We start from the raw sequence: 43,699 nt of genomic DNA, 5'->3' as shown, positions 1-43,699 counted from the left end.
CAATTAGCTAAATTAGAGACTGTACTTGATAAATGGCTTAAACAAAGTAATGAAGTAAAGTGGTGAAGAAAAAAAGGATTATCAAATCAGGGCTTCAGACATTAAAATTTTTAATTGTTCGCTTTTGCTCAAAGTAACCTACCATTAAATTCTGCATAATAAAAAAGCGAGCTATCAATTAGCCCGCTTTATAAAATACTTTGCCGAACCCCGAACCCCGAACCCCGAACCCCGAACCCCGAACCCCGAACCCCGAACCCCGAACCCCGAACCCCGAAGTTATAACTTAACCATCACTGGTAATTGTAGCAATCAGCTCACTCAGTACTTCTTCGGCTTTGCTGGTTTCTACTTGGCAAGTACCAGCATTTAAATGGCCGCCGCCGCCATATTTAAGGCATAACTCGCCCACATTGGTGTTTGAGCTACGGTTGGTGATTGATTTACCAATGGCGTACACCACGTTTTGCTTTTTAAGCCCCCACATTTTATGTATTGAGATATTACATTCGGGGAACATGGCGTAAATAACGAAGCGGTTAGTGGCGTAAATGGTTTCTTCTTCGGTTAAATTCAGTACCACTAAGTTGTCGTGAACTGCTGAGCAGCGGTCTATTTGTTCTTTAGCTTGTGCGTTGTGCTCGTGGTACAAAGCAACACGCTCGGCAACATCTTCCATTGCTAGTATTTGTTCAATACTGTGATCTTTACAGGCGTCAATTAACTTCATCATTAACTGGTAATTGGAAATTTTAAATTCGCGAAAACGGCCAAGTCCTGTGCGCGCATCCATAATAAAGTTCATCAGTACCCAGTCTGTTGGGTTTAAAATTTCGTCTTTTGAAAATTGTGCAGAATCCCCTTTATCGACCGCTTCCATCATTTCAGTTGAAATGTTTGGGAATTTTTCAGCGCCACCATAATAGTCAAAAACAACGCGTGCTGCAGAGGGCGCTTCGGGGTCAATAATGTGGTTTTTAATATCGCTTGCGTTACGAACGGTTTCGCTCAAGTGGTGATCAAACGCAATATGACACCCTGCAACATAGGGGAGGTTAGTGGTGATGTCGTTGCTGGTGATGGCTATTTTTCCGTCTTGCATATCTTTTGGGTGCACAAACAAAATGTCATCAATTAAGTCTAAATCTTTTAGTAATACGGCACACACTAGGCCATCAAAATCGCTGCGAGTGACGAGTCTATGTTTATTGTTGCTCATTGTGGGTCCATCTTTGTTTATTTATTAATCTCAGTGTAACAGCTTAACTTGTTTTTTATATACAAAAATTTAACACAAAAAAGCCAAAACAACAGTTTTGGCTTTGAGTAGCAAGTGTGTATTAGTGATGTGTTATGCGCCTGGGCCACATTCCATACAATGGTTAAGAATGTCTGGGCCAAATTTTAATTTAGCGTTTAAATCACGCAGTGCAGTGCGTAGACCTTCTTCAATAACAGGGTGATAAAAAGGCATATCTAGCATTTGTGGTACAGTCATTTTGTTTTGTACAGCCCATGCAAGTAAGTGTGCTATGTGCTCTGCTTGTGGGCCAATAAATTCAGCACCTAAAAATAAGCCGGTACCGTGCTCGGCATACACACGCATGTGCCCTTTGTTTTTTAGCATAACGCGGCTACGGCCTTGGTTTTCAAAGCTGACTTCGCCTATTTCAAAGCAGTCACAGCTTCCTAATCGTTCGCTAATTTCTTTAAAGCTTTCACCAACCATGGCTATTTGTGGGTCGCTAAACACAGCGGCAATTTTAGCTCTACGTAAACCAGCACGCACTTGAGGATAACGGCCTGCGTTTTGCCCTGCGATTGTTCCTTGATCAGATGCTTCGTGAAGCAGTGGGATCATGTTACTGGCATCACCGGCTATAAATATGTGTGAGTCGCCACATTGCATAGTATGGGCATCGGCCGTTGGTACGCCACGTTCATCGAGGTCTATGCCGGTATTTTCTAACCCTAGCTTATCGGTGTTTGGTACTCGCCCAGTTGCAGCCAGTACATAGTCAAACTGCTCAGTATGTTTAACACCTTGCTTGTCGGTATAGGTTAGCTCTGCTTTATTACCTACTTTTTTCATGTCTGATACGTTTGAGTCGGTATCAACATAAAATTCTTCTGCAAATACAGTGTTAGCGTAATCTTTAACCACGGGGTCGGTTAATGGGCCTATGGCACCACCTACGCCAAATAGTTTTACCTTTACTCCTAATCTGTGCAACGCTTGGCCAATTTCAAGGCCTATAACGCCAGGGCCAAATACGGCTACTGATTCTGGTAAATCATCCCAGTCGAATACATCGTCATTTATAATCAGTCGGTCGCCAAAGTTATTAAATACGCCTGGGTAAGAAGGGCGTGAACCCGTTGCAATTACAAAACGTTTGGCAGTAATAATGGTGTGGTCGTCTATTTGTACGCGGTTGGCGTCTAAAAATTGTGCATAGCCACGAATTTTATCTTCGCTAGGTATTTCATCTACCGCTTCTACTACGAATCCTGCAAAGCGATCGCGCTCACTTTTTACTCGTGCCATAACGGCTTTACCGTCAATAACCGGTTTTGAGCTGTGAACACCAAAGGCAGGGGCCATTTCTATTGAATGGGCGGCTTCTGCTGCGGCAATCAATAATTTACTTGGCATGCAACCAACACGTGCGCAGGTTGTACCGTATGGGCCAGATTCAATCATAAGTACGTTTTGAGTAAATTGTTTAGCATTACGATAGGCACTTAAACCAGCGGTACCTGCACCTATAACAACAACGTCGGTTTGCAATTCTTTCATAGTGTTTTTCCTTTAGTAAACAGGGGCGTTGCAGCCCCTGTTTTATTTACTTAATTAAGCAAAGTATTTTTCTAGGTCGTCTGAGCCACCAATGTGCTTACCGCCAATAAATACTTGTGGTACGGTTTCACGGCCCGATACAGCTTTAAGGCTGGTAAGTGATGCGCCAGCGCCCATTACGATTTCTTCAAATGCAAAGCCTTTAGCTGTAAGTAGCTCTTTTGCTTTTTTACAGAAAGGACAGCCAGGCTTAGTAAATAGAGTAACTGCTTCTGGTTTTACTTGAGTTGGGTTGATGTAATCAAGCATAGTGTCAGCGTCTGATACTTCAAATGGGTCGCCTGGTAAATCTGGCTCAATAAACATTTTCTCTACTACGCCATCTTTAACCAGCATAGAGTATCTCCAGCTGCGCTTGCCAAAACCTAAATCGTTTTTATCAACTAACATGCCCATGCCGTCGGTAAATTCACCGTTACCATCTGGTAGTAAGGTAATGTTTTGCGCCTCTTGATGTTCAGCCCATGCGTTCATTACAAACGTATCGTTTACTGATACACAAACAATGTCATCAACGCCATTTTGCTTAAGTACGCCAGCTAGTTCGTTATAGCGTGGTAAGTGCGTTGATGAACACGTAGGTGTAAATGCACCTGGTAGTGAAAATACAACAACCGTTTTACCTTTAAAAATGTCGTCTGTAGTTACTGATTTCCATTCGTCGTTTTGACGCGTTGCGAATGTTACGTTTGGGATTGTTTGACCTTCAATATTGTTTAACATGTTTTTTAGTTCCTCTTGATTTGTTGATAGCCATTATGGCGAGTATTTAAATATAGTTCCAATCGTTTGTTTGTATTAAACTGATAGATGTAAACTATCAGGTTGAGTGTGAATATGAACTTAAAAGATTTAGAGTATGTCAAAGCGGTTGCCCACTATAAGCATTTTCGTAAAGCGGCCGATGCCTGTTTTGTAAGCCAGCCTACTTTAAGCGGGCAAATTAAAAAGCTTGAGCAAGAATTGGGTGTTATTATTTTTGATCGCTCTACCAAGCACGTTACCTTAACTGCCAAAGGTGAACGTTTATTGACACAAATAGCTGTCGTTTTAGAGCAAACACAAATATTAAAAGAGCTGGCAGCAACATCTAATGAACCACTACAGGGTAAGCTTACCATTGGTATTATTCCAACGATTGCGCCTTATTTATTACCCACGCTACTAACATCAATGAAAGCAGCGTTTATAAATAGCCAGTTTTCGTTTACTGAAATGCAAACAACCACTATTTTAGCTGCGCTAGAAAGTGGTGAAGTCGACTTTGCAATTTTAGCGGATGTACCTGAACTTAAAAGTTACCATACCATTGATTTATATAAAGAAGACTTTTTAGTTGCCGTATCAAGCGATAACGCATTGTGTAAGCATAAAAAAGTGGCACTGCAAGACCTGCAAGGTTGCAACCTACTAATGTTAAGTGATGGCCATTGCTTTAAAGATCAAGCCCAGCAGTTTTGTTTTTCGGCAGGGGTCGATGTTTCCAGCCAGTATCAAGGAAATAGCCTTGAGACTTTATTAGCGCTGGTGGCGATGGATGATGGAATTACATTTGTGCCAAAACTTGCAGCAATACCACGAGTGGGTATTCATTATTTGCCTATTTTTCCTAATCAACAACGTAATATTGTATTTGCATGTAGAAAGCATTACCCGCACTTATCTGGGGTTGAGCAATTGGCTCAGTGGTTAAGCGCCCACTCTAATTTAAGGGCTAAACTAAGCGAGGCGCTTTAGCATTTGACATGCGGCTATTGCTCGGCAATTTCTACAATGTCATTAATTTGTACGCCCGGCAAAGGCTGATCATTAATACTAACGGCAATAGCGCTGTGCTGATAAAGCTGTTCAATTCGTATACGGTTAAGTGTAGTGATGGTATGCGGCATAGTGTTGCCTTGTGCGTCGGTTAAATAATTATGATGGGCAATACTCAGTTGTTGGCCTTTTTCTAAGCCATGAGCCTTACCTAAATTAATCACTAATTTATTGTTTTCCATATGCATTATTTTACCTTGAGTAGGTAGACAGGCCATGGCAGCTTGTAGGTCGTAACTTAAGGTTTGGTTTATATCACTAATGCTTTGGCCAAAAGGTGATTGCCAAAACCGATTACTATTTACATCAATAATGGCTGTTTTTTCAAATGGCCAAATTGCTTGGCTTTGATAGCTATTTTGCCATAAAGGCTCATAAGTGGTGCCATTAAATAAGCTAAACTCTATTTGGTAGTGGCGCTGATAGCTTTCATCTTGCCAAAATGCATAGTCGCTATTGAGTTTATCGCTGGTAGATAAACTGGTTATTTGACTTAACAGCACATATTGCGCGTTGCTGCGTGATGAAATTTCTTCTAACTGACTGTTTGAATAGTCATGCTGTTGATTAAAGTAGGTATCAACCTTTATAGCTTTGTTGAAATAGGCAACGGGTATTGCACTCATTTTGGATTTTTGCAACGAGGTATAAATGTTTTTACTGACTGCTTTGTTAATGTCAAATATTTGACCCATTCTCGCTTGTTCACGATTTGTTAATTGGCTTTGCGTGACAGCTATAAACTTATTAAAGTTACTTTGTGGACATTGCTCTGTTTGCGCAAAGATATCTAAGCGTAAGGTAATTGCAAACTCATCACTACTGCGGTTTTCACTGACAAGCTCTATTTTTTGAATTTCGCCTTGGCTACTTATTTTTAGCTGATCTTGGGTTAAAACACCATCAACAAGCGTTTGCACCGAGCTCACCCGCGCACCAGAGAATACAAGGGCTTGGGTAATCGCATCTTTTATTGCAGCGGCCTTTGCACCGGGAATGTCGCTATTTTGAATAACCGCATGGCCTGTAGACTCATACCACTGAGCGTGAGTAAAAGGTGAAAACGTTAATACAGCAGTGGTGCTTAATCCTGCCAATACTGCTTTTAAAAACGACTTCATACTCTTACTCCAATTAAACGTTAGCGTTAATGAGTCTCAGCAAGTAATGTACCACTATTATTTGTTGTTACAGAATATAGGTATCACTGGCATTAAACGTGCATAACTGAGTTTAATTAGTTTTTAAAGGCCCTGTATGATGCGAGTAATGCCATTAATGATCACATTAGGCTGCTTAACGTTAAGCGGTTGTAGCAATATATTTGATAAGCACGTTGAATATAAATATGTTGAGCCAAATAATTACCCTGTATTAAAAGCAATAGGGTACGCGCCTATTAGTTTGCAGTCGGGAAGTAATGACACTCAAAAACAGCTTATGGCAATTAAAGCCTCCAAGCTAGAGGCATACCGCGAACTAACGGAACAAGTGTACGGGCAAAAAATTACCGCAGGCACAACCGTCGCAGGCTCTGTTGCCCAAGATGATTATTTACAGAGTAAAGTGCAAGGTATTATAAAAGGCGCGCAAATTATAAAAACTTATGCTGTTAATGATATGTATATTACTGAGCTTGAGCTTAATATGAAGCGCGTACACGACTTGTACATCGGTGAGATAAAACCACGGGAAGTGAAAAAGGTCACTTATTACTAAGTGACAAGTTATTACTAACCGACAAATTATTAATCATAAAAAAACGCCTAAACGAATAATCGTTTAGGCGTTTTTTTATGAGTATTCTTTAGGCTTTTAGGTTACGCACAATGCTGTTGTCAGTATTAACTACGCTACCGGCTTGATCGTAGGTCATAGACGAAGGTGCGCCAATTAAAATACCCTTTAATTGCTTTACACTTAACTGCGCTTGATGCGCTGCGTGAGCGTTAACTTCATTTTGTTTTTGACACTGCTCAAGCTTTTCTCGAGTTAGCTTTATTAAGTCAGCGTTTTCATCTGTTTGCTGATCATTACTGGCAATCAGTTTGCTGAGTTCTTTATCAAGGGTACTTATACTGGTTAAAAAAGACATTTTTTGTTGGGCAATTTCTTTTAAACCTTCACCTCTTCGAGATGCAATCGCAGTAAGCTCCTGAGTGAGTAACTCGCTCAGTTTTGTTAAGCAAGTAATTTGCTCATTTAGTTTAATTGTAATTAAACTATTGTGATCAGCCATAAACGTTAAACTCAAAGTCTGCTAAGTTTTTGGCAAGCTTCTCACTGTCGATTTGATAATTACCTTCAGTAATCGCTTTTTTAAGCTCAGCAACTTTGTTGCTATCAAAACCAGAAGACTGCTGCGCTTTCTCTTGTAACGATTTTAATTGCTTAGCTTGCGGTGTTAAGCTCACCGAATCGCTGGCAGCTTTAGGTGAAGGCGTTTGTGCCGCCTGTGTATTTGCATTATCTCTTTTTAAATCAACTTTTTGCTGTTGAGTGTTTGTTAAAACACTCGGTTGTTGATTTGATTTATTTACTTGACCGACCATAATAAAAATCCGTATATTGCCCAACTGATGCCTTTATATCGGCATATATTAAAGATACTTTAGCATAAATTTATATTAAATATTTACTTGCACAGACTCTACACCATCTACACGCGCATTTAAAACTTTACCTGTCTTTTTGTTTTCTACTCTTACTTGCTCGCCCAAGGTGCCATCCTCTAATGCAATACCCGTCGTTTTTACTCTTAACCCTTTGATATTAGCATAAATTGTAACAGAATCACCTTTGCACACCATACATATTTGATTAAGTAAAACGGGCATTCCTTCACGGATGTTGCGTTTGCTACGACTACCAATAAGAGCCGTTGGATCTTCAAGGTACTGCGCTCTGATAAAGTGTGCAGGGCGCATATCAATACTTAAATGGGATGGAGTAATCACTTCACCTCGTGCTAAATTGGTAGTCGCAACTACAACAGGTGCTGATTCAGTGATTCTGACATGAACGTACTGTGCCCAGTTGTCACTATCGTTACATTTTATTTGAATAGTGACTTGGCGATTAAAGGGAGGCTCACTTGGCGTTATTAGCTCAGGCTCAGAATTACATTGGCGATCGGGAATGCGGCTATCTAGCGGTAATGCGCTAAACTGTATTTTGTTATCATTTGTAGTCACTGCTTTTTGAGCAACATAAGATACAGCCATTTCTTGCAATAACTCTTTACTAAATACTTGTGCCTTTAGTGGCAAAGCGAAGCAGAGGCTAGCAAGAAAATAAAAAACACTGTATCTTCTGGTTTTTTTTAACAAACTCATAATGTTTCGACTATGCTTATGGTTGCAAACAGGGTATAAATATTTTGCGTCAGAATTTAGACGCCCCCGTTGTGTTATGACGCTTTATTAATTGAAAGCAATTATCGTTCCTTATATTTGTTTTCTTAGGAGATTTAAATGGCCGGCATTTTAGACTCAGTAAACCAACGTACACAGTTGGTTGGGCAAAACCGCTTGGAATTATTGTTATTTAAGCTTAATGGGCGTCAGCGCTTTGGTATTAATGTGTTCAAGGTAAGAGAAGTTCTTCAATGCCCTCCATTGACTAGCATGCCGAAATCTAACACTTATATCCGTGGCGTAGCACATATTCGTGGGCAAACTATTTCGGTGATTGATTTATCTATGGCCGTAGGCGGGCGCCCAATAAAAAGCATCGAAGATGGCTTTATAATAATTGCTGAGTATAACCGTACAGTGCAAGGATTCTTAGTAGGTGGTGTTGAACGTATAGTTAACATGAACTGGGAAAAAATAATGCCACCGCCGTCAGGAGCGGGTCGTTATTCTTATTTAACAGCCGTCACTGAAATTGAAAATGAGCTCGTTGAGATACTCGACGTAGAAAAAATCTTAAACGAAATCTGCCCAGTTAATACTACCGTGAGCGATGATGTTGCCTCGCAAGGTAATATACAAAAAGATTTAGGCGAGAGAATAGTATTTATTGCTGATGATTCGGCTGTTGCGCGAAATCAAGTAAAACGAGCATTGGAACCATTAGGTGTAACAACTGAGTTGGCTAAAAATGGTAAAGAAGCTTTAATAAGATTAAAAGAAATTGCAGAGCTCGATTGCGTAAATGATATTACAGAGCGAGTAGGGCTACTCATTTCTGATGTAGAAATGCCAGAAATGGATGGTTACACGCTGACTGCAGAAATCAAAGCTAATCCTAAACTTGCGCCACTGCATGTGATTTTACACACATCATTGAGTGGTGTTTTCAATCAAGCGATGATTGAAAAAGTAGGGGCAGATGATTTTATTGCAAAATTTAACCCAGACGAGCTTGCAACAGCCGTTAATAAATGGGTTCATCGTGATTAATAAACATAGGTGTTATTGATTTGACTAATAAAGATTTGCAGCAAAACGAATACGATCAATTTCGCTTATTTTTAGAACAACAGTGCGGTATTGTTTTAGGTGAAAATAAGCAGTATTTGGTAAAGAGCCGTTTGGCACCATTAATGTCTCGATTTAATGTTGAATCGTTGTCTGAATTGGTAAGTAAAACTCTCGGTGTGCATGAGCGCCAGTTGCGCGCAGCCGTTGTTGATGCCATGACAACCAATGAGACATTATGGTTTAGAGATCAGTATCCGTTTGAGTTACTTAAAACCAGATTATTCCCTGAGTTTAAAACGTTAAATAGGCCATTAAAAATATGGTCTGCGGCGAGCTCATCAGGACAAGAACCCTACTCAATAGCGATGTCGGTTGCTGAGTTTCAATCCAGCAGCCCTGGTGTTTTAAAAATGGGTGCACAAATAATTGGTACAGATATATCAAATACCATGCTTGATATGTGTAAACATGCTGAATATGATGCATTGGCATTGGCTCGCGGACTCTCTGCTGAACGTCGTAAAAAGTTTTTTAAAGACAGCGGCAATGGTATGGCACAAGTGGTTGATTCATTGAAAAAGCAAGTGAGCTTTAGGCATTTAAATTTGCTCGATTCGTACGCTTTAATGGGTAAGTTCGATATTATATTTTGCCGTAATGTTTTAATTTACTTTTCACCTGAGGTGAAAGCCAAAATAATTGCACAATTCTCTCAAGCACTTAACCCTAAGGGGTATTTATTTTTAGGTGCGTCGGAGTCTATGTCTGGTTTAAGTACTGACTTTGATATGGTGCGTTGTAACCCTGGTATCATTTATCAAAAGAAATGACCTTCATTAATATATTATCCCTCCTCTAAACGACGCCTATTGCGTCGTTTTTTGTTTTTATCATCACTATTTTCACTGCTGGCTCATTTATTGCTTTATCGGTACTGAGTCAATTTTTTGGAGGTAGTTATGGCTATCAGTTTTGATAAAGCATTAGGCGTGCATCCGCATGCGATGTTGATCCGTTCGCAAAGAGCAGAAATGCTCGCTACTAATATCGCAAATGCTGATACGCCCGGCTATAAAGCAAAAGATATCGACTTTGCCTCAGCATTAAAAACGGCAAAGTCCAACCAACTAAGCGGCAATACCATGGTAAGAACCAATGAAAAACACATTGCCGGTGGTACCCGTAGTGTAGGTAGTAATGAACTATTTCGTACGCCAAATCAAACAGATACAGGTGATGGTAACTCTGTTGATATACAAGTGGAACGGAACTTGTATACACAGAATGCTATGGAGTATCAGGCCAGTGTCCAGTTTCTTAATGGTAAATTTAAAGGCCTGAAAAAAGCCCTCGGTAGTCAAGGAGCCTAATTATGAGTTTATATAATGTGTTTGATATTGCTGGTTCTGGTATGAGCGCGCAAAACGTGCGATTAAATACCACGGCAAGTAATATCTCTAATGCCAATACAATTAGCTCTTCACAAAATGAGACGTACCGAGCGCGACAACCTGTATTTGCTGCGGAGCTAACAAAAGCGTCAGCGTCAGCAAGCAACCCACAGGGCTCTGCCGTTGGTGTAAAAGTGTTAGGAGTGGTTGAAAGTAATAAACCACTACAAATCGAATATAACCCAAATCACCCGAGTGCGGATGAAAATGGATATATTTACAAACCCAACGTGAATGTTGTTGAGGAGATGGCAAATATGATTTCTGCTTCTCGCTCTTATCAGACAAATGTTCAAGTTGCTGATGCAGCTAAGCAAATGTTAAGTAAAACACTGCTGTTAGGTCAGCGGTAACTGAGGGTAGCTCATGAGTAACGATATTAGTACTTCTTCATCCTACATGGACTCTTTACGTTGGCAAGATAAGCAAGTGCCAAAAAAAGAAGAGAGTGATGCGTTAACCCAAGAAGATTTCTTTTCGTTGTTAACACAGCAGTTGTCATATCAAGATCCCAGCAAACCAGCTGATAACGATCAGATGATTGCACAAATGACAAACTTTACCATGGCTGAAGGGATCTCAAATTTAAACTCTAACTTTGAGTCTTTAGCTGCGTCGATGACATCAAATTCAGCATTGCAAGCATCAACATTGGTTGGTAAGCAAGCGCTGCTGGAGTCTGACACACTTGAGCTTAATGAGTCGGGTGAGGTAAAGGGAGCGATTGTTGCTGAAAAGCCGGTAGACAATTTAACGCTTCGTATTGAAGATGCATCAGGGCAATTAGTTAAAACTATTGATTTAGGCACGCAGCCTGCAGGTGCTGTTCGCTTTGCATGGGATGGTAAAAACGAAGCGGGTGAACGACTTCCTCCTGGTGAATACAATGTTAAAGCTGAAGGCAGTACGGATGGCGAATTCTCTAGCTTACCAATTGCCTCATTCAAAAATATTGAGAGTGTTAATATTAATGGCTCAAGCGGCATTATTATTAATACCAAAGAAGGTGCGGTTAGGCTGACTGATGTCGCAGAAATCGCGTAATAGATTTTATGTATTTTTTAGCCAATAGGCTAAATATTTTTTAGGTTAGAGGTTAATTATGAGCTTCAATATTGCATTAACAGGCCTTGCTGCCGCACAAAAAGATTTAGATGTTACCGCCAATAATATTGCCAACGTAAATACCACGGGCTTTAAAGAGTCTCGCGCTGAATTTGCTGATGTATACGCATCATCAGTATTTAGCGCCGGTAAAACGAAAAATGGTGATGGTGTACAAACCACTATGGTTGCCCAGCAGTTTCATCAGGGCTCGCTGCAGTTTACTAATAATTCACTGGATTTAGCGATCACAGGTGAGGGGTATTTTGCTACCAGTCAAGACTTAGGCGCACAAGACTTTACCTACACGCGTGCGGGTGCATTTAAGCTTAATAAAGATAACTTTGTTGTAGATGCTAAAGGTAATTTTTTACAAAGCTTCCCAGTTGATGAAGTTAGTGGTGATACGACCTCTGTAAGTCTTAGTACTTCATCTGCTTTACAAATACCAGATTCTTCGGGCTCTCCGCGCTCTACTTCAAACGTTTATACATCATTTAACGTCGATTCTCGAGAAGATGTAATAGCTGTCCCTTTTGATGCAACAGACAGTACTACTTATAACTCTTCGACATCGACCACAATGTATGACTCACTTGGTGAGCCACATGTTCTACAATTCTTTTTTGTAAAAACAGCGCCTAATGAATGGCAAGTACATGGTACGCTTGATAAAACTCCCTTTGATGCAACTGGTGCCGCGACAGCAACACCAAGCCCGCTAAGTACCTTTGGGTTTGATGCTAGCGGTTTGCCTGCAACGACTAATGGTGCTCCAAATGTTGGTCCAACCTTTACTGATGTTAATTTAACCGGAGCTAATTTATCGGGTATTTTATCTAATGGCGCCCAATTTGATGATATTGCGATTAATTGGCGCGATGAGGCCGGTACTGCAAATAGAACGCCTACTCAATATGCGAGTCGCTTTGAGGTGAAAGCACTAGAGCAAGATGGTGCGACAGTAGGTCGCTTAGCGGGTATTGATATTGGTACAGATGGCAAAGTTGTTGCATCTTACAGTAATGGTGATTCAACTTACTTAGGTCAAGTTGCCATGGTGCGCTTTTCAAACTCACAAGGTTTGCAGCAAGTAGGTGACACTTCATGGAAAAAAAGTTTGACCTCGGGGGAACCAATTGCGGGTGAGCCAGGTTCAGGCACACTAGGCAACATTAATTCGTCAGCTCTTGAGCAGTCTAACGTAAACTTAACCAATGAGCTGGTTGATTTGATTAGTGCGCAGCGTAACTTCCAAGCAAACTCTCGTGCGCTTGAGGTTAACTCAACTATTCAACAGAACATCCTTCAGATCAGATAATCATATTTTGATTTACTAAGGCTGCTTAGTGCAGCCTTTTTTATTCCTCTCCTAAAATCTTATTCACACTTAAATTTAATTTGGCACTTATATTGCATTTACTCATACATAGATTTCTTAATGAGTCGATGTTATGGATAAAATGGTCTACATAGCGGCATCTGGCGCTAAACAAAGCATGCAAGGGCTTGCTCTTAAAGCCAATAATTTGGCAAATGCGAATACCACTGGGTTTAAATCTGATTTTGCGCAAGCACGGTCAATGCAGGCTTTCGGTGAAGGTTTGCCGACTCGTGTTTTTGCTATGCAGGAGCGCCCAGGATCAAACATGACATCGGGCGGTGTTGTTGAAACAGGTCGCAGCCTTGATATTGCTATGAGTGATAACGCATGGCTGAGTGTTCAGGATGCCTCTGGTAATGAAGCCTATACAAAAGTGGGTTCGTTAAATATAACGGCTGAAGGAATGTTGACTACCAGCGACGGTCGTCAAGTTATTGGCGAAGGTGGGCCAGTCATATTACCTGTACCGATTGAAAAAATTGAATTTAGCAAAGATGGCACTATTCAAGTTCGCCCTCAAGGTGCACCGGCTAACTTTTTAGAAGAAGTTGATCGGCTAAAAGTAGTTGATGCAAACAACGCTACACTCGAGAAGGGTAACGATGGCTTATTTAGAGCTAAACCAGGCCAAATAGTTGAAACATCAGCCAATGTACAAGTATTAGGCGGCACATTAGAAAAATCGAATGTAAATCCTGTGCATGAAATGGTCGATATGATCAGTCATCAACGCCAATTTGAATTACAAGTAAAACTGATGAAAACAGCTGAAGAGATTGATCAACGTCAAGAACAGCTGATGCGCATCGTTTAACTATAACGTGAGGATATTATTATGAATCCAGCATTATGGATAAGTAAAACAGGGCTTGACGCTCAACAAACAGATATATCGGTTATATCAAATAACTTAGCGAATGCCAGTACAGTGGGTTACAAAAAAAGCCGCGCTATTTTTGAAGACTTACTCTACCAAAATATTAATCAACCAGGCGGTCGCTCATCGCAAGACACCGAAATGCCGTCAGGCTTAATGTTGGGCGCGGGTACGAAAGTGGTCGCTAATCAGAAAAACTTTTCCCAAGGTAACATGCTCACCACTGAAAATTCATTAGATTGGATGATTTCTGGTCCTGGATTTTTTGAGGTTTTACAGCCTGATGGCAATATTGCCTATTCGCGTAACGGTCAGTTTACCACCGACGGTGAGGGGCGAGTTGTAACTTCGGGTGCCGGTTACGTTGTTCAGCCTGAAATGAATGTGCCTGATGATGCACAGTCAATCACCGTATCTCAAGATGGTGAAGTGTCAGTTCGCATTAAAGGTCAAGCCGAAAACGTGGTTATTGGTCAAATTACTATTAGTGATTTTATCAATCCGTCGGGCCTTGAGCCTATAGGGCAAAACCTTTATACCGAAACTGCAGTAAGTGGTGCACCTGTTCAAGGTAACCCGGGGGTTGAGGGCTTAGGTACAATTATTCAAGGTTCACTTGAAACATCAAATGTAAATGTGACCGAAGAGTTGGTTAATTTGATTGAAACTCAGCGAGTTTACGAAATGAACTCAAAGGTAATTTCAGCGGTTGATGAAATGATGAGCTACATCAATCAACAATTATAGTCTTGGGGGATTGTATGCGTAATATCATGTTATTTGCAGTAGGGACTTTACTGTTAAGCGGTTGTGTATCTACACAAAATAATGAAGTAGTGCAGGACGATCCCTACTATGCACCTATGTATCCTGAGCCTAATATGGAGCCAGTGGTAGCAACTGGCTCTTTATTCAGTACTCAGTTATCGAATGACTTATATGCCGATAAGAAAGCACTTAGAACAGGCGATATCATTACGGTTAAATTGCAAGAGTCAACCCAAGCCACAAAAGCGGCTAAAACAGAAACAGATAAACAAACAGATGCTAGCCTCGATCCTGTTATTGGTTTAGGTGGTTTACCGGTTAATATTGGTGGCGATAGTATTCAATTTGGGGTTGGTAGTGATGCGTCGTTTAAAGGTGACTCAAAATCAAATCAATCAAACAGCCTAGTTGGCGATATTTCGGTTAACGTGATGCGAGTATTACCAAATGGTAATTTAGTGATTCGCGGTGAAAAATGGCTAACGCTAAATACCGGTGAAGAATTTATTCGCTTAGAGGGGTTAGTGCGTCCGCAAGATGTCAATGCCGATAATACTGTTGAGTCTAATCGAATTGCGAATGCACGTATTCAGTATTCAGGTAAGGGTCAAACTCAAGAGGCACAAAGCCCGGGTTGGTTAACGCGTTTCTTTAGTAGCTCATTGTTTCCCTTTTAGAGGACATTCGACATGAATGGTTTTAAAGTTTTTTGTTTTATGGTGCTACTAGGCTGGCAATTTACTGCCAGTGCTGAGCGAATTAAAGATGTATCTATGGTTGAAGGGGTGCGCTCAAACCAATTAGTGGGCTATGGCTTAGTTGTTGGTTTACCGGGTACCGGTGAGCAAAGCCGTTTTACCGAACAAAGCTTCAAAGGCATGCTCAATAGTTTTGGTATTACGTTACCTTCTAGTTTAAAGCCAAAAATTAAAAATGTTGCAGCGGTTGCTGTTCATGCTGAACTCCCTCCATTTAGAAAGCCAGGGCAAACCATAGATATAACCGTGTCATCAATTGGCAGTGCAGGCAGCCTGCGCGGTGGTACATTATTACAAACATTCCTAAAAGGGGTTGATGGTAATGTTTACGCCATCGCTCAAGGCAGTTTAATTGTAGGTGGCTTAGGCGCTGAAGGCCTTGATGGTAGTCGCGTTGTGATTAATACGCCAACGGTAGGACGCGTACCAAATGGTGCCACGGTTGAACGTGCTGTTAAAAGCCCATTTATGCAAAACGACTATATTACCTTTAATTTAAACCGCCCTGATTTTACTACTGCTAAACGTTTAGAGAAAACCATAAATGATTTAATCGGCCCAAATAGCGCTCAAGCACTCGATGCAGCTTCTATTCGCGTTATTGCACCTCGTGATGCCTCGCAACGTGTATCGTATTTATCAACTCTTGAAAACTTAGAGTTTAAGCCTGCGGATACTTCGGCAAAAATAATTGTTAACTCACGTACCGGCACTATAGTTATTGGAAAAAATGTAAAATTACAACCTGCGGCAATTACACATGGTGGCCTTACTGTGACCATTGCTGAGCAACAAAATGTGGCGCAGCCAAATCCTCTAGCTGAGGGGGAAACAGTGGTTACCCAACAAAGTATTATTGACGTTAATCAAGATGATTCACGTGCTTTTGTATTTGACCCAGGTGTAAGCCTTGATGATTTAGTTCGTGCTATTAATGAAGTTGGCGCTGCCCCTGGCGATTTAATGGCGATTCTTGAAGCACTTAAAGAAGCCGGTGCAATTAACGGTCAGCTTGTTGTAATTTAGTTTTATAAGACTCTAAGCCCTAGGGCCTAGGGTCTTTAACCCTTAACCTTTCATCCTTAACCTTTCATCCTTAACCTTTCATCGCTACTCTTCTTTTGGCTCAATTATTGCATTTAACTAGGTATTATTAATTATTGTGTCAAAAAGCTGATGGAAACAAATCATCTAGATAAGCAAAACTTTTTTGATTTAGGCAACTTAGACTCTTTGCGTCGAGATGCTTTAAACAGCGGTGATGCATCAACCGATGCATCTAAAGCGGCGTTAAAAAAAGCGGCGGCACAATTTGAAGCTATCTTCACCCAAATGCTACTGAAAAGTATGCGTAAAGCCAATGAGGCTTTTGAAGACAAAGAAAGCCCATTTAATGCAAGTGGCGTGAAGTTTTTTGAAGAAATGCACGACCAACAGATGGCTACAGAGCTTTCATCAAATGGCTCTTTAGGTCTTGCAGATTTAATTGTGCAGCAACTATCGCCAGATGGAAAAAACTTTATGCCAGGCTCTGTTCTTCGTACAACGTCAGATTTCTTTAGTGACCAACGTGCGGGTAGCACCTTACCTCATCAAGAAAACCAAAAGGTCACTGAAAAAGTGCCGCTCGTTGATTCAACTGAAAAAAGCGAACAAAACATAGCGTCTGGCACATTTGAAAATGCTGAGGAATTTGTAAGCACCGTATGGGAACACGCAAAAACAGCGGCTAAGAAAATTGGTTTAAATCCGGCGGTTATGGTTGCGCAAGCAGCATTAGAGACTGGTTGGGGTAAACATATTATCAGTAAAGGTGATGGCAATAGCTCAAATAATTTATTCAATATAAAGTCAGATAAAAGTTGGCAGGGCGAAAAAGCCAGTAAGGTCACTTTAGAGTTTGAGCAAGGCGCTGCAGTTAAAAAGCAAGCAAGCTTTAGAGCGTATGACTCAATAAAAGATAGCGTGAATGATTTTGTGGATTTTTTAACACAGAACCCTCGCTATCAAGATGCATTAAACAATACAGCAAAGCCGCACAAATTTTTAGACTCTTTACAGCAAGCCGGTTATGCAACCGACCCTAACTATGCAGACAAAATAAAAAGAGTGCTTAACAGTAACGAGTTAAAGAATATCGCCACAAGCGTTATCCGCCAAGGAGTAGAGTAACATGTCGTTTAATTTATTAAATATTGCTAATTCAGGAATAAGAGCAAACTCTGAGTTATTGCAAACGACAAGTAAAAACATCGCAAACGTTAATACTGAAGGGTATGTACGAGAGCGCACTGAATTTACTACCATGATTGATAATCAGGTGGGCCGCGGTCAAACGTACCGGTTATTAAATGAGTTTGCACAAAAGCAATTAAACCGAGATACCTCAAATAAAAGCTTTTTTGATCAATTTGTTAGCGAGGCGAGTCGGGTTGATCAAATTTTTTCAGAAAAATCAAACAGCTTATCAACTAGTATCAACTCGATGTTTAACAACGTGCAAGAAGCACTTAACCAACCTTCATCTACGGTTGCTCGTTCATTGGTGATGAGTGATGCGCAAAATCTGATTGATCAAATGGACCGGCTTGCAGGTATTGTTTCAGAGCAAAAAGCAGTGGTTAATGAGCAATTAGAAATATTTTCTGAAGAGGCGAATACGTTAATCGAAAGTATTAGTTCGTTAAATCAAGAAATTGCGGGTGTTCATGGCACTAAAAACGAAGCAGATGCGAGCTCAGCTTACAATGAGCGTGATAAAGCAATACGTGATTTATCAAAACTAATTGATATAGAAACACTTGATGGCCCTAATGGTGAAAAACAAGTATTTATGGGCACAGGTGAAGCGGTTGTTATGCAAAATGGTTCATTTAACTTGTTTTCGATTAGTGGCGATCCCGATGCCAATTTTAAAGAGTTACGCTTAGATGTAAATGGTGGCCAAGCCGTTCCACTAGAAATAGATCCCACTAAACTCAAAGGTAAAATTGGTGGCTTATTGGCATTTAGAGACGATATTTTGGTGCCTGCACAAAATCAAATAGGTCAGATGGGCATTGCGCTTGCTGATTCGTTTAATCAGCAAAACCGTTTAGGAATGGATGCAAACGGTGAGCTTGGAGGAGATATTTTTGATATCCCAACGGTCAGTGCTTTTGTTTATCAAGCAAATACCGGAACAGCTAATATGTCAGCAACCGTTGAAGCTGGTAAAGGCAGTGAACTACCAGCGAGTGATTTTGTGATCACCTATACGGGGAACCCTAACGAAGTAAGTATTCAGCCTATTGATAATAAAAGTGAACCTTTAGGCACAGCCTCTTTAGCAACTATCCCACCCAGTGGCATTATCGATTCAGCCGCTATTACCAGCGGGGAGTCGTTTGGTTTAGAGCTAAACGTAACCGGAGCCGGTAATGCCGGTGACCAATTTCAGGTAAAACTTAATAGTGGCGCGGCAGGCAATATATCGCTGACAACAGGTCGGGGCGAAGACATTGCCTTGGCCTCTCCAATTAGAACAGCAGACGGGCTTGATAATACAGGCACTGGGACTATTTCACCGGGTGATGTGAGCGATGTAACTACCGGCAGTTTTACAAACCCTTTAGGCTTAGCAAATGGCCCTATTAGCATTGTTAAAACTGCTAATGCTAACGAATATCAACTTACTGATGGTAATGGTACAACCACGTTTACGGTTACACCGCCTGCTAACAATATTTTGGCGCAAGCGGGGCCTCCTTATGATGGCTATGGTTTTGACTTTAATATTGAAGGGGTACCGGCTACAGGTGATACCTTTAATTTAGAATTTAATGAAGGCGGTTTTGATGATAACCGCAACGGTCAAAAACTTGCTGACTTACAAAACACCGATTTAGTACGTCAAAATGTAGTAGCGAGCGCCTCAGCTGATAATCATAAAACATTGAATCAGGCCTATGCTGGGTTAGTAACCGATGTTGGTGTAGTAACCAGTCAAGCAAAAACCAATGGTGCTGCATTTGATGCTTTAGCACAACAATCAGAAGCCTGGTACGAATCGTTGTCGGGCGTAAACTTAGATGAAGAGGCGGCTAATTTGCTGCGTTTCCAGCAATCTTATGCTGCATCAGCTCAAGTATTAACAGCAGCGAGAGCTATTTTTGACACCTTATTGAGTGCGGCGAGGTAATTATGCGTTTATCAAATAATTTAATGTATCAAAGTCAAATTAATAAAATTTTAGACAATCAACAGGGCGTTGCAGGCGCTTTAGAGCGAGCAAATACAGGGCAAAAGTATTTGAGTACCTCTGAAAACCCTGCCGCTATATCGCAAGGGATGTTGTACACCAATAAAATAGAAACCAATGAGCAGTTAACTAAAAATATAAAGCAGCTAAATGGTCGCTTATCAACCGAAGAAAGCATACTTAAAGGTATGAACGACACTATTTTAGAGGCGCAAATGCTAACCATACGAGCGGGCAATGGCTCGTTAGGTCAAAGTGATTTAGCTTCAGTTGCTAGTGAACTAAAAGAGTTACAAAAATCGCTGCTTAACTTAATGAATAGTCAATCTGAAGGGGGGAAATACCTATTCTCTGGCTATCAAGACGATATTCAAACTTATACATTTAATAGCGCTAATGGCAAATACGAATACCAAGGCGATCAAGGCCAGCACGAAGTAACTATTGCAAAAGGCGTTGAGATCAAATCAAGCGATAATGGCTTCAATGTATTTGAACGCGTAGATGCACGACTAGATGTCGTTTCAAACGATGGAACGCCAACAGGCGGCATTACCGCTGGAACTGTTTATGTTCAAAATCAAGGTGAGTTTGATCGTTTTCATAAAGATAATTATAACTCAGACCCAGATCCGCTTATTTCTCCAACGATCAATACCTATAACGTTAATGTGATCCCTGGTGCGACCCCTTCATCGCCTGATCAGTATGAGATATTACGTGATGGTAATCCTCTTGTACCACCTGTGACTGGTGAAGTAACTGATGAGCCGATTGAATTTGCCGGTATGGAAATTCAACTTGAAGGTGTAGCACCGGGGCAGCTTGATTTTACCCTTGAGAAACCAAGCAAAGAAAATGTATTGAATACACTAGAAGATTTGATCATTAGCCTAAATGACGAACAACTTGATGGAGCGCAAATTAACCAAGCGTTATCAGATGGTTTAATTCAGCTTAAAAATGCCAGTGAGCAAATTGTGTTTACTCAGGCTGGACTTGGTGGGCGTATGAACGTGGTGGAGCGTGTGACCGATTCAAACAGTGCTTTAGATATTAATAATCAAGACAACAGAGCGAGCTTAATTGAAATTGATGCCGCTGAAGCCATTAGTGAACTCGCTAAACAGGAGGCAGGTTTAGACAGATCGATGGCGACTTTTGGTCGCTTGGCTAAACTTTCATTATTCGATTATTTATAAATACCATCCAAGGCAGGTTATTACTTTAAGAAAAATAGGTAATAACTTGCCTTAACGAAGCGGCAAAAAACTGTCACCCCCTTTTTATCTTCTGTCAAAAAATCGCTAACTTCTAATTTAAAGCCGCAATAAGTGTTATTTAGTTGTTTTAAAACATAAGGTTAATCTTTTTTTACTAGTTGGCACAACTAATGCATTTAGCTAGTTATAGAAAGTGTGGTTTTTGCTTAAATATTTTGAACCACATTCTGATTGAAACTAGGAGATGGTAAAATGGCTTTAAGCGTAAATACAAATGTTGCATCACTTAATGGGCAACGCAATCTATCTAAATCTAGCATGGCACTTGAAACCTCAATGCAGAGACTATCATCTGGTTTGCGTATTAATAGCGCAAAAGACGATGCTGCAGGTTTACAAATTGCCAACCGACTAACTTCTCAGGTTAATGGCCTAACAGTTGCTCAGCGTAATGCCAATGATGGTATTTCTATGGCGCAAACCGCTGAGGGTGCGATGCAAGAGTCTGCAAACATCTTACAACGTATGCGTGACTTATCACTGCAATCAGCGAATGGTTCAAACAGTGCGGTTGACCGTGCATCCCTGCAAAAAGAGGTCAGTGCACTGCAACAAGAGCTCACTCGAATTGCAGACACCACCAAATTTGGTGGCACCAGCTTACTTGACGGTACCTTTGGTACAAAACAATTCCAAGTGGGCGCAAACGCGAATGAAACCATTAATGTAAGCTTACGTAATGTAGCAGCAGATTCAATTGGTGCGCATGAAATTAAAGGGCCAGGCAACGCCGCAGATGCAAATACTAGGCTTGGCGATGTACAAACGGTTAACTTAGCAACCAACCATGGCACCAGTGCTGATACAGTTAACATTAATGGTACAGATATTGTTATTGCTGGTGGTTCTGGTGCGGCTGTAATTGCAGATACAATTAATAAGTCGGGTGCAGGCGTGGTTGCAGAGGCCAAAATTGATACGAGTTTTGCAGGTATTACCTCATCAAGTACGGGTGTTATTGAAATTAAAAAGAATGGCGCTGTAGAAAAGTCATTTGATTTAGGTACCTACGGTGGTGATATGGAGCGTTTAACTAGCGATATGCAGCAAGCTGGTTATGATGCTATTTACGACCCTGCAACAAAAGAAATTGCATTCAAAGCAACAGATGTTGATGGTATCGATATCACTGGAACTGATGTAAGTGGCTTTACAATAGGTGGTACTGCAGTAACAACAGTAGCTAACTCTTTTAGTGTTTCTGCAGAGTTAAACTTATCATCAGCAAATAAAATTGGTATTTCAGGTACAACTGCAAATCAGTTATTTGGTACAGGTACGGCAGCAATACAGTCAACAGGTGGTGCTAGTTCGCTAACAAGTATTGAGAGTGTGGATATTTCTGGTTCGACTTCGGAAGGTGCTCAAAATGCTATTAAAGCGATTGACGCTGCACTGGCGCAAATTGATGCACAGCGAGCTGACTTAGGTGCGGTACAAAACCGTTTTGGCTTTACTATTGCTAACCTTGCTAACGTATCTGAAAACGTGTCTGCTTCGCGAAGCCGTATTCAAGATACCGATTATGCGCTTGAAACCGCAACCCTAACTAAAAACCAAATAATGCAACAAGCGGGTACTACTATTTTGTCACAAGCAAACCAGTTACCACAGGCTGCATTAAGCTTGTTAGGTGGTTAATAATAATAAAAATAAAAAAAGCCAAGTATTTATACTTGGCTTTTTTGTTTGTATTTCAATCAACTAAAAGTTTTTACTGTTTTTTTTAAAAAAAAGCTAAAGGTAATTTTATAACAGCCGTTAACTTAACTAGAACGGAGCTTGAACAGATTTTTATTGTGATGGCTCTTGGTTAAAATCAATTAGTTACATTACGAAAGTAATCAGGAGTTATAACATGGCTTTATCAGTAAATACTAACGTTGCATCAATAAATGCACAAAGAAACTTATCAAAATCTAGCGATGCATTAGGCACATCAATGCAACGTCTTTCATCTGGTATGAAAATTAATAGCGCGAAAGATGATGCGGCTGGTCTTCAAATTGCTAACCGTTTATCTTCACAAATTAACGGTTTGGGTGTTGCTCAGCGTAATGCTAATGACGGTATCTCAATGTCGCAAACCGCTGAGGGTGCGATGACAGAGTCATCAAATATCCTACAACGTATGCGTGACTTAGCACTACAATCAGCGAATGGTTCAAATGATGCAGAGGCGCGTGCGGCTCTTCAAAAAGAAGTTGGTGCATTGCAACAAGAATTAACGCGTATCGCAGAAACAACTAAATTTGGTGGAACTAGCTTACTAGATGGTTCATTTGGTACTAAGCAGTTCCAAGTCGGTTCAAACGCTAATGAAACAATCAATGTAAGCCTTCGCGATGTATCAGCTGATGCAATTGGTGCGAATGTTATTACTGGTGGAGGTACGGCTGGTGGTACGGTAAGTTTAGGTGCTGCGATGACAGGTTCGCTTGCAGATAACCATAACACGACGGCTGACACATTAAATATTAATGGTGAAAGCATTGCAGTTACCGGTGGTCAAGGTGCTGCTGATATAGCAAAAACAATCAATGCGTCAAATGCTGGTGTGGTTGCAACTGCAAACCTTGAAACAGAAATAGTAGGTATTGATTCAGGCGCTAAAGCGGTATTGCAAATTGGTGATGATAAATATGACTTAGGTACCTACGGTGGTGACATGGAGCGTCTAGCTAAAGATATGCAGGCAGACGGTTACGATGCTATTTATACTAAAGTTGAAGGTGGTGATGATAAAATCGCTCTTAAAGCAACTGGTGTAAATGGTATTGATGTTTCGACTGCTGCGGCTACAGCTGGCTCAGGTTCATTTACAGTTGGTGGTAAAGCCGTAACATCTGCAGCAGCAAATTTAGCGGTAAGTGTTTCGTCTGAGTTGAACTTAAGTTCAGCAAATAAAATAGGTATTTCAGGCAAAACAGCTAATGAACTATTTGGGTATGCGGGTACAACAGCTGGGACTGCAATTACATCAACGGGTGGGACAAGTGCTTTAGTAAGTGTTGAAGATGTAGATATCTCAGGCGCAACGTCTAAAGGTGCACAAGATGCAATACAAACTATTGATGCAGCCCTAGCGCAGATTGATGCTCAACGTGCTGATTTAGGTGCTGCCCAAAATCGCTTTGGCTTTACTATAGCCAACCTTGCAAACGTATCAGAAAACGTATCGGCTTCTAAAAGCCGTATAGAAGATACCGATTACGCTGCAGAAACTGCTAAACTGACTAAAAACCAGATTATGCAACAGGCTGGTACAACAATTTTAGCTCAGTCTAACCAGTTACCACAGGCAGCACTTAGCTTATTAGGTTAATTTAACAATAAGCTCTATACTTTAACTACTAAGGAAGGGGCAACCCTTCCTTTCTTGTATAGGTATAAAGCTTTTATCGCTTTATAGTAGGAGCGAATTATGGAAACGCAAAATTTAAATCTAAATATCAGCTCAGCGCAAAAAGGTGAGGTTACCTCAAGTTATCAAGCCCCATCTCAAGTTAAGCAAAATGTTGATGAGCAGAAGAATACAACCACCCCTGCTGCTGCAAGTAATAATGAAGTCTCTAAAACTGAATTGTCACCTGAAAAGCTAGAAAAGGTGGTACAGCAATTGCAGGATTTTATGGGCGAAATGAACCGCAGTCTTCAATTTAAAGTAGACGAAGACTCTGGCCGTAACGTAATCAAGGTTATCGACAAAGAGAGCGGTGATTTGGTTAAGCAATATCCGTCAGAGGAAGTGTTAGGTATAGTGGCCAAATTGGCAGAAGCCACGGGTGTATTGGTCGACTTTAAAGTTTAGTTTTTCAGTAATTTAAGAGGGTAATTATTATGGCTATTTCATTTACAGGTATAGGTTCAGGACTTCAAGTAAACGAAATTGTAAGTGCTTTAGTCAATGCTGAAAAATCCCCTTATCAAGCTCGAGTAACAAAACAGCAAGCTAATTTCACGACTGATATATCTGCGGTGGGCACATTAAAAGCGTCTTTAGAAGAGCTGAATGGATCATTGGAGTCACTAGCCTCTGTCGAGGAGTTTCAAAAGAGAACAATTAGCGGTAGTGATGAATTTGTTTCTTTAAGTTCTGAGAAAAACGCGCAAACCAATAACTACTCTATTAAAGTTAATAGTTTGGCCGAAAACCACAAGTTAACCTCAAGTGCCATAGCAGGTGATGAGGCTGTGGGTGAGGGTAAGCTAACCATTAGTTCAGGTAGTAATAATTTTAATATTGATGTGTTAGATACAGCAACCCTTGCTGATATTCGTGATGCTATTAATAATTCTACCGATAACGACTCAGTTAATGCCACTATTATTACCGATGACACGGGGCAGCGGTTAGTATTATCAAGTAAAGAAACCGGCGCCGAAAACGCGATAAAAATTGTAGTTGATGATGTCTCTGATGGCAACAATACAGACGCCTTGGGTTTATCTCGTCTTGCGTATGACAGCGATACAGCATCAGCAACTTACGCTGAAAACCTAAACGAAGTAACTGCAGCGACGGATGCCTCAATTACGATAGATGGTACGCTTGTTGCGACGAGCAGTACAAATGAATTTAAAGATGTCATTGAGGGCGTCACCATTAATGCCAAAAAAATGCATGGAACTGACGATGATTTAAGTAAAGCCGTAATAACAGAAAATAATAAAAATATTACAGCTGGTTTGAACTCATTTGTAGACAAATTTAATGCTTTTATTGATTTATCTAAGCAATTAGGACGCTCAAGTGCTGAAGAGGGCGTAGGGGCGCTTGCTGGTGACTCATTATTAAGAGGGTCTGTAAACCAGGTGCGCTCATTGTTAACCTCAGAATTTAGCACGGGAAATGGTAATACCGATTTTTTAGCTAATTTTGGTATTAGAACGGAGCGCTCAGGTAAATTAAGTATTGATTCAGAAGCATTAAAAGCTGCGATAGAAAAGGATCCTCAAGCCTTACAAACTTTTTTTGTCGGTGAAAATGATGGTGATGGTTTTGTTGACCAGTTAGACACAGTCATTAAAGGTTATACGGCTTCTGATGGAATTATTAGTTCACGTATTGAAGGGCGCGAATCACAGCTTTCTAAACTAGAAACTGATGTAGAAAAATTTAATATTCGTATGGCCAAATATGAAGAACGATTATATAGCCAATATAATGCAATGGATTTATTAGTGGCTAATTTAAATTCAACAGGCAGCTATTTACAACAACAACTAGCTAACCTTCCTGGGGTGGTTAAAAAATCAAGTTAAGCGGAGTGAAATTTGGACGCTAATCAACAAGAATTAACAAAAATGATGTTGCAAGCAACCCTGCTTGCAAATTTAGCTCTTTTAAAAGAGCAAATGCCTGCTATTTATGATGTATTTAGAGATTACACGCCAAGCGATACTGGAGTTGCTATTGATGAGGCAAGTAATATAAACCTTTATAATAAAGATAAATTTGTATATCAAGAGAACCCAAAAGACTTTGCACATAAACAAGTGGCTGAGTTTTTAGCTGAGCCACTTTACTTTAAATTTATAATACAACATCAAGATGACGACAGTATTGTTTTTGAACATGCAGCTCTTTTAAAATCAATTTACAACGTACGAAAAGCTGAAACAGACAATAAAATTAACAATCCAGCAGAGGAAAAACGCCTAGATTTTGTGTGTGTTTTAGGGGGAGGGTTAGGCTACCAAATTGAAGAATTATTTAATAAAAAAGATGTGCTAAACGTGCTCTTATTTGAGCCAAGTAAAGATACTTTTTACGCGTTACTACATTGTATAGAATTAAAACCACTATTTGATAAATGCACAGCTAATGGCGGGCAGTTTTCAATACGAGTGGGTGGCAGTGAGGACGGTGTAATTAACGAAATCTCTAAGATTTTATTTGAAAACGGACACTTTAATATCAGCCAAGTACTATTCTTAAAGCATTATGATAGCCCATTGATTGAAAAAACGGTTGAGCGTATTAGAGGTATTGGTCACCGTTGGGCTGCGGGCTGGGGTTTTTTTGAAGATGAAATAATTGGTATATCTCACACTCTGGCTAATCTAAATGCTAAGTTTCCAGTATTGAAAAAGCCTGAGTTAGTAAATAATTCCTTGCGTCAACATCCTGTATATATTGTTGCTAATGGACCGTCCTTGGACTCCGCAATTGAGTTTTTAAAAACCAATCAAAATAACATCATCATAATTTCTTGTGGTACTGCATTAAGAGCTTTGCTTAGCAATAATATTAAACCTGATATTCACATTGAAATGGAGCGAACTGCAGGTTTGCTAGAGTGGGTTGAGTCGATTAATCGTACTTCTGGGTTAACAATTAAACTTGATGAAATAAATATTATTGCACTGAACACCGTATACGATAATATTTTAAAACGTTTTAAAAGTGCACATTTGTTATCAAAAGTAAATGATGCAGGCGGTCGCCTTATTCGAGCATTGGATACAAAAAAACAGTTTACTTACCCAGATTATAGTAATCCTACAGTATCAAATACAGCACTTGCTACAGCTATTGAGTTAGGTTTTGAGGATGTATATTTAGTTGGTATTGACTTGGGTTTTGAATCTAAAGAGCATCACCATTCTAAACACAGCATATATTTTGATAATGATTTTAAGCATAAAAAAGTAGTTGAAAAAGGTATTGAGGGTGCATTTGTTGTTAAAGGTAACTTTACCGAAGAGGTTTTTACAACCTCTATATTTGACTCATCAAAGGGTAACTTAGAGTTACTACTCCAAAAAAACCTCAATGTTAAAGTATTTAATACGGCCAATGGTGCTTTTATTAGATATACAGAGCCTAAACACATAAAAGATATTAATGACATAAAAGCTATCGCTAATAAGCAAGATAGAATAGCTTCCTTATTAAATAAAGCGACATCTTTGGAGCAACTATCGCCATATAATATTGAATCGAAAATGGATGTGATAAAAAGTAAAACTAAATATGCTTTAGAGCAATTATTGGCTTATACATCAGTGAGTTTTAACTCAAGGGAGGAACTTGCAGATATATTCAACATTCAAAATAAATCATTGTTAACCTTAAAAAATGGAAACGCTGACGATATAGTAGTGTATTGGCTAATTCAGGGCTCTTTTAGGTACTTTCAAGCATATATAATGACAAGTAGTTACTACTATAGTGATTTAGAAAAGCGTGCAGGGTTCATAAATGCATGTGTTGATGCCTTTAATGAGCATATGAAGGGTATTTACCTAGAATTTATTGAAAATTATAATAAACCATCAAAAATTTGATTCTTAAAACTTAACGTTTATAAATTTAGACGTTAAGTTTTTTATTTTCTATCGAGACATATACCAAATCACTATATTTATCTTGAAATAAAAAATGATTTTTTCTAATCCCATCTTTTTTATATCCAGCTTTTATAAAAGCTTTGGTACTAGCTGTATTTTCTGCATATGCTCCAGCACTTATTTTATAAAGGTCTAACTGCTCAAATGCAAATTTGGTAATAGTATTGATTGCCTCGACTGCAACCCCTTTACCCCAAAAGTTAGTATCACCAATAAACAAGCTGATATCGCCTATTTTGTGATTATTATTGATAGGCCCGAGTTTTATATTACCTATGTGCTCATTTCCTTCAATAGTTCTTATTGCAAATAAATATTCGTTGTTGGTATTTAAAGATTTCTGAATGTAATCACTGATTGACTCAATTGACTGAGTTTCAAACCTTGTTTCCAAAAACTGATTTACTTGAGGGTTATTGAGCCAAGATAAATATTTAAGGCTAACATCTTCTAAAGTTAATGAATTTAAATAAATTAATTGATTATTATCGTTAGTTAATTTCATAGGGTTTCTCTGCATATTACTTTTCTAAAGTGCTATATTTTTATAGTAAAATACTGTTTTATGTTAATTTAGAGTATACATCGATTTTAAGGAATTGAACTAATGAAGTGGATCATTATTGGTGGCGGGTTCAAAGGAATTATTACTGCGGTAATACTTTTAAAATATAATCAAGAAGTCACTATAATCGAATCTGGTTCGGCTTTAGGAGGTCATTTAAAAGGGATAAAATGGAATGGATATAATTTAGATTTGGGGTGCCAAATATTCGACAATAGCAACAGTGATATTACGCGCTTTTTATTCGATATATTAGGTAGTAATGTTAAGCCTATCGATGTTTTATATGCAGGTGTGACAAATAATCATTGGAGTAAGAACTACACGGTACCTGATTTATCTCATGAAGAGAGTTTAAAGGCTCAAATAAGTGATGAGATTAAAAATTTAAAGTCTCTACCGTTACAAGAGTCAGAAACGTTAGAAGAGTATTTACATCATAGATTTGGGAAAACCGCTGGAGAATTACTTTGCAAAGCAGCAGATAAAAAATTAGGTATTGCCCCTAATCTATTATCTTCACAAGCAAAGGATATATTGTTTTTTGAGCGGGTTAAAGTTTTTAACGAAGATATATCAATCAACTTAAAAGAAGACCCTTTTTATGATGAACGGCTTGCTGTTTTTAGTCATTCAGACCCCATGAAGTACTATTCTGAGGCTGCAAAGGACTATAAATATAGAAATTTTTATCCGAAAGTGGGTGGAATGTCTAGTTTTAGCGAGCAGGCTGAAGATTTTTTAATCAGAAATGGTGTGGAGATAATCTATTCAGATGAGATAGATTCCGTTTTAGAAAACTTACTGGTGACCAAAAAAGGTTTAACATTATCTTTTGAACGATTAGTGTGGTCTGCAGATGTTGCTTCTTTAGAAAACAAGTTGCTCGCCCGAGATGTCATTCATGATTATGTTTATTCTTTACCTATGGTATTAGTATATTTTGAGGTATCAGTTAAAAATTTAGGTCCTTATACTTACATTCATGACCATAGTACGGATACTTATATTTTTAGAGCTTCAACAGCGGGTCTTTATAGCGGCCAGATAATCAATGACAAAACATATATTTGCTGTGAAATCCCTACATCATTAGGTTCGGCTATATGGGATAACCCGGAATTGTATCTTGAGAGTATTTGGCAAGAAGTTTGTGATCTTAATGTGTGTAGTGGAGAATTACCTGAAACCTTTAAAATTTTAAAAGCACCTAGAACATTCAGCCTTCCATTAATTGGTTACAGCCCAGTTTATGAGCAACTTAAAATAGACTTAAGTAATAAAATGCCTAATTTATTTTTTATTGACCCTTTAAAAACATCACTAACGGATATATCAGATACTATATTAAAGGAGTTAAAGTATGACTGCTGATAATAGATTTTGGAATAGCGTATATCAAAGTGGGCAAGAAAATCGCTATCCATGGGATTATATAGTGAGTTTTATTTATAACTTCAAACCCAATATAGAAGCAAGTAAAACGAATATATTAGAGTTAGGTTGCGGCACAGCCTGTAACCTTTGGTTTTGTGCTAGGGAAGGGTTTAATGTTTATGGCCTTGACTACTCATCACATGCAATTCAAAAGTGTGAGGAGCGATTTCAAGCAGAAAAGCTTACTGGAGAGTTCAGGTGTGGGGATTTTACTAAAATACCTTGGGCAGATTCGACCTTTCATTTAGTTTTGGATAGGGGGTCTCTAACATGTGCGAGCTTTACTGAGATTACAAATGCATTTGATGATATTTTTCGAGTTTTAAAACCTGGTGGTCGTTTTATTTTTTCACCTTATGCTCGAACACATACAAGCGCTTCGAGTGGGGTTTATAAGCAAGAAACACGGCTAGTTAGTAATATTGACGCAGGAAGTTTGCAGGGAATTGAACAAATCTGTTTTTTTGATGAGAAACAAATTTACGAAGTCATAGGCAATAAATGGAACATTCTTGATATTGAATTACTAACCAAAGAAAAATTGCACGAAAATATGAAGTCTATCCATGCAGAATATCACGTAGTATTAGAAAAGCCTTACTAGGAGTTATTAGATAATATAGCAAGGCTGTTATCACCATGATTCATTATCAGATCTAATATGCTGAGATTGGAATTAAAAGCTTCACTTAACTGTGAGTACTTTGGGTGATTATAATCATGAAATGAAATTGAAATATTGTTTTCATAAAATTTGTCTAGGTCAATATAATCTCTTCCATAAGGGCCTGAAATGTAGTGGCATGCGTTGGTTTTGATACAGATTTCAAGTATTAAGTCTGATTTAGACTCTTTTAGATCAAGAGATGAGCTAAATAATATTGGGGTTTTGATACGAAGAGCGTTCAAGAAAAATGTTAGCTGGTCTTTGAGCAAATCATTAAGCTTGGTGTATTTCTTTTTATAGATAAGTTCCAATTCGTCTCGATATCTACAGAAGTATGGCGCTTTACTGTAGTTAAGCAAAATTGTTTTCCAGTGTTTTTTCTGCCATTGGCTAACATGATCTATTTCAACAGTATTTATCTCAAGATTACCGAACTTCCCCTTTGTAGACACCGGAACAGTTAATAAAATCGGATGATTAACGCTGTTTATTTTGTTGCGATTTACCATTGAGTTTTTTTCAAATTGGACATGATCTAAGACTACATGGAGATCACTTTTCTCAATTCTATCGAAGTAACCCAACCACGGCAGATAAGCTGGCTGATTAATAGATATTTTCATTAAACTCTCCGATAACACTCGCAATTTTACAAGCATCGTTTTTTGATAGTGTCGGGTACAAAGGAATTGAAACAGTTGAATTACTCAGTTTTATTGCGTTTTTGGTTGTTTTACTTAGCAACTCCCACTCTTCTATAGGCACAATTGCACTTATCTTATTATCATGTAGATGTCTTATAAGTTTACTTGCATCAGGCGTTTTTACAACGGCTCTATAGCGTACACTTCCTTTATTTGGGGATTCAATTAAATTTAAGCCCATGGAATGATATATATCCCAAATTTCATTTCTTTTTTGTAAAAACTCAGGAAATTCTTCAAGTTGTGCTAGTCCAACTGCAGCTTGTATTTCTGTTATTGAAAAGTTGAAACGAAATGAAGCATCTTTACGCATATCAAAGTTTATAAAATCTCTTGAAAAGTCTATTAGATCTTTATTCTTAGAAACTAACATTCCACCTTGGCCGCCAGAGGTAATTAGTTTAGTTGCATAGAAAGATAAAATACCTATATCTCCTATTGTACCCAGACTTTTATCCCTAAATTTTGCGCCTAGAGACTGAGCGCAATCTTCTATTATGCTGCCTTTAAAATCTGGAAGAGGGTTCGAAATTCCAAATAAATAGGGATTTATAAGTATATCGCTTTGGCTGTCGGTTAATTCTTTTTGATCAATCTTTAACGAGTCACCTTCAATATCACAAATATGAACTAGGCTATTACTTAAGGTGCATGCGTTTCTTAGTGAGCTGCACACAAATGACGGTATAGCTACTTTTTTATTTTGTGCATCAAGTGCCTGCAATGCGATAAATAGTGCAGCAGAGCCACTTGTAACCGCAACGGCATGTCCATTTGGGAGCCCTAATAAATCACAAATTCCATTTTCAAATCTCTCTGTATATGAGCCATTAGAAAGTCGACGAGAATCGAGTACGTCATTGACGTAGCATTTTTCATTTTTACTGAACGATAATTTATTATGAGGGATCATACGATTTTTAGTTTGTCTTTATAATAGTATTCTTTAACCGTCATAGGGTTACCAATTATTAATGAGTATGGAGGATATTCTCCAGGTTCAACAATAGTTCCTGCAGCTATAACACTATGATGACCTACTATGGCCCCCCCTTTAATAACGCAATGAGAGCCAATAAAAACATTGTTACCTATTTCTATTGGTTTTCTTTCTATTTCTTTCTCTATTCCAATACAAAGTTTATGTGAGTCTGCCGAGTTAATTGATACAAATGAGGCAATATCACAGTTATCACCAATCTTAACCTTTGTTTTGGTTGCATTAACTTCAGAAAATCCTCCAATATATACATTCTTACCAATAATTGGATCGCCATTTATCCATGTTAAAGGGTGGAACTTGTTTTTTTTTATATGAGTATGCTCAGAAAAAAGTTTAGCGAACATTTTTTTAAACATTACTAAAGTCTCCAAATTCAATAAGTTCTGTTTTTAGTATATTTTTAGTCGCTTTAAGACCCACTATCTTATCAAAAGTGGATGGAGGTAAGCCGTTACCAGGACGTCTCAATCCGATATTATCTATTGTTAGTAATTCGCCATTTTTAATATCTTTTAATGCAACAACTGAACGCCTAGCAAGACTTTTCATTTCTTGCTCTGATTTGGTTGGTGCAACTAATGAACTTCCCAGCATTATATGAGCTGTACGGATTGATTGGCACCAATGCGCCAAGCTTTCTGGGTTTTCCGAAAACCAATGGTCTGGACCTGGGTAGTCATTGTCTAATGTAAAGTGCTTTTCAAATACCACTGCACCAAATGCAACCGCCAAAGAAGAAGCTAATGGACCCTGAGTATGATCAGAAAATCCTTTAATGATATTTGGAAAAGTACTTTCTAAAGTATGTAACTTATTTAAGTTTACATCATTTGGTGGTGTTGGATATTGTGAAGTACATAGACATAGAATGACCTTGGCAGAAGGATTATGAATGGCATCAATTGCCTCTAGTGCATAGTATACATCAGCTAAATTAGCCATCCCACATGATAAAATCATTGGAAGGTTTGCTTTTTTATATTCTTTAAGTAAAGGTATGTTTGTAAAATCATCTGAACCAACCTTTATCGCATCAATACCAATTGACAGAAGTAGATCTAAATCACTAACGTTTTGTGGTGTTGAAAGAAAGCAAATTGAGTTTTCATCACAGTATTTTTTAAGTTCTTGCCATTGCTCTTTGGTGAATTCATAGCGGCTAAACATACTCAGCATGGACTCAGTGACTTCTTTACCCTGAGAAGTGTACGTAAACATTTGCTGTGGATCTCCACAAAACTCAGATGCTTTAAATGTTTGAAATTTTACTGCATCGCATCCAGCTCCTTTGGCTGCAAGTATCATTTTTTTTGCTATGTTTATATCACCGTTATGATTTATACCGGCTTCAGCGATTATGAAAGGGTCACCTGCTTTAAAAATGTTTTTTTTGCCAATCTTAATTGTCATATTTGAACCTTTTTGATTATAACTCGCCACTCAGCTTGAATGTTATTAGCTGGTTGTTTCAAATCAGTTGACTCAACCAAATTTAATTGAATAATTTCCCACTTCGGGCTTTGGAATAAATTGCTGATATCACTAAATGTTAAAAAACTTACCTGGCCTACATCCGTAAGAGTGCCTGCAATTATATTTTCAATTGTTTCGCTTTTTTTATTATAGATTCCATTAGAAGCACTTGAATGAGAATCAGCGAAAGCACAAAACAAAAATAGTCCTTCATTTTTTAATACTCTGTAAATTTCATCCACCGCTTTGTATATACTCGATCGGTCGGTATGTGTAATAGCGCATCTATCAATTGCAAAATTGAAAAAACAACTCTCATAAGGAAGCTCAATAAAATTTCCAACGTCAAAGTTACCTATTAAATTTTCTTGCTTGAATCTATGTTTTGCAAAATTTATGGCGCTAGTACTTGCATCTATTCCAGATACATTGAATCCCTCTCTGGCAGCAAACCATAGGTTATTACCAGCACCGCATCCAACCTCAATCACATTTTGCTGACTTCTTGGGATATTTCTAAGTTGTTTATTAAATAAAAAAGATACAACGGCATCAAAAGGGTAGAGATTTAAATGATTCCCCTTTGAATAGATATCTTCCCATATTGAATCAAAAGAACTGGACATATGTTTTCAACTTATTTAAATTTTATTTTTTAATCTAGCTAACAATCTATAAAACGCTCAATGTAAAACGCTTCTGCAAGTGCTATTCCCACACTCATGCCTCTAAATTTAGCTATTGCATTTATATTATCAATACTTCGAGTATGGGGGGCTTCATGCATTTCTTCTTGGTAAACTGATAGTGCACTTATTTTTAAACTGAATTCATCTTCGATCGAATTATAATAATTTGGTTTAAAAGCACTAAAACTATGGCTTGCCCATTCAGTACTAGAAACTGTTTCCAAGCAAAAAATTTGCTTAACAGATTGTTTTGGTTGTGGTCTGCAAGCAGTTAATACAGCATCATGCGTTATTCGATGATCAATATTTAAATCGCCAAAGAAATGAGTATAAATACGCGTAATAAACTTTCCATTCAAAAATGACTCTATGGCTTGAGTAATCTCCAAAAGTGGAACTGTGTCAAACTGGTTATCAGGGAAATCAAGTAAAGTTAAGTTTTCTTGTTTTACACCAAGGCAATTAGTTGCTTTAAAAAATGCTGTACGTCTATTCTCTATATCTGTAGTGTTATGTTTTATACGAGAACTTACGCCGTTAGAAAGTGCTAATATATAGACCTCATCGCCTTGCTTAATATGTTTTGCTATCGTTGCACCACAGCCGAGTGTTTCGTCATCTGGGTGAGCGATAATAACAGCTATTTTCATGTGTTATTCTCTAGTGTGGTGTGAATAAAATTGGCTATTTTATATTTGCCCTTTCCATCGCATATTTTTTTTGCATTTGAAGTCAGTTTATCTTTCATTTTTTCAACTAGTGCAATTGATTGCTCTAATTTTGGGATTGTTGCTAAAATTGCAGAGTCTTTAGATTGAAATAAGCTTATATTACCATCTTGGTTATTTGCTGTTTTAACCATAATTATGGGTTTACCCATAACAGCCGCTTCTAGCAGCATTGTTCCTGGAGCAGTAATAATCACTTTTGATAATTGCATCAGTTTTGCTAAATCAGTGGGGGCATGATGCCATGAAATTATAAGCTCTGTCTGTTCTAAAAACATTTTGAGCTCTTCTTTATGATAATAACCTTGCCCTGTTATTAAGCAAATAACACCTTTATATTCAACTGAATTTAGATATATGAGTGAATGGAGGCTGTAGTTATTAGGATCTGAAGCACCAAAACAAATAAAAATATCATAGCCGTTTTCATTCGTTTGCTGGCTGATCAAAAACTCGTCTCTAATAATTGCGAATTGAGGACCAAGTAAAAGCTTAGAGTGTTTGGGCACAAGCTTTTTATAAGCGCTTAGCCTAGACTCTGATGCCGTATCAATTAATAAATCACAAAGATGTGCTCTATCAGCTAGATCATCAATTATAACTGTATAATCAGCTATTAATTGTTGCTCCCATTGAATATCGATTTCATAATGGTCAATTAAAATACTTTTTATATTATATTGTTTAAGTATTTGGTTGGTTTCTTTAAGTCCATTGTTTGCTGTAGATACTTTTAAATAACTAACTAACTGGCTCTTTAGTAAAGATTTCGCTAAAGCAGACTCTTTTACAATGAATCTAATTTTTATATTTTTTTCGGCTAAAGTGTTTGCTAACTCTAAACAGCGCATCAAATGGCCGGCACCGATTAATTCGTTGGCATCTGTTCTTATGGCTAATTGCATTATCTCACCTTAAAAACGGGCTCTAATAGTTTACCTTTAAAAATATCATACAAATTTTGCGTTTCTATTGTATTTTTTAAAATAAAAATAACTTCATCGTATGCATTAAGTAATTTCTCTATATCATCATGTGTATGGGCAAAGCTAAGGTTATGACTACCACCAATTAAAATACCTCTAGTGCACATCTCTTGAATAAATAAAGATTTTAGCTCTAATGAGGAATATTTTTGAGTGTCTTTAATAATAATAAAAGACCATGACGGATGACCTGCAGTGCTCAGCCAATCTTTTACATCGTGTTTTTCTATTAATTTATTAAGCTCACAAATTAATTTTTCACCTAAAGTGTGAATATGTGTCAGTACTCTTTCTTGCTGCATTTTTTTTAATGTTGTTTTTGTAGCAACTAAAGACATGGTTTCCCCCGCAAAGGTGCCGGAAAAGAAAATGTCTTCCATCAATGACATTATTTCTTTCTTTCCAACAATAGCTGAAATAGGGAATCCGTTTGCCATGCCTTTGCCAAAGGTTGCTAGGTCAGGTGTAATATTAAATAAGCCTTGAGCACCATGTAGATCAAACCGAAAACCGGTAATTGTTTCGTCAAAAATTAGTACAGAGCCATGTTTTTTACAAAGTGCTTGTACTCCTTCAAGAAATCCAGCTTCTGGAAAGGCTATATTCATTGGCTCCATAATTACAGCAGCAAGCTGTTCAGGGTATTCAGTAAAGAGCCTTTCTAATGAGCTAAGGTCATTGTATGTAAACGTATGGGTAAGCGCTCTAACACACTCAGGAACACCTAAATTTCTGGTTGTTGAGCCAATATACCAATCTTGCCAACCATGATAACCACAGACAGCAACATGCTCTCTTTTTGTATAAGCTCTTGCTAGTCGAATAGCAGCAGATGTTGCGTCACTGCCATTTTTACCGAAACGCACCATTTCAGCGCAAGGTATTAGCTTTGTGAGTTCTTCGGCGACTTCCATTTCTAACCTATGAGGAAGGGAGAAAGTGATCCCTGAGCTAAGCTGGCCTATAACAGCTTGATTTACATCAGCATCACAGTAGCCTAAAGAAACAGAAAGTAAGCCATTCACAAAGTCAATATACTCATTATTATCTGCATCCCACACTTTAGAACCTAAACCTCGTTCAATAAATAAAGGTGCTGCATTTTGTGGGAACGCAATTCTACTCTTACTAAAAGTTTGGGAACCTAGAGGAATGGTTTTTTCAGCTCTATGTAGCCACTCCGCTGAATTAGTGTAATTATTCATAGCCTTCTTCTTTATCTTGTTTTAATGATTTAACCATTCCCTCATTTCGAGCAATTTGGGAGTTTAATAAGTTCAGCTCTGGTTTATGCGATAACAATTCCAGTATATCTTGATAATTAAAATTAGGCTTTTTTACATATAAATTTTCATATATTGATGAAATCAACTCAAAGTCATTGGGTTCGTCAACAGTCCATCTATAGGCAGAGAGGTCTTGCTCACTTTGGATATTCTGTAACTTATACTTATCAGGGTGACTTGTTATATAAGGTGTTACGTGTTCTAGCTCAGAAGGCTTTTCTGCATATTTATAAGCGTTATGTAAGGCCTTTTTACTGATCACTTCAATATCGAGACCATCAGGGTATGTGGCTACTAAGCAGTTTGAAGTATAATCATTGTTGTTTTTTAAATGACTATTAATGACATAGTCCATGAGCTCAGGGTCAATCACTGGGCAGTCAGCTGTTATTCTAACGATAGCATCACAAGGGTAATTGAGTTCAGCATGAAAGTACCGGCTGAGAACATTGCTTAAACTTCCTCTAAAGCATAATAAATTATTCTCATTGCATAACTGTTCAATAATGTCGTCACTTTCATCAGTACTTGTGACAATAACTAGGTTGTCTACTAATTTTGCTCGTTGTACACGCTTAGCTTGTTGAATAAACATAGGTAAACCTTGGAGGTTCTTTAAAACTTTATTAGGTAAGCGTGTTGATCCTGTCCTAGCTTGCATGAAAGCATTTATCATATTTTTAATCCTAGCGCTTAATTAACCAAGCCATTGCGATGGATTGATTAATGCTAAATTACTTGAAGCTAAAGAGGCTAAAACGTCATCCGAGGGGAGTGTAAGCTTTTTTGCGGCGCAGTAGCTGTCTATTAATTGTGTTAACTGTTCTTGTGAGCAACATCCTATAATTGCATTTTCGATATGAGGGGCTTTTTGCGCAATAATTGCTAATGCGAAAGTTAGCCGATTGCAGCCTAATTCATTAATAACATGATTATACTGAGAAAACTCATTATTAAACTGTGAAAAATAAGCGTTATTTTGAATCATTGGCTCTAATAAAAGCCCTTGTAAAAATATCGAGCGAGCGTGAAGCTTTATATTTTTTTCTATTAGCTTATCGATAATTTCAGGTTGTATAAAACGTTGATCTAACCAATTAACAGGAGCTTGAATCAGATCTAAATTAAACCTTTCACTAAGTAATTCAAGTTCTTTAGGATTATAAACAGAAACACCTATTCGCTTAACTATGCCTTTGGTTTTTAACTGCTCTAGCTGCGAAAAATAGTCTTCCCCTGAACTGCTTAAAAGCAACTCACAATTATGAAATAACACTGCATCAATTGAGTCACAGTTCAGATTTTTTAAGCTTTTTTCTACCTGCGCGTGAATATTTTCACTTGATACTTTAGTAACAATAGATAAAGCTTGGCTTAAACCCGATTGGCCAATATTACTCTCGCTAATTCCATAAGCTGATGCCGTATCAACCACTGTAATGCCAGCGTCTAGCGCAGCACTAAGTATTCGTTTGATCTCATCTTTTTTTACCTGCCCAAGGGTGTTACTAATACCATAATTCAAACCAAATTGGGCGGTTCCTAAAGCGATTTTCATAGTTGTTTAGCTAATGTTTCTATTATGAAGTTTTGTTCTGAATTAGTTAATCCAGGATGCAAAGGTATGGTGAGAGCGCAGCTGTAGTATCTCATTGCATTTGTAAAGTCATTTGCCTTAAAGCCAAGCTCTTTGTAATAAGGTTGTATATGAATTGGAATGTAATGCAAATGACTCGTTATGCCTTGCTCTCTTAAACTACAGATAAGAGAATCATGTTTTACAATTGCATCACCAGACAAGGTTAAAATATATAGATGGTAACTAGAATAGCTTTGGTGTGATTGAGTTAAATGATTGATAGGCATATCTTTTAGCTTGCTAGTATATACTTTAGCTAGCTGGTTGCGTTTTGCAACAAATTCATCAAGCTTTGAGAGCTGGCTAAGGCCTAGTGCAGCTTGTAACTCAGTCATTCTATAATTAAAGCCGAGTTCAACTTGCTGATAGTACCAAGGGCCATGACTTGGCTCTGTCATTTCACTCTGATCGGATGTAATCCCGTGACTACGTAAACGCACCATTTTATTAGCAAGTCGTTTGTTGTTTGTTACAGCCATACCACCTTCAGCTGAGGTGATTATTTTGACTGGATGAAAGCTAAATACGCAAATATCTGAAAACTCACAGCTGCCCACAGGCTTACCTAAATATTTTGCACCAATAGAATGTGAAGCATCTTCAATAATCTTAAAGCCATATTCAACTGCAAGTTGATATATAGCCTGCATATCACATGATTGACCTGCCAGGTGAACTGGGATGACTACCTTTGGTAAACGATTATTTTCTTTAGCAATAATAAGTTTTTTTTCTAACTCATCAGTGCACATATTCCCTGTTGCTACATCAATATCCACAAAGTCTATTTGAGCACCACAGTACAGTGCACAATTTGCGGAAGCAACGAACGAAATAGGGGAGGTCCACACGATGTCATCTTTCCCCACATTTAACGCTAAACATGCAACGTGCAATGCTGATGTGGCACTACTTGTTGCACATGCATAGGTGCTGCCACAATAATTTGCGATGGCTTGCTCAAAAGCGGGTACTTTTGGGCCTTGCGTTAACCAATCAGATTTTAAGACATCAACTACTGCGTCGATGTCTTGTTGAGAGATAGCTTGTTTGCCGTATGGGATCATGGAGTCATTACTTTTAAATTAAGGCTGCAATATTGAAGGCTTCAATTTCTTCAATCGTCATGTAATGTGGGTTGTTCAAAGAGTTATATTCAAAGCCTTGCTGAACTTTTTTTCCCTTTTCATTAAGTGCATTAACTGTAAAGTCATTACTACGACTGCTAAATTTGATGCCTGGTGCAATTACAAAATGATCGTTATATTCATAGGTTTCAAAACACAGATCGGCAGGGCACATAACTTCATGGAGTTTCTCTCCTGGGCGAATACCAATAATTTTAATAGGTAATTCAGGAGCCATTGCTTTTGCTAAATCAGCAATTCGAATTGATGGGATTTTAGGTACGAAAATTTCACCGCCCAACATGCGCGCGAAATTTGTTAAAACAAAATCAACACCTTGTTGAAGGCTTATCCAAAAACGAGTCATTTCGTCATGAGTGATAGGGATGTGATCACGGCCTTCATTAATGAATTTTTGGAAGATAGGTACAACTGACCCTCGCGAACATACTACATTCCCATAACGCACTACTGAAAAAGTCGTTTTATGGCCGCCTGCAATATTGTTTGCCGCTACAAATAATTTATCCGAGGCTAATTTAGTGGCACCATACAAATTAATAGGGTTAGCTGCTTTATCTGTAGAGAGGGCAATGACTTTTTCAACATTGTTATCAAGTGCTGCATTAATGACGTTTTCTGCGCCATTAATATTAGTTTTGATGCATTCCATTGGGTTGTACTCTGCGGCAGGTACCTGCTTAAGGGCTGCAGCATGGATGACATAATCAACGCCACGCATTGCGCGATTTAGTCGTTCTTTATCTCGAACATCACCAATAAAGTAGCGCATGCAAGGCTGATCAAAATCTTGCTGCATCTCAAACTGTTTTAACTCGTCACGAGAAAAGATAATAATTTTTTTTGGACTGTACCGCTCTAATAGTGTTTTTACATACTTTTTACCGAACGACCCTGTTCCACCTGTTATTAAAACTACCTTTCCATCAAACATGAGATTCTCTCCACAGCTAACCAGCCTAATATTGCCAAATCTATTTTAAAAGTTAGATTTATACTTATTTACAGCTTTTTTATTTTTTTGATTACCAACTATTTTAACCGCTAATAGTTGTTTTTGAGCATCCATTTTAGCAGATAGCTGTTCTATTAGGTTAATTAAAAACTCAAGTTCAGTCGCAGAGTAAAAAGCTTTTTCTCTTGTAAGTGATTCACTTATATATGTATCAAGCTTATTATGAATACTCAGCGCTTGCTCAATATCCCAATCCTCTGAGTCATTAATCAAACTCACTAGCTCATTACAATATTTGCGAGTTTCACTATCTGTAACTTGTGAACTCGTTATTTGCTTTAAAGCCATTATAGTTGTGGTTCTCTTTGCTCGAATGGAATTGCTTCCCAACCTGATTTAATCTCTTTAATCAAGGTAATTACTTCATCGATTTTATCTATATTGTTTTCAAGGTTTGCAGTTAATAAGCAGCGCTGGCAGTAGTCATACAAAGAGTCTAAGTTAGTTGATACTTCATTATTGTGTTCAAAATTTAATACTTGCTGCAACGCACCAAGTAGCACAATACAATCAGAGATTGCGTTGCCTTTTTTTTCTAACTCTTTACGTTCAATAAATCCTTTTGCAGCAGAGAGCTTGCCAACAATATTTACAAACACGAGTTTAACTTGGTCGTAGGGAGTCATCTCTTTAACGCTGCTAACTGTTATTTGACGGTATTTATTGATTGATGCATGAGCCATAGGTAATTCCTCAAATTTTAATTACATGTTCAGAACTCTAAGCAAGTTTAGTTCCAACATAAGTTTGACTATTACTTTATCGGCAAAAACAGTCGCACCTTTAAATAATAATAGCAGTTTTTATGAGTTTTTTCTGTGTGAAATCGTATCATTGAAAATCGCATTATATGTCGTTTAATTCATCCTAAGTATGTATGTCACTAAAACTACCCAGGCAATTAATAGTTATAAAGTATTGACTTTGTGCGGCCAGTGTCTGTTTTTTGGCGTTAATGTCAAAAAATCGCCGCTATTGCTTGCATCCAAACCCAACTGGCTTACAATTTGATTAATAAAACAAATTAGTGAAATAAATGGCTCGCTAAAGATGATCTTAATTTTAGATAATAATAACAACCGCTCTATTGGATTATACGCATCACTTACTTTTATTGGTGAGGCTGTACAGTTGCAAACAGAAGCTGACTTTGAACAGGCATGTAGCCACTATCAAAACAAAGAATGTATTGTGGTGTTAGGTGCTTTGCAGTCTTTAGATCACGAAAGTTTAATTAAACGATACCCAACATTTCCTTTTTTACTCATTGGTGAAACGCTTAAACCTTTGTTGAGTTTGGCTAATGTTGTGGGGTTGATATGTGAGCCATTTACTCATGAAATAACCACACAGCTGTTACACGACTGTCAGCAATATCAGCGCATGTTGCCGCATGAACATAAAAATAATAAAGAGAAAAGCACCTTTGATGGTCTTGTTGGTGAAACCAAAGCCGTAAAAGATTTACGCTTTTTAATTACGCAGGTTGCTAAAACCGATGCTAACGTACTTATTTTAGGTGAATCGGGCACAGGTAAAGAAGTAGTTGCCCGTAACGTACATTTGCTTTCTAAGCGTAATAAAGGCCCTTTTGTACCAGTAAACTGTGGGGCAATTCCTGCAGAGCTACTAGAAAGTGAACTATTTGGTCATGAAAAAGGCGCGTTTACTGGGGCTATTTCAGCACGAAAAGGCCGTTTTGAGTTAGCGCAAGGTGGCACGCTATTTTTAGATGAAATAGGGGATATGCCACTGCAAATGCAGGTTAAGTTACTGCGAGTGCTCCAAGAGCGTAGCTATGAGCGCGTTGGTGGTACCAAAGCGATCCAAGCTGATGTGCGTGTGATTGCTGCAACCCACCGTGACCTTGAAAGCATGATAGAAAAAGGCTCATTTAGAGAAGATTTATACTATCGCTTAAATGTTTTTCCTATTGAGAGCCCATCTCTTGCTCAACGCGCAGAAGACATACCATTACTACTTAAAGAGCTTATGCGCCGTGTAAATGAACAAAGCGGTACTACGGCTAAGTT

General features: G+C 38.4%; 45 protein-coding genes (1 of these 45 running past the window's edge). 23 read left to right on the top strand and 22 right to left on the bottom strand.

All coding sequences use genetic code 11. From position 1 onward, the window contains the following. Positions 1-286: 286 nt before the first annotated feature. The 3 genes from BM380_RS11905 to BM380_RS11895 form a co-directional block, all read right to left on the bottom strand. Positions 287-1,219, bottom strand: coding sequence for a DHH family phosphoesterase (locus BM380_RS11905; protein WP_090494488.1), 933 nt, complete (start codon positions 1,217-1,219; stop codon positions 287-289). A 132-nt stretch (positions 1,220-1,351) separates the two neighbouring features. After that, on the bottom strand, positions 1,352-2,800 hold the full coding sequence (locus tag BM380_RS11900) for a dihydrolipoyl dehydrogenase (RefSeq protein ID WP_028833972.1): 1,449 nt from the start codon (positions 2,798-2,800) through the stop codon (positions 1,352-1,354). Between the two features lie 54 nt (positions 2,801-2,854). Then, positions 2,855-3,583, bottom strand: coding sequence for a glutathione peroxidase (locus BM380_RS11895; RefSeq protein ID WP_008466566.1), 729 nt, complete (start codon positions 3,581-3,583; stop codon positions 2,855-2,857). A 114-nt stretch (positions 3,584-3,697) separates the two neighbouring features. On the opposite strand from BM380_RS11895, the gene BM380_RS11890 reads away from it, so the two are divergent. Next, the gene (locus BM380_RS11890; RefSeq protein ID WP_024602007.1) at positions 3,698-4,597 is read left to right on the top strand and encodes a LysR substrate-binding domain-containing protein; all 900 of its coding nucleotides are present in this window, start codon (positions 3,698-3,700) and stop codon (positions 4,595-4,597) included. 14 nt (positions 4,598-4,611) lie between these two features. Here BM380_RS11890 and BM380_RS11885 read toward each other — a convergent pair whose 3' ends face one another. Then, positions 4,612-5,799, bottom strand: coding sequence for a flagellar assembly protein T N-terminal domain-containing protein (locus tag BM380_RS11885; RefSeq protein WP_013465600.1), 1,188 nt, complete (start codon positions 5,797-5,799; stop codon positions 4,612-4,614). 139 nt (positions 5,800-5,938) lie between these two features. Between BM380_RS11885 and BM380_RS11880 the strand changes: the two genes are divergently transcribed. Beyond that, complete coding sequence (locus tag BM380_RS11880; RefSeq protein WP_010387855.1) at positions 5,939-6,397, top strand: LPP20 family lipoprotein; 459 nt, start codon at positions 5,939-5,941, stop codon at positions 6,395-6,397. Between the two features lie 88 nt (positions 6,398-6,485). Here BM380_RS11880 and flgN read toward each other — a convergent pair whose 3' ends face one another. The 3 genes from flgN to flgA form a co-directional block, all read right to left on the bottom strand. After that, positions 6,486-6,917: a flagellar export chaperone FlgN gene (gene flgN, locus BM380_RS11875; RefSeq protein ID WP_013465599.1), complete on the bottom strand. Its 432-nt coding sequence runs from the start codon at positions 6,915-6,917 to the stop codon at positions 6,486-6,488. After that, positions 6,910-7,230 (bottom strand): flagellar biosynthesis anti-sigma factor FlgM, encoded by a 321-nt coding sequence (flgM, locus tag BM380_RS11870; protein WP_013465598.1) that lies wholly within the window; start codon positions 7,228-7,230, stop codon positions 6,910-6,912. Before flgM ends, flgN begins: the two co-directional genes overlap by 8 nt. A 75-nt stretch (positions 7,231-7,305) precedes the next feature. After that, positions 7,306-8,013: a flagellar basal body P-ring formation chaperone FlgA gene (gene flgA / locus BM380_RS11865; RefSeq protein ID WP_016899218.1), complete on the bottom strand. Its 708-nt coding sequence runs from the start codon at positions 8,011-8,013 to the stop codon at positions 7,306-7,308. Between the two features lie 138 nt (positions 8,014-8,151). On the opposite strand from flgA, the gene BM380_RS11860 reads away from it, so the two are divergent. The 18 genes from BM380_RS11860 to BM380_RS11775 all read left to right on the top strand — a co-directional run bounded on the left by BM380_RS11860 (position 8,152) and on the right by BM380_RS11775 (position 28,263). Next, entirely contained in the window at positions 8,152-9,084 is a 933-nt protein-coding gene (locus tag BM380_RS11860; RefSeq protein WP_013465596.1) for a chemotaxis protein, read from the top strand. A gap of 20 nt (positions 9,085-9,104) precedes the next feature. Next, positions 9,105-9,935: a CheR family methyltransferase gene (locus BM380_RS11855; RefSeq protein WP_013465595.1), complete on the top strand. Its 831-nt coding sequence runs from the start codon at positions 9,105-9,107 to the stop codon at positions 9,933-9,935. 129 nt (positions 9,936-10,064) lie between these two features. Continuing rightward, positions 10,065-10,475 (top strand): flagellar basal body rod protein FlgB, encoded by a 411-nt coding sequence (gene flgB, locus BM380_RS11850; protein WP_013465594.1) that lies wholly within the window; start codon positions 10,065-10,067, stop codon positions 10,473-10,475. Positions 10,476-10,477: 2 nt separating this feature from the next. Beyond that, entirely contained in the window at positions 10,478-10,909 is a 432-nt protein-coding gene (gene flgC, locus BM380_RS11845) for a flagellar basal body rod protein FlgC (RefSeq protein WP_013465593.1), read from the top strand. 13 nt (positions 10,910-10,922) lie between these two features. Further along, entirely contained in the window at positions 10,923-11,600 is a 678-nt protein-coding gene (locus BM380_RS11840) for a flagellar hook assembly protein FlgD (RefSeq protein WP_013465592.1), read from the top strand. Between the two features lie 58 nt (positions 11,601-11,658). Continuing rightward, positions 11,659-12,981, top strand: coding sequence for a flagellar hook protein FlgE (flgE, locus tag BM380_RS11835; protein WP_024602010.1), 1,323 nt, complete (start codon positions 11,659-11,661; stop codon positions 12,979-12,981). A gap of 133 nt (positions 12,982-13,114) precedes the next feature. Then, positions 13,115-13,858, top strand: a complete 744-nt coding sequence (locus BM380_RS11830) for a flagellar basal body rod protein FlgF (RefSeq protein WP_024602011.1) — start codon at positions 13,115-13,117, stop codon at positions 13,856-13,858. Positions 13,859-13,879: 21 nt separating this feature from the next. After that, a complete protein-coding gene (gene flgG / locus BM380_RS11825; RefSeq protein ID WP_013465589.1) occupies positions 13,880-14,668 on the top strand; it encodes a flagellar basal-body rod protein FlgG in 789 nt (262 codons plus the stop codon). 14 nt (positions 14,669-14,682) lie between these two features. After that, positions 14,683-15,366, top strand: a complete 684-nt coding sequence (gene flgH, locus BM380_RS11820; protein ID WP_013465588.1) for a flagellar basal body L-ring protein FlgH — start codon at positions 14,683-14,685, stop codon at positions 15,364-15,366. Between the two features lie 12 nt (positions 15,367-15,378). Beyond that, positions 15,379-16,473 (top strand): flagellar basal body P-ring protein FlgI, encoded by a 1,095-nt coding sequence (locus tag BM380_RS11815; protein WP_036953616.1) that lies wholly within the window; start codon positions 15,379-15,381, stop codon positions 16,471-16,473. Between the two features lie 150 nt (positions 16,474-16,623). Beyond that, on the top strand, positions 16,624-17,619 hold the full coding sequence (gene flgJ / locus BM380_RS11810; RefSeq protein ID WP_008113076.1) for a flagellar assembly peptidoglycan hydrolase FlgJ: 996 nt from the start codon (positions 16,624-16,626) through the stop codon (positions 17,617-17,619). A 1-nt stretch (position 17,620) separates the two neighbouring features. Beyond that, positions 17,621-19,627: a flagellar hook-associated protein FlgK gene (gene flgK / locus BM380_RS11805; RefSeq protein WP_090494486.1), complete on the top strand. Its 2,007-nt coding sequence runs from the start codon at positions 17,621-17,623 to the stop codon at positions 19,625-19,627. Between the two features lie 2 nt (positions 19,628-19,629). Further along, positions 19,630-20,889 (top strand): flagellar hook-associated protein FlgL, encoded by a 1,260-nt coding sequence (gene flgL / locus BM380_RS11800; RefSeq protein WP_090494484.1) that lies wholly within the window; start codon positions 19,630-19,632, stop codon positions 20,887-20,889. A 273-nt stretch (positions 20,890-21,162) separates the two neighbouring features. Then, positions 21,163-22,611, top strand: coding sequence for a flagellin (locus BM380_RS11795; RefSeq protein WP_090494483.1), 1,449 nt, complete (start codon positions 21,163-21,165; stop codon positions 22,609-22,611). A gap of 217 nt (positions 22,612-22,828) precedes the next feature. Continuing rightward, positions 22,829-24,295 (top strand): flagellin, encoded by a 1,467-nt coding sequence (locus BM380_RS11790; protein WP_090494482.1) that lies wholly within the window; start codon positions 22,829-22,831, stop codon positions 24,293-24,295. A 99-nt stretch (positions 24,296-24,394) separates the two neighbouring features. Further along, positions 24,395-24,781 carry a flagellar protein FlaG gene (locus BM380_RS11785; protein WP_090494480.1) on the top strand — a complete coding sequence of 129 codons (387 nt, stop codon included), beginning with the start codon at positions 24,395-24,397 and terminating at the stop codon, positions 24,779-24,781. A gap of 29 nt (positions 24,782-24,810) precedes the next feature. After that, the gene (gene fliD / locus BM380_RS11780) at positions 24,811-26,235 is read left to right on the top strand and encodes a flagellar filament capping protein FliD (RefSeq protein ID WP_090494478.1); all 1,425 of its coding nucleotides are present in this window, start codon (positions 24,811-24,813) and stop codon (positions 26,233-26,235) included. A 12-nt stretch (positions 26,236-26,247) separates the two neighbouring features. Next, a complete protein-coding gene (locus BM380_RS11775) occupies positions 26,248-28,263 on the top strand; it encodes a motility associated factor glycosyltransferase family protein (RefSeq protein ID WP_090494475.1) in 2,016 nt (671 codons plus the stop codon). A 25-nt stretch (positions 28,264-28,288) separates the two neighbouring features. Here BM380_RS11775 and BM380_RS11770 read toward each other — a convergent pair whose 3' ends face one another. Next, positions 28,289-28,831, bottom strand: a complete 543-nt coding sequence (locus tag BM380_RS11770; RefSeq protein ID WP_175527463.1) for a GNAT family N-acetyltransferase — start codon at positions 28,829-28,831, stop codon at positions 28,289-28,291. 102 nt (positions 28,832-28,933) lie between these two features. Between BM380_RS11770 and BM380_RS11765 the strand changes: the two genes are divergently transcribed. Beyond that, a complete protein-coding gene (locus BM380_RS11765; RefSeq protein ID WP_090494472.1) occupies positions 28,934-30,265 on the top strand; it encodes an NAD(P)-binding protein in 1,332 nt (443 codons plus the stop codon). Next, on the top strand, positions 30,255-30,932 hold the full coding sequence (locus BM380_RS11760; protein ID WP_090494470.1) for a class I SAM-dependent methyltransferase: 678 nt from the start codon (positions 30,255-30,257) through the stop codon (positions 30,930-30,932). The genes BM380_RS11765 and BM380_RS11760 overlap by 11 nt, the downstream gene beginning before the upstream one ends. Here the strand turns inward: BM380_RS11760 and BM380_RS11755 are convergent. Genes BM380_RS11755 through fliS form a run of 14 tightly spaced genes read right to left on the bottom strand, consistent with a single transcriptional unit; the run spans position 30,929 to position 42,349 of the window. Beyond that, entirely contained in the window at positions 30,929-31,618 is a 690-nt protein-coding gene (locus BM380_RS11755; RefSeq protein WP_175527462.1) for a WbqC family protein, read from the bottom strand. The genes BM380_RS11760 and BM380_RS11755 overlap by 4 nt on opposite strands. Next, on the bottom strand, positions 31,602-32,612 hold the full coding sequence (locus BM380_RS11750; RefSeq protein ID WP_090494466.1) for a DegT/DnrJ/EryC1/StrS family aminotransferase: 1,011 nt from the start codon (positions 32,610-32,612) through the stop codon (positions 31,602-31,604). Before BM380_RS11750 ends, BM380_RS11755 begins: the two co-directional genes overlap by 17 nt. After that, positions 32,609-33,058 carry an acyltransferase gene (locus BM380_RS11745; protein ID WP_090494464.1) on the bottom strand — a complete coding sequence of 150 codons (450 nt, stop codon included), beginning with the start codon at positions 33,056-33,058 and terminating at the stop codon, positions 32,609-32,611. The genes BM380_RS11750 and BM380_RS11745 overlap by 4 nt, the downstream gene beginning before the upstream one ends. Next, a complete protein-coding gene (locus BM380_RS11740; RefSeq protein ID WP_090494462.1) occupies positions 33,051-34,112 on the bottom strand; it encodes an N-acetylneuraminate synthase family protein in 1,062 nt (353 codons plus the stop codon). Before BM380_RS11740 ends, BM380_RS11745 begins: the two co-directional genes overlap by 8 nt. Further along, on the bottom strand, positions 34,109-34,801 hold the full coding sequence (locus BM380_RS11735; protein WP_090494460.1) for a class I SAM-dependent methyltransferase: 693 nt from the start codon (positions 34,799-34,801) through the stop codon (positions 34,109-34,111). Before BM380_RS11735 ends, BM380_RS11740 begins: the two co-directional genes overlap by 4 nt. 38 nt (positions 34,802-34,839) lie before the next feature. Continuing rightward, positions 34,840-35,514, bottom strand: coding sequence for a PIG-L deacetylase family protein (locus BM380_RS11730; protein ID WP_090494458.1), 675 nt, complete (start codon positions 35,512-35,514; stop codon positions 34,840-34,842). Beyond that, positions 35,511-36,497, bottom strand: a complete 987-nt coding sequence (pseG, locus tag BM380_RS11725) for a UDP-2,4-diacetamido-2,4,6-trideoxy-beta-L-altropyranose hydrolase (protein WP_090494456.1) — start codon at positions 36,495-36,497, stop codon at positions 35,511-35,513. Before pseG ends, BM380_RS11730 begins: the two co-directional genes overlap by 4 nt. Beyond that, on the bottom strand, positions 36,497-37,783 hold the full coding sequence (locus BM380_RS11720) for an aminotransferase class III-fold pyridoxal phosphate-dependent enzyme (RefSeq protein ID WP_090494454.1): 1,287 nt from the start codon (positions 37,781-37,783) through the stop codon (positions 36,497-36,499). The genes pseG and BM380_RS11720 overlap by 1 nt, the downstream gene beginning before the upstream one ends. Then, complete coding sequence (locus tag BM380_RS11715; protein WP_016899224.1) at positions 37,776-38,540, bottom strand: cytidylyltransferase domain-containing protein; 765 nt, start codon at positions 38,538-38,540, stop codon at positions 37,776-37,778. Before BM380_RS11715 ends, BM380_RS11720 begins: the two co-directional genes overlap by 8 nt. 21 nt (positions 38,541-38,561) lie before the next feature. Then, a complete protein-coding gene (locus BM380_RS11710) occupies positions 38,562-39,422 on the bottom strand; it encodes an aldo/keto reductase (RefSeq protein WP_090494452.1) in 861 nt (286 codons plus the stop codon). After that, positions 39,419-40,570 carry a UDP-4-amino-4,6-dideoxy-N-acetyl-beta-L-altrosamine transaminase gene (gene pseC, locus BM380_RS11705; RefSeq protein ID WP_090494449.1) on the bottom strand — a complete coding sequence of 384 codons (1,152 nt, stop codon included), beginning with the start codon at positions 40,568-40,570 and terminating at the stop codon, positions 39,419-39,421. The genes BM380_RS11710 and pseC overlap by 4 nt, the downstream gene beginning before the upstream one ends. Before the next feature lie 13 nt (positions 40,571-40,583). After that, positions 40,584-41,585: a UDP-N-acetylglucosamine 4,6-dehydratase (inverting) gene (gene pseB / locus BM380_RS11700; RefSeq protein ID WP_090494447.1), complete on the bottom strand. Its 1,002-nt coding sequence runs from the start codon at positions 41,583-41,585 to the stop codon at positions 40,584-40,586. Positions 41,586-41,630: 45 nt separating this feature from the next. Beyond that, complete coding sequence (locus BM380_RS11695) at positions 41,631-41,954, bottom strand: hypothetical protein (RefSeq protein ID WP_013465565.1); 324 nt, start codon at positions 41,952-41,954, stop codon at positions 41,631-41,633. Beyond that, positions 41,954-42,349 carry a flagellar export chaperone FliS gene (gene fliS, locus BM380_RS11690; protein WP_013465564.1) on the bottom strand — a complete coding sequence of 132 codons (396 nt, stop codon included), beginning with the start codon at positions 42,347-42,349 and terminating at the stop codon, positions 41,954-41,956. Before fliS ends, BM380_RS11695 begins: the two co-directional genes overlap by 1 nt. Positions 42,350-42,716: 367 nt before the next feature. On the opposite strand from fliS, the gene BM380_RS11685 reads away from it, so the two are divergent. Next, positions 42,717-43,699: the 5' portion of a sigma-54 dependent transcriptional regulator gene (locus BM380_RS11685; RefSeq protein WP_016899225.1), read on the top strand. 454 nt of this gene lie beyond the right edge of the window; 983 of the gene's 1,437 nt are visible here — the first part of the coding sequence; the start codon lies at positions 42,717-42,719; its stop codon lies off the right edge, out of view.

This window comes from Pseudoalteromonas sp. DSM 26666 (genome assembly GCF_900116475.1).
GTDB classification, from domain to species: Bacteria; Pseudomonadota; Gammaproteobacteria; order Enterobacterales; family Alteromonadaceae; genus Pseudoalteromonas; species Pseudoalteromonas tetraodonis.
The sequence above is the reverse complement of the archived record's forward strand: the minus strand, read 5'-3'. Positions and strand labels throughout refer to the sequence as shown.

Excerpts from the sequence above, each read along its gene's own strand:
- flgB (WP_013465594.1), top strand. The coding sequence starts at position 10,065 with ATGGCTATCAGTTTTGATAAAGCATTAGGCGTGCATCCGCATGCGATG.
- pseC (WP_090494449.1), bottom strand. The coding sequence starts at position 40,570 with ATGATCCCATACGGCAAACAAGCTATCTCTCAACAAGACATCGACGCA.
- BM380_RS11715 (WP_016899224.1), bottom strand. The coding sequence starts at position 38,540 with ATGATAAATGCTTTCATGCAAGCTAGGACAGGATCAACACGCTTACCT.
- flgA (WP_016899218.1), bottom strand. The coding sequence starts at position 8,013 with ATGAGTTTGTTAAAAAAAACCAGAAGATACAGTGTTTTTTATTTTCTT.
- flgH (WP_013465588.1), top strand. The coding sequence starts at position 14,683 with ATGCGTAATATCATGTTATTTGCAGTAGGGACTTTACTGTTAAGCGGT.
- flgG (WP_013465589.1), top strand. The coding sequence starts at position 13,880 with ATGAATCCAGCATTATGGATAAGTAAAACAGGGCTTGACGCTCAACAA.
- BM380_RS11830 (WP_024602011.1), top strand. The coding sequence starts at position 13,115 with ATGGATAAAATGGTCTACATAGCGGCATCTGGCGCTAAACAAAGCATG.
- BM380_RS11795 (WP_090494483.1), top strand. The coding sequence starts at position 21,163 with ATGGCTTTAAGCGTAAATACAAATGTTGCATCACTTAATGGGCAACGC.
- fliS (WP_013465564.1), bottom strand. The coding sequence starts at position 42,349 with ATGGCTCATGCATCAATCAATAAATACCGTCAAATAACAGTTAGCAGC.
- flgE (WP_024602010.1), top strand. The coding sequence starts at position 11,659 with ATGAGCTTCAATATTGCATTAACAGGCCTTGCTGCCGCACAAAAAGAT.
- flgN (WP_013465599.1), bottom strand. The coding sequence starts at position 6,917 with ATGGCTGATCACAATAGTTTAATTACAATTAAACTAAATGAGCAAATT.
- BM380_RS11840 (WP_013465592.1), top strand. The coding sequence starts at position 10,923 with ATGAGTAACGATATTAGTACTTCTTCATCCTACATGGACTCTTTACGT.
- BM380_RS11745 (WP_090494464.1), bottom strand. The coding sequence starts at position 33,058 with ATGTTTAAAAAAATGTTCGCTAAACTTTTTTCTGAGCATACTCATATA.
- flgK (WP_090494486.1), top strand. The coding sequence starts at position 17,621 with ATGTCGTTTAATTTATTAAATATTGCTAATTCAGGAATAAGAGCAAAC.
- BM380_RS11695 (WP_013465565.1), bottom strand. The coding sequence starts at position 41,954 with ATGGCTTTAAAGCAAATAACGAGTTCACAAGTTACAGATAGTGAAACT.
- BM380_RS11735 (WP_090494460.1), bottom strand. The coding sequence starts at position 34,801 with ATGTCCAGTTCTTTTGATTCAATATGGGAAGATATCTATTCAAAGGGG.
- BM380_RS11900 (WP_028833972.1), bottom strand. The coding sequence starts at position 2,800 with ATGAAAGAATTGCAAACCGACGTTGTTGTTATAGGTGCAGGTACCGCT.
- BM380_RS11815 (WP_036953616.1), top strand. The coding sequence starts at position 15,379 with ATGAATGGTTTTAAAGTTTTTTGTTTTATGGTGCTACTAGGCTGGCAA.
- flgC (WP_013465593.1), top strand. The coding sequence starts at position 10,478 with ATGAGTTTATATAATGTGTTTGATATTGCTGGTTCTGGTATGAGCGCG.
- BM380_RS11785 (WP_090494480.1), top strand. The coding sequence starts at position 24,395 with ATGGAAACGCAAAATTTAAATCTAAATATCAGCTCAGCGCAAAAAGGT.
- BM380_RS11730 (WP_090494458.1), bottom strand. The coding sequence starts at position 35,514 with ATGAAAATAGCTGTTATTATCGCTCACCCAGATGACGAAACACTCGGC.
- BM380_RS11720 (WP_090494454.1), bottom strand. The coding sequence starts at position 37,783 with ATGAATAATTACACTAATTCAGCGGAGTGGCTACATAGAGCTGAAAAA.
- fliD (WP_090494478.1), top strand. The coding sequence starts at position 24,811 with ATGGCTATTTCATTTACAGGTATAGGTTCAGGACTTCAAGTAAACGAA.
- BM380_RS11770 (WP_175527463.1), bottom strand. The coding sequence starts at position 28,831 with ATGAAATTAACTAACGATAATAATCAATTAATTTATTTAAATTCATTA.
- BM380_RS11760 (WP_090494470.1), top strand. The coding sequence starts at position 30,255 with ATGACTGCTGATAATAGATTTTGGAATAGCGTATATCAAAGTGGGCAA.
- BM380_RS11790 (WP_090494482.1), top strand. The coding sequence starts at position 22,829 with ATGGCTTTATCAGTAAATACTAACGTTGCATCAATAAATGCACAAAGA.
- BM380_RS11740 (WP_090494462.1), bottom strand. The coding sequence starts at position 34,112 with ATGACAATTAAGATTGGCAAAAAAAACATTTTTAAAGCAGGTGACCCT.
- pseB (WP_090494447.1), bottom strand. The coding sequence starts at position 41,585 with ATGTTTGATGGAAAGGTAGTTTTAATAACAGGTGGAACAGGGTCGTTC.
- BM380_RS11890 (WP_024602007.1), top strand. The coding sequence starts at position 3,698 with ATGAACTTAAAAGATTTAGAGTATGTCAAAGCGGTTGCCCACTATAAG.
- pseG (WP_090494456.1), bottom strand. The coding sequence starts at position 36,497 with ATGCAATTAGCCATAAGAACAGATGCCAACGAATTAATCGGTGCCGGC.
- BM380_RS11750 (WP_090494466.1), bottom strand. The coding sequence starts at position 32,612 with ATGATCCCTCATAATAAATTATCGTTCAGTAAAAATGAAAAATGCTAC.
- BM380_RS11895 (WP_008466566.1), bottom strand. The coding sequence starts at position 3,583 with ATGTTAAACAATATTGAAGGTCAAACAATCCCAAACGTAACATTCGCA.
- BM380_RS11765 (WP_090494472.1), top strand. The coding sequence starts at position 28,934 with ATGAAGTGGATCATTATTGGTGGCGGGTTCAAAGGAATTATTACTGCG.
- flgJ (WP_008113076.1), top strand. The coding sequence starts at position 16,624 with ATGGAAACAAATCATCTAGATAAGCAAAACTTTTTTGATTTAGGCAAC.
- BM380_RS11755 (WP_175527462.1), bottom strand. The coding sequence starts at position 31,618 with ATGAAAATATCTATTAATCAGCCAGCTTATCTGCCGTGGTTGGGTTAC.
- flgM (WP_013465598.1), bottom strand. The coding sequence starts at position 7,230 with ATGGTCGGTCAAGTAAATAAATCAAATCAACAACCGAGTGTTTTAACA.
- BM380_RS11885 (WP_013465600.1), bottom strand. The coding sequence starts at position 5,799 with ATGAAGTCGTTTTTAAAAGCAGTATTGGCAGGATTAAGCACCACTGCT.
- BM380_RS11860 (WP_013465596.1), top strand. The coding sequence starts at position 8,152 with ATGGCCGGCATTTTAGACTCAGTAAACCAACGTACACAGTTGGTTGGG.
- BM380_RS11880 (WP_010387855.1), top strand. The coding sequence starts at position 5,939 with ATGCGAGTAATGCCATTAATGATCACATTAGGCTGCTTAACGTTAAGC.
- flgL (WP_090494484.1), top strand. The coding sequence starts at position 19,630 with ATGCGTTTATCAAATAATTTAATGTATCAAAGTCAAATTAATAAAATT.
- BM380_RS11710 (WP_090494452.1), bottom strand. The coding sequence starts at position 39,422 with ATGAAAATCGCTTTAGGAACCGCCCAATTTGGTTTGAATTATGGTATT.
- BM380_RS11905 (WP_090494488.1), bottom strand. The coding sequence starts at position 1,219 with ATGAGCAACAATAAACATAGACTCGTCACTCGCAGCGATTTTGATGGC.